At 61.6% G+C, this 56,914-nt stretch carries 54 protein-coding genes, 2 tRNA genes and 1 pseudogene (2 of these 57 running past the window's edge); 22 read left to right on the forward strand and 35 right to left on the reverse strand.

The window, feature by feature from the left end:
* On the forward strand, positions 1-212 hold the end of the coding sequence (locus tag MUU55_RS00840) for an EamA family transporter (protein ID WP_244758881.1). The gene continues 682 nt to the left of window position 1, outside the view; only the last 212 of its 894 coding nucleotides appear in the window; the start codon falls outside the window, past its left edge; the stop codon is at positions 210-212.
* On the opposite strand, the gene MUU55_RS00845 is transcribed toward MUU55_RS00840, so the two are convergent.
* From MUU55_RS00845 to uvrA, 3 genes are read right to left on the reverse strand one after another with little or no spacing between them, the layout of a single operon-like run.
* On the reverse strand, positions 213-1,025 hold the full coding sequence (locus MUU55_RS00845) for a DUF72 domain-containing protein (RefSeq protein ID WP_244758882.1): 813 nt from the start codon (positions 1,023-1,025) through the stop codon (positions 213-215).
* A gap of 37 nt (positions 1,026-1,062) precedes the next feature.
* Positions 1,063-1,686, reverse strand: coding sequence for a glutathione S-transferase family protein (locus MUU55_RS00850; protein WP_244758883.1), 624 nt, complete (start codon positions 1,684-1,686; stop codon positions 1,063-1,065).
* Positions 1,687-1,690: 4 nt separating this feature from the next.
* Positions 1,691-4,609 (reverse strand): excinuclease ABC subunit UvrA, encoded by a 2,919-nt coding sequence (gene uvrA / locus MUU55_RS00855; protein WP_244758884.1) that lies wholly within the window; start codon positions 4,607-4,609, stop codon positions 1,691-1,693.
* Positions 4,610-4,901: 292 nt separating this feature from the next.
* On the opposite strand from uvrA, the gene MUU55_RS00860 reads away from it, so the two are divergent.
* From MUU55_RS00860 to MUU55_RS00870, 3 genes are all read left to right on the forward strand, one after another.
* Complete coding sequence (locus MUU55_RS00860; protein ID WP_244758885.1) at positions 4,902-5,426, forward strand: single-stranded DNA-binding protein; 525 nt, start codon at positions 4,902-4,904, stop codon at positions 5,424-5,426.
* 75 nt (positions 5,427-5,501) lie between these two features.
* Complete coding sequence (locus tag MUU55_RS00865) at positions 5,502-5,903, forward strand: cupin domain-containing protein (protein WP_244758886.1); 402 nt, start codon at positions 5,502-5,504, stop codon at positions 5,901-5,903.
* 325 nt (positions 5,904-6,228) lie between these two features.
* On the forward strand, positions 6,229-6,762 hold the full coding sequence (locus tag MUU55_RS00870; RefSeq protein ID WP_244758887.1) for an RNA 2'-phosphotransferase: 534 nt from the start codon (positions 6,229-6,231) through the stop codon (positions 6,760-6,762).
* Between the two features lie 5 nt (positions 6,763-6,767).
* On the opposite strand, the gene MUU55_RS00875 is transcribed toward MUU55_RS00870, so the two are convergent.
* A complete protein-coding gene (locus MUU55_RS00875; RefSeq protein ID WP_244758888.1) occupies positions 6,768-7,397 on the reverse strand; it encodes a MarC family protein in 630 nt (209 codons plus the stop codon).
* A gap of 228 nt (positions 7,398-7,625) precedes the next feature.
* Here MUU55_RS00875 and gyrA point away from each other — a divergent pair, with 228 nt between their 5' ends.
* On the forward strand, positions 7,626-10,412 hold the full coding sequence (gene gyrA, locus MUU55_RS00880; RefSeq protein WP_244758889.1) for a DNA gyrase subunit A: 2,787 nt from the start codon (positions 7,626-7,628) through the stop codon (positions 10,410-10,412).
* A 134-nt stretch (positions 10,413-10,546) separates the two neighbouring features.
* On the opposite strand, the gene MUU55_RS00885 is transcribed toward gyrA, so the two are convergent.
* Together MUU55_RS00885 and MUU55_RS29035 are read right to left on the reverse strand one after the other, a co-directional pair.
* On the reverse strand, positions 10,547-10,711 hold the full coding sequence (locus tag MUU55_RS00885; protein ID WP_244758890.1) for a hypothetical protein: 165 nt from the start codon (positions 10,709-10,711) through the stop codon (positions 10,547-10,549).
* On the reverse strand, positions 10,708-10,833 hold the full coding sequence (locus MUU55_RS29035; RefSeq protein ID WP_280518833.1) for a hypothetical protein: 126 nt from the start codon (positions 10,831-10,833) through the stop codon (positions 10,708-10,710). Before MUU55_RS29035 ends, MUU55_RS00885 begins: the two co-directional genes overlap by 4 nt.
* Positions 10,834-11,082: 249 nt before the next feature.
* Between MUU55_RS29035 and coaD the strand changes: the two genes are divergently transcribed.
* The 6 genes from coaD to tgt all read left to right on the forward strand — a co-directional run bounded on the left by coaD (position 11,083) and on the right by tgt (position 15,498).
* The gene (coaD, locus tag MUU55_RS00890) at positions 11,083-11,577 is read left to right on the forward strand and encodes a pantetheine-phosphate adenylyltransferase (protein ID WP_244758891.1); all 495 of its coding nucleotides are present in this window, start codon (positions 11,083-11,085) and stop codon (positions 11,575-11,577) included.
* A gap of 35 nt (positions 11,578-11,612) precedes the next feature.
* Complete coding sequence (locus MUU55_RS00895) at positions 11,613-12,179, forward strand: peptidylprolyl isomerase (RefSeq protein ID WP_244758892.1); 567 nt, start codon at positions 11,613-11,615, stop codon at positions 12,177-12,179.
* 79 nt (positions 12,180-12,258) lie between these two features.
* Entirely contained in the window at positions 12,259-12,774 is a 516-nt protein-coding gene (locus MUU55_RS00900; protein WP_244758893.1) for a peptidylprolyl isomerase, read from the forward strand.
* A 77-nt stretch (positions 12,775-12,851) separates the two neighbouring features.
* Positions 12,852-13,301: a DMT family transporter gene (locus MUU55_RS00905; protein ID WP_244758894.1), complete on the forward strand. Its 450-nt coding sequence runs from the start codon at positions 12,852-12,854 to the stop codon at positions 13,299-13,301.
* An 8-nt stretch (positions 13,302-13,309) separates the two neighbouring features.
* Positions 13,310-14,371, forward strand: coding sequence for a tRNA preQ1(34) S-adenosylmethionine ribosyltransferase-isomerase QueA (gene queA / locus MUU55_RS00910; protein WP_244758895.1), 1,062 nt, complete (start codon positions 13,310-13,312; stop codon positions 14,369-14,371).
* Positions 14,368-15,498 (forward strand): tRNA guanosine(34) transglycosylase Tgt, encoded by a 1,131-nt coding sequence (gene tgt, locus MUU55_RS00915; protein ID WP_244758896.1) that lies wholly within the window; start codon positions 14,368-14,370, stop codon positions 15,496-15,498. The genes queA and tgt overlap by 4 nt, the downstream gene beginning before the upstream one ends.
* Before the next feature lie 3 nt (positions 15,499-15,501).
* Here tgt and MUU55_RS00920 read toward each other — a convergent pair whose 3' ends face one another.
* From MUU55_RS00920 to MUU55_RS00930, 3 genes and pseudogenes are all read right to left on the reverse strand, one after another.
* A complete protein-coding gene (locus MUU55_RS00920) occupies positions 15,502-15,924 on the reverse strand; it encodes a DUF4864 domain-containing protein (RefSeq protein WP_244758897.1) in 423 nt (140 codons plus the stop codon).
* A gap of 188 nt (positions 15,925-16,112) precedes the next feature.
* Positions 16,113-16,640 carry a GNAT family N-acetyltransferase gene (locus MUU55_RS00925; RefSeq protein WP_244758898.1) on the reverse strand — a complete coding sequence of 176 codons (528 nt, stop codon included), beginning with the start codon at positions 16,638-16,640 and terminating at the stop codon, positions 16,113-16,115.
* Between the two features lie 180 nt (positions 16,641-16,820).
* Positions 16,821-17,828, reverse strand: a pseudogene (locus MUU55_RS00930) (IS30 family transposase).
* 233 nt (positions 17,829-18,061) lie between these two features.
* Here MUU55_RS00930 and MUU55_RS00935 point away from each other — a divergent pair.
* The gene (locus tag MUU55_RS00935; protein ID WP_244759836.1) at positions 18,062-19,006 is read left to right on the forward strand and encodes a phosphoribosylaminoimidazolesuccinocarboxamide synthase; all 945 of its coding nucleotides are present in this window, start codon (positions 18,062-18,064) and stop codon (positions 19,004-19,006) included.
* Here MUU55_RS00935 and MUU55_RS00940 read toward each other — a convergent pair.
* The 8 genes from MUU55_RS00940 to MUU55_RS00975 all read right to left on the reverse strand — a co-directional run bounded on the left by MUU55_RS00940 (position 18,994) and on the right by MUU55_RS00975 (position 26,791).
* On the reverse strand, positions 18,994-19,821 hold the full coding sequence (locus MUU55_RS00940; RefSeq protein WP_244758899.1) for an MBL fold metallo-hydrolase: 828 nt from the start codon (positions 19,819-19,821) through the stop codon (positions 18,994-18,996). The genes MUU55_RS00935 and MUU55_RS00940 overlap by 13 nt on opposite strands.
* A 2-nt stretch (positions 19,822-19,823) precedes the next feature.
* Positions 19,824-20,603 (reverse strand): TatD family hydrolase, encoded by a 780-nt coding sequence (locus MUU55_RS00945; protein WP_244758900.1) that lies wholly within the window; start codon positions 20,601-20,603, stop codon positions 19,824-19,826.
* Positions 20,604-20,610: 7 nt separating this feature from the next.
* Complete coding sequence (gene metG / locus MUU55_RS00950; protein WP_244758901.1) at positions 20,611-22,161, reverse strand: methionine--tRNA ligase; 1,551 nt, start codon at positions 22,159-22,161, stop codon at positions 20,611-20,613.
* 80 nt (positions 22,162-22,241) lie between these two features.
* Complete coding sequence (locus MUU55_RS00955) at positions 22,242-23,273, reverse strand: DNA polymerase III subunit delta' (RefSeq protein ID WP_244758902.1); 1,032 nt, start codon at positions 23,271-23,273, stop codon at positions 22,242-22,244.
* Positions 23,270-23,977, reverse strand: coding sequence for a dTMP kinase (gene tmk, locus MUU55_RS00960; protein ID WP_244758903.1), 708 nt, complete (start codon positions 23,975-23,977; stop codon positions 23,270-23,272). The genes MUU55_RS00955 and tmk overlap by 4 nt, the downstream gene beginning before the upstream one ends.
* A gap of 123 nt (positions 23,978-24,100) precedes the next feature.
* Entirely contained in the window at positions 24,101-25,264 is a 1,164-nt protein-coding gene (locus tag MUU55_RS00965; RefSeq protein ID WP_244758904.1) for a D-alanyl-D-alanine carboxypeptidase family protein, read from the reverse strand.
* Positions 25,265-25,334: 70 nt separating this feature from the next.
* On the reverse strand, positions 25,335-26,312 hold the full coding sequence (locus MUU55_RS00970; RefSeq protein WP_244758905.1) for a septal ring lytic transglycosylase RlpA family protein: 978 nt from the start codon (positions 26,310-26,312) through the stop codon (positions 25,335-25,337).
* A gap of 263 nt (positions 26,313-26,575) precedes the next feature.
* Entirely contained in the window at positions 26,576-26,791 is a 216-nt protein-coding gene (locus MUU55_RS00975; RefSeq protein ID WP_244758906.1) for a hypothetical protein, read from the reverse strand.
* Between the two features lie 964 nt (positions 26,792-27,755).
* Between MUU55_RS00975 and MUU55_RS00980 the strand changes: the two genes are divergently transcribed.
* Positions 27,756-28,754, forward strand: coding sequence for a calcium-binding protein (locus MUU55_RS00980; protein WP_244758907.1), 999 nt, complete (start codon positions 27,756-27,758; stop codon positions 28,752-28,754).
* 197 nt (positions 28,755-28,951) lie between these two features.
* Here MUU55_RS00980 and MUU55_RS00985 read toward each other — a convergent pair whose 3' ends face one another.
* Complete coding sequence (locus MUU55_RS00985) at positions 28,952-30,703, reverse strand: hypothetical protein (RefSeq protein ID WP_244758908.1); 1,752 nt, start codon at positions 30,701-30,703, stop codon at positions 28,952-28,954.
* A gap of 60 nt (positions 30,704-30,763) precedes the next feature.
* Between MUU55_RS00985 and MUU55_RS00990 the strand changes: the two genes are divergently transcribed.
* A complete protein-coding gene (locus MUU55_RS00990; RefSeq protein WP_244758909.1) occupies positions 30,764-31,048 on the forward strand; it encodes a hypothetical protein in 285 nt (94 codons plus the stop codon).
* A gap of 324 nt (positions 31,049-31,372) precedes the next feature.
* On the opposite strand, the gene MUU55_RS00995 is transcribed toward MUU55_RS00990, so the two are convergent.
* Positions 31,373-31,819 carry a hypothetical protein gene (locus MUU55_RS00995; protein ID WP_244758910.1) on the reverse strand — a complete coding sequence of 149 codons (447 nt, stop codon included), beginning with the start codon at positions 31,817-31,819 and terminating at the stop codon, positions 31,373-31,375.
* Between the two features lie 74 nt (positions 31,820-31,893).
* Between MUU55_RS00995 and MUU55_RS01000 the strand changes: the two genes are divergently transcribed.
* From MUU55_RS01000 to MUU55_RS01025, 6 genes are all read left to right on the forward strand, one after another.
* Complete coding sequence (locus MUU55_RS01000) at positions 31,894-32,370, forward strand: tyrosine-type recombinase/integrase (RefSeq protein ID WP_367892193.1); 477 nt, start codon at positions 31,894-31,896, stop codon at positions 32,368-32,370.
* 75 nt (positions 32,371-32,445) lie between these two features.
* Positions 32,446-32,535, forward strand: a tRNA-Ser gene (locus tag MUU55_RS01005).
* Between the two features lie 342 nt (positions 32,536-32,877).
* A complete protein-coding gene (locus MUU55_RS01010; RefSeq protein WP_244758911.1) occupies positions 32,878-33,090 on the forward strand; it encodes a hypothetical protein in 213 nt (70 codons plus the stop codon).
* A 144-nt stretch (positions 33,091-33,234) separates the two neighbouring features.
* A complete protein-coding gene (locus MUU55_RS01015) occupies positions 33,235-33,762 on the forward strand; it encodes a DUF992 domain-containing protein (protein WP_425314122.1) in 528 nt (175 codons plus the stop codon).
* Positions 33,763-33,887: 125 nt separating this feature from the next.
* Positions 33,888-34,235: a hypothetical protein gene (locus MUU55_RS01020; protein ID WP_244758912.1), complete on the forward strand. Its 348-nt coding sequence runs from the start codon at positions 33,888-33,890 to the stop codon at positions 34,233-34,235.
* 77 nt (positions 34,236-34,312) lie between these two features.
* On the forward strand, positions 34,313-36,115 hold the full coding sequence (locus tag MUU55_RS01025) for a cation:proton antiporter domain-containing protein (RefSeq protein ID WP_244758913.1): 1,803 nt from the start codon (positions 34,313-34,315) through the stop codon (positions 36,113-36,115).
* A 45-nt stretch (positions 36,116-36,160) separates the two neighbouring features.
* Here MUU55_RS01025 and MUU55_RS01030 read toward each other — a convergent pair whose 3' ends face one another.
* The 7 genes from MUU55_RS01030 to pcsA form a co-directional block, all read right to left on the reverse strand.
* Positions 36,161-36,904, reverse strand: a complete 744-nt coding sequence (locus MUU55_RS01030) for a FadR/GntR family transcriptional regulator (RefSeq protein ID WP_244758914.1) — start codon at positions 36,902-36,904, stop codon at positions 36,161-36,163.
* A 161-nt stretch (positions 36,905-37,065) separates the two neighbouring features.
* On the reverse strand, positions 37,066-38,136 hold the full coding sequence (locus tag MUU55_RS01035; RefSeq protein WP_244758915.1) for a BMP family ABC transporter substrate-binding protein: 1,071 nt from the start codon (positions 38,134-38,136) through the stop codon (positions 37,066-37,068).
* Between the two features lie 51 nt (positions 38,137-38,187).
* Positions 38,188-39,108, reverse strand: coding sequence for an ABC transporter permease (locus tag MUU55_RS01040; protein WP_244758916.1), 921 nt, complete (start codon positions 39,106-39,108; stop codon positions 38,188-38,190).
* On the reverse strand, positions 39,108-40,202 hold the full coding sequence (locus tag MUU55_RS01045; RefSeq protein WP_244758917.1) for an ABC transporter permease: 1,095 nt from the start codon (positions 40,200-40,202) through the stop codon (positions 39,108-39,110). Before MUU55_RS01045 ends, MUU55_RS01040 begins: the two co-directional genes overlap by 1 nt.
* Positions 40,192-41,763, reverse strand: coding sequence for an ABC transporter ATP-binding protein (locus MUU55_RS01050; protein WP_244758918.1), 1,572 nt, complete (start codon positions 41,761-41,763; stop codon positions 40,192-40,194). The genes MUU55_RS01045 and MUU55_RS01050 overlap by 11 nt, the downstream gene beginning before the upstream one ends.
* A gap of 51 nt (positions 41,764-41,814) precedes the next feature.
* A complete protein-coding gene (locus MUU55_RS01055) occupies positions 41,815-42,786 on the reverse strand; it encodes a quinone oxidoreductase family protein (RefSeq protein ID WP_244758919.1) in 972 nt (323 codons plus the stop codon).
* A 17-nt stretch (positions 42,787-42,803) separates the two neighbouring features.
* Positions 42,804-43,529 (reverse strand): phosphatidylcholine synthase, encoded by a 726-nt coding sequence (gene pcsA, locus MUU55_RS01060; protein WP_244758920.1) that lies wholly within the window; start codon positions 43,527-43,529, stop codon positions 42,804-42,806.
* A 251-nt stretch (positions 43,530-43,780) separates the two neighbouring features.
* On the opposite strand from pcsA, the gene MUU55_RS01065 reads away from it, so the two are divergent.
* Positions 43,781-44,989: a UbiH/UbiF family hydroxylase gene (locus tag MUU55_RS01065; RefSeq protein WP_244758921.1), complete on the forward strand. Its 1,209-nt coding sequence runs from the start codon at positions 43,781-43,783 to the stop codon at positions 44,987-44,989.
* Here MUU55_RS01065 and MUU55_RS01070 read toward each other — a convergent pair.
* The 9 genes from MUU55_RS01070 to MUU55_RS01110 form a co-directional block, all read right to left on the reverse strand.
* Entirely contained in the window at positions 44,957-45,919 is a 963-nt protein-coding gene (locus MUU55_RS01070) for an AEC family transporter (RefSeq protein WP_244758922.1), read from the reverse strand. The two genes, MUU55_RS01065 and MUU55_RS01070, sit on opposite strands and share 33 nt — an antisense overlap.
* Positions 45,920-46,066: 147 nt before the next feature.
* Positions 46,067-46,816 carry a cytochrome c biogenesis CcdA family protein gene (locus MUU55_RS01075; RefSeq protein ID WP_244758923.1) on the reverse strand — a complete coding sequence of 250 codons (750 nt, stop codon included), beginning with the start codon at positions 46,814-46,816 and terminating at the stop codon, positions 46,067-46,069.
* Between the two features lie 219 nt (positions 46,817-47,035).
* A tRNA-Lys gene (locus MUU55_RS01080) sits at positions 47,036-47,111 on the reverse strand.
* A gap of 148 nt (positions 47,112-47,259) precedes the next feature.
* Complete coding sequence (locus MUU55_RS01085; RefSeq protein WP_244758924.1) at positions 47,260-48,828, reverse strand: caspase family protein; 1,569 nt, start codon at positions 48,826-48,828, stop codon at positions 47,260-47,262.
* On the reverse strand, positions 48,828-50,396 hold the full coding sequence (locus tag MUU55_RS01090) for a caspase family protein (RefSeq protein WP_244758925.1): 1,569 nt from the start codon (positions 50,394-50,396) through the stop codon (positions 48,828-48,830). The genes MUU55_RS01085 and MUU55_RS01090 overlap by 1 nt, the downstream gene beginning before the upstream one ends.
* Complete coding sequence (locus MUU55_RS01095) at positions 50,393-51,280, reverse strand: OmpA family protein (protein ID WP_244758926.1); 888 nt, start codon at positions 51,278-51,280, stop codon at positions 50,393-50,395. The genes MUU55_RS01090 and MUU55_RS01095 overlap by 4 nt, the downstream gene beginning before the upstream one ends.
* A gap of 72 nt (positions 51,281-51,352) precedes the next feature.
* A complete protein-coding gene (locus tag MUU55_RS01100) occupies positions 51,353-54,607 on the reverse strand; it encodes a c-type cytochrome (RefSeq protein ID WP_244758927.1) in 3,255 nt (1,084 codons plus the stop codon).
* A gap of 119 nt (positions 54,608-54,726) precedes the next feature.
* On the reverse strand, positions 54,727-55,986 hold the full coding sequence (locus tag MUU55_RS01105) for a ferredoxin reductase family protein (protein WP_244758928.1): 1,260 nt from the start codon (positions 55,984-55,986) through the stop codon (positions 54,727-54,729).
* Between the two features lie 235 nt (positions 55,987-56,221).
* Positions 56,222-56,380 (reverse strand): hypothetical protein, encoded by a 159-nt coding sequence (locus MUU55_RS01110; protein ID WP_244758929.1) that lies wholly within the window; start codon positions 56,378-56,380, stop codon positions 56,222-56,224.
* Positions 56,381-56,596: 216 nt separating this feature from the next.
* On the opposite strand from MUU55_RS01110, the gene MUU55_RS01115 reads away from it, so the two are divergent.
* On the forward strand, positions 56,597-56,914 hold the 5' portion of the coding sequence (locus MUU55_RS01115) for a M10 family metallopeptidase (protein WP_244758930.1). Its footprint extends 1,545 nt past the window's final position; the window shows 318 of its 1,863 coding nt (coding positions 1-318); it begins with the start codon at positions 56,597-56,599; the stop codon falls past the right edge of the window.

Genomic DNA, 56,914 nt, shown 5'->3' on the forward strand with positions numbered 1-56,914 from the left:
CGATGATCCGCAAGCACGGGGTCGCCACCGTCGCGCCGTTCTCGCTGCTCGTGCCGATTTTCGGCATGAGCTTCTCCGCCCTGGTGCTCGGCGAGAGCTTCGGCGCGTCGCGGCTTGCCGGCGCCGCCCTTGTCGTCTGCGGCCTGATCCTCACCGTGCTCGGACCGCGGCTGATCGGCCGCCTGCGGACAGGCACCCCGCAGGCCTTGTGATCAGCCTTTCGGCTGCGTGCGCTTCTGCAGTTCCCGCGCGCCGTTCGGTGCATTCACCTTGCCCGAGGTGATGAAGAAGGCGAAGACGTCACGGCCCTTCTTAGCCGGCTTCGTATCGGGGTCGATCTTCGGCAGGTCCGATGGCTCGCCACCGGCAGCCCAGTCCTTGATCCGGCCGGCCCATTCATCAAGCGCCTTTTCCGGATAGCAGGTCTTGATGTCATCAGAGCCCTTTTGCAGGCGCGCATAGACGAAGTCAGCCGTGACATCGGCGATCTCAGGGTATTCCTCGTGCTGCGCGTAGACGATGGCCTTGTTGTATTTGCGGGCCAGGGCCGCGAATTCAGGCGTCATGAACGTCACGTTGCGCACCTCGAGTGCGTGTTTCAGCGTCAGGCCGTCGAGCTTTTCCGGCAGCAGCTTCAAAAAACCCTCGAAATCGTCGGGTTCGAATTTCTTCGTCGGCGGAAACTGCCAGAGGATCGGGCCGAGATGATCGCCGAGTTCGGTGAGCCCCTGTTTCAGGAATTTTTCGACGGATTCGCCACCATCCGCCAGAACCTTGCGGTTGGTGGTGAAGCGGCTTGCCTTCAGCGAGAAGATAAAGCCATCAGGTACTTCGGAGGCCCATTTTGCGAAGGTCTCCGGCTTTTGCGAGCCGTAATAGGTGCCGTTGACTTCGATGGCCGTCAGCTCACGGCTGGCAAACTCCAGCTGCCGCTTCTTTGTGAGTTTCTCCGGATAGAAGGTGCCTTCCCACGGATCGAAGGTCCAGCCACCGATGCCGGTTCTGATGGTGCCGGATGTGCTCATGTCAGTTCTCCTCGACAGACGGGTAGCCGCGCGCCGATCAGGCGGGCGCGATGAAAGGCTGGGACATCTCCTGAAACACCGGCAGGGCCTCCATGCCGGCGCAATGGCTCGCCAATGCAGGGTAGGCGGTCTCATCGATCAGACCCGGATGCGCCTCGCGCATATGCCGCCAGGCGCAGGCGACGGCGATATCGGCATGGGTGATGCGCCCGAACCAGAATGTGCCGGGCCGCGTCGCGCGCTCGGCCTCCAGCGCGGTGAGCACCGTCAGTATCTGCGCGCGGCAGCGTTCGACGAAGTAAGCCGACGGTGTCTCGTGCAGATGCAGTTCGTAGAACAGACTAACGCCTTTATCGGCAAACCCGGTCGCGAATGTCATTACCTTGAGGGCTTGTCGCCTCTGCGGCTGGGCCTGCGGAAGAAGCCGCTTCTCCGCCGGCACGAGGCCGTCGAGATAGTCGAGGATGGAACCGCTGTCGGCTACCACGTCGCCATCGTCTAGCACCAGCGTCGGCACTCGCATGAGCGGATTGACCGCCTGCACCTTCTCGCCTTCGCTGAACACCGACCAGGGCCGGTGTTCGAACGGGAGATCATGGAGCCTGAGTGCGATCCCGACGCGGCGCACATAGGACGAATCGTACTGGCCGATCAGGATCATCCGGTTACTCCGCCGCGATCTTCTTGATTGGACGACGCTCCAAAAGCTCCTTCAGGAAGTGGCCCGTATAGGAGCGCTCGACCTTCACGACATCCTCCGGCGTGCCCTCGGCAATCACCTCGCCACCGCCATCGCCGCCTTCGGGGCCGAAGTCGATGATCCAGTCTGCGGTCTTGATGACCTCCAGATTGTGCTCGATGACGACGACGGAATTGCCCTGGTTGACCAGCTCGTGCAGCACTTCCAGCAGTTTTGCCACGTCATGGAAATGCAGGCCGGTCGTCGGTTCGTCGAGGATATAGAGCGTGCGGCCGGTCGAGCGTTTCGACAGCTCCTTGGCAAGTTTGACGCGTTGAGCCTCGCCGCCAGACAGCGTATTCGCCTGCTGGCCGACCTTGATGTAGCCGAGGCCGACCTGGTTCAGCGTGACCAGCTTGTCGCGCACGGCGGGCACGGCGGCGAAGAATTCGACGCCTTCCTCGACGGTCATGTCGAGTACATCGGCGATCGACTTGCCCTTGAAGGTCACGTCGAGCGTCTCGCGGTTGTAGCGCTTGCCGTGGCAGACGTCACAGGTGACATAGACGTCGGGCAGGAAGTGCATCTCGATCTTGATGACACCGTCGCCCTGGCAGGCCTCGCAGCGGCCGCCCTTGACGTTGAACGAGAAGCGGCCCGGCTGATAGCCGCGCGCCTTGGCCTCCGGCAGACCGGCGAACCAGTCACGGATCGGCGTGAAGGCACCGGTATAGGTCGCCGGATTGGAGCGTGGCGTGCGGCCGATCGGCGACTGGTCGATGTCGATGACCTTGTCGATATATTCGAAGCCGTCGATACGCTCGTGCTCGGCGGGGATTTCGCGCGCGCCCATGATGCGGCGTGCTGCCGACTTGTAGAGCGTTTCGATCAGGAAGGTCGACTTGCCGCCGCCAGACACGCCGGTCACCGCCGTGAAGACGCCGAGCGGAATGGAGGCCGTGACGTTCTTCAGGTTGTTGGCCTTGGCGCCGACGACCTTGATTTCCTTCTTTTTCTTCGGCTTGCGGCGCTCGGAAGGCACGGCGACAGAGAGTTCGCCGGAGAGATATTTGCCCGTCAGCGAGGCCGGATTGGCGATGACCTCGCCGGGCGTGCCCTGCGCGATCACCTCACCGCCGTGGATACCGGCGGCGGGGCCGATATCGACGACGTAGTCCGCCGTCAGTATCGCGTCCTCGTCATGCTCGACGACGATGACGGTGTTACCGATGTCGCGCAGATGCCGGAGCGTATCGAGCAAGCGGGCATTGTCGCGCTGGTGCAGGCCGATCGACGGTTCGTCCAGCACGTAGAGCACGCCGGTCAGGCCAGAGCCGATCTGCGACGCCAGTCGGATGCGCTGGCTTTCACCGCCCGACAGCGTGCCGGAATTGCGCGAGAGCGAGAGATATTCCAGGCCGACATCGTTGAGGAAGCGCAGGCGTTCGCGGATTTCCTTGAGGATGCGGACCGCGATTTCGTTCTGCTTCGTGTTGAGATGCTCCGGCAGCGCCTCAAACCAGTCGCGGGCGACGCGGATCGACATGGCCGTCGTCTCGCCGATATGCAGCTTGTTGATCTTGACCGCGAGCGCCTCGGGCTTCAGGCGATAACCGGCGCAGGCCGGGCAGGGCGCGGCCGACATGTAGCGTTCGATTTCCTCGCGCGACCAGGCGCTGTCCGTTTCCTTCCAGCGGCGCTCGAGGTTCGGCACGATGCCCTCGAAGGTCTTCACGGTCTTGTAGGAGCGTGCGCCGTCCTTGTAGTTGAACTCTATCTTCTCGTCCGTGCCGTGCAGGATGGCGTTCTGCGCCTTCTCCGACAGTTCCGACCAGCGGTTGGACAGCTTGAAACCATAGGCGGCGCCGAGCGCTTCCAGCGTCTGGTTGTAATAGGGCGAGGAGGACTTGGCCCAGGGCGCGACCGCGCCGTCGCGCAGCGTGCGCTCGGTTTCCGGCACGATGAGCTCTGGATCGATCTTCTGCTGGCTGCCGAGACCGTCACAGGTCGGGCAGGCGCCGAAGGGGTTGTTGAACGAGAACAGCCGAGGCTCGATTTCCGGGATGGTGAAGCCGGAGACCGGGCAGGCGAATTTTTCGGAGAACATGACGCGCTCGTGCGTCTCGTTCAGCGATTTGTTGGCGGAACCGCCGGCCGCAGTCTCCTCGACGGGGAGCGGCTTGTCGGCGAATTCGGCGATGGCGAGGCCGTCGGCAAGCTTCAGGCAGGTCTCGATACTGTCGGCGAGGCGCGAGGAGAGATCGGCACGCACCACGACGCGGTCGACCACCACGTCGATGTCATGCTTGTATTTCTTATCGAGCGCGGGCACGTCGGCGATCTCGTAGAACTGGCCGTCGACCTTGACGCGCTGAAAGCCCTTTTTCATCAGCTCGGCGAGTTCCTTCTTGTACTCGCCCTTGCGGCCGCGCACGATGGGCGCGAGGATATAGAGGCGCGTGCCCTCGCCGAAATCGATGACGCGATCGACCATCTGGCTGACCGTCTGGCTCTCGATCGGCAGGCCCGTTGCCGGCGAATAGGGAACGCCGACGCGCGCGAAGAGCAGGCGCATGTAGTCGTAGATCTCGGTGACCGTGCCGACGGTCGAGCGCGGGTTCTTCGAGGTCGTCTTCTGCTCGATGGAGATGGCCGGCGACAGACCGTCGATCTGGTCGACATCGGGCTTCTGCATCATCTCGAGGAACTGGCGCGCATAGGCCGAGAGGCTCTCGACATAGCGGCGCTGGCCCTCGGCATAGATCGTATCGAAGGCGAGCGACGATTTGCCGGAGCCCGAAAGCCCGGTCATCACGATCAGCTTGTTGCGCGGCAGGTCGAGATCGATGCCCTTGAGATTGTGTTCGCGTGCGCCGCGAATGGAAATAGTCTTGAGTTCGCTCATGGTATCCAGCGTCAGAAGTCGTTGCGCATTCTTAAAAGGGGTAGGCCCCTATGTAGGGATTGATCGGGGCCTGTCCATCGCGCGGTCAGAAGATTCCGTGCCCGTTTCCGATTCGGTTGACAAGAGTGTAGGGAATTATTAGAACAAAAAAAGAACGAAATTTCGCAATTGATCTGTGGATTATCCCTTTTGCGGGGCGGCGCGGCGGCGCGGCAGCCGATAAGATGCCGCATTCATGTAGTGAAATGATGTCGGGCGCCCTGAGCCCGGCGCGACAATGGGAAGTACGGGTATGGCTGGAAGCGTCAACAAGGTGATCTTGATCGGGAATGTGGGTGCGGATCCGGAAATCCGGCGCACGCAATCCGGTACGCCGATCGCCAACCTGCGCATCGCGACATCGGAAACCTGGCGCGACCGCAACAGCGGCGAGCGCCGCGAGAAGACCGAATGGCACACCGTCGTCGTCTTCAACGAGGGCCTGTGCAAGGTCGTCGAGCAATATGTGAAGAAGGGCGCCAAGCTTTATATCGAGGGCGCGCTGCAGACCCGTAAATGGCAGGACCAGAACGGCAACGACCGGTATTCGACGGAAATCGTGCTGCAGGGCTTCAACTCGACGCTGACCATGCTGGATGGCCGTGGCGAAGGCGGCGGTGCGGGCCGGGGCGGCAACGATTTTGGCGGCGGCGCGCCGAGCTATGACGATTACGGCTCGCGCCCGTCGTCGGGTGGCGGCAGCAGCAGTGGCGGCGGCAACCGTTCGGGCGGCGGCGGCTCGCTGTCGCGCGATATGGATGACGACATTCCGTTCTGAGAACGGGACGAAAGGCCGGCCAAGCGCCGGCCTTTTTCTTTGGTGCAGTCGATTGCGCGGGAGGCGCGGCGGGGCATGGAGAAGACCGAGACCGACGTGCTTTTCGTTCGGCCGGGCGAGGGGCGTATCTATGCGCTCGGGCGCATGAACGCGGTCTTCAAGGCCGATCACGGCGAGACGGGCAATGCCTACAGCGTTTCCGAATGGTGGCTTGAGCCCAGGACATCGGGACCGGGCGCCCATTCCCATGAAGAGAATGTCGAGTTATTCTACGTGCTTTCGGGTGTGGCGAGCATTCTCACCGGTGAAGACTGGCTGGAGGCGCCGGCCGGCAGCTTCGTGCGCATTCCCGCAACCGTGATGCACGATTTCGAGAACCGGACGGAAGAGCGTGTCGGTCTGCTCAACGTGTTTCTGCCCGGCGGTTTCGAGGAGAACATGCCTTCCATCGTCAAATGGTTTGCGGACAATCCCTGAACCCGGGTGCGGCCTTATGTGCCTTCAGGCTCTGATGTGTGAGGATAGAGCTTTTGCGAGGGAGCGTTTGGCTGCCGCTGTCGCCGTTTCTGGAGGGGCATAAGCGACCCCAAAGGGCAGAGACGCATGCTCCAGGCTTTTTTGGCGCTCTCGTCTATTCGCCGTTGCCTTACCAAGCGTAGGAGAAGGAATTTATCGGGCGGATAGGCTTCCTAGTTGATTGCCAAAGCCTTGAAAGACGTAGCGACGAATAGATGCGCGCGGTGGTGCGTTTCCGCTGCACTGACACGGATTTCAGCTGCGGCAGGTGCAGGTCGAGGATCATATGAGCAAGGATATCAGCAAGTTTCTCAGCCTCGTGCTGCGGCATGAGCCGCAGACGATCGGTATCGCGCTGGATGCGGGCGGCTGGGTGGCGGTGGACGAGTTGATCGCCAAGGCGCGGCTGGCGGGGCGCGACATCGATGACGCGCGACTGCGCGCCGTGGTCGCCGAAAGCGACAAGCAGCGCTTCACGCTTTCCGAAGACGGGCTGCGAATCCGGGCCGCGCAGGGGCATTCGGTGCCTGTCGATCTCGGCCTCGTGCCGATCGCGCCGCCGGACATTCTGTATCACGGAACGGCGGTCACCGTGCTGGAGGCGATCCTGCGGGAAGGCCTGCTGCCGCAGGGACGGCAGAAGGTGCATCTTTCGGCGGACAGCACGACGGCCGGAAAGGTCGGCCAGCGGCATGGCAAGCCGGTCGTGCTGACGGTTGCAGCCGGACAGATGCAGGCCGACGGTCTCGTGTTCTGGCAGGCGGAGAATGGTGTCTGGCTGACGGATGCCGTGCCATCAGCCTATCTCTCGCAGCCGTAGGCGCTTCAGAGCGCGAAGGCCGATTTCACCCCGTCGACGACGAACTGCACTGCCAGGGCCGCGAGGATGACGCCGAGCAGACGCGTCAGGATGGCGCGGCCGGTATTGCCGAGGAAGCGGTCGATGCGGTCGGCGATGACAAGCGCCAGGAACAGGATGCCGATGCAGAGCGCGAGCACGCCGATGAGGGCGGTGCGTTCGAGCGCGGAAGGGAAGGAGCCGGACAGCAGGATCGTCGCTGAGATCGCGCCGGGGCCGGCAATCAGCGGCAGGGCGAGCGGGAAGACGGCGATGTTGTGGATGTGATCGCGGGTGATCGCCACCTCGCTGGTCTTCTCCTTGCGCTCGTTGCGGCGCTCGAAAATCATCTCGAAGGCGATCCAGAACAGCAGCAGGCCGCCGGCGATGCGGAAGGCACCGATGGAGATACCGAGCAGCGACAGCACGCCGGCGCCCGTCAATGCGAAGACGGCGAGGATGCAGAAGGCGATGATGGAGCCGCGCAGCGCCACCTGCTTGCGCTGCGGCCGCGTCATGCCCACCGTCAGGCCGAGGAAGATCGGCGCGAGGCCGGGCGGATCGATGGTCACGAGCAGGGTCGTGATCGCGTTGACCACGAGATCGATATTGAGCATGTCAGGCGTTCCCCTCGCCGTTGAGCGGCCGTTTTCGACGGCCTTGCCGCCCCATTGTTAGGCGAGCGTGGCGGGGAAGGGAAGGGTGGCCGGAAAGTGGCCATGAAAATGCGCAAATTGGCGGATTTCCTGGGAAAAGCCTGTTCACAACCCCTCGTGAAATTGGCGCTTCAAGCCTCGGTAGGCTATAAAATTGCATCTGATTCTGAACAACGATCGTGACCGAAATTGACAGAACAATCGACACCCGGCGGCAAGACGCCCGGCATTGAGCCGATTTCCATCATCGAGGAAATGCAGCGATCCTATCTCGATTACGCGATGAGCGTGATCGTGTCGCGCGCGCTGCCCGATGTGCGCGACGGCCTGAAGCCCGTGCACCGGCGCATCCTCTACTCGATGAGCGAGATGGGCGTCGACTGGAACAAGAAATACGTGAAGTCGGCCCGCGTGACCGGTGACGTGATGGGTAAATACCATCCGCACGGCGACTCGGCGATCTACGACGCGCTTGCGCGCATGGCGCAGGACTGGTCGCTCCGCCTGCCGCTGATCGACGGCCAGGGCAATTTCGGCTCCATCGACGGCGACCCGCCGGCGGCCCAGCGTTACACGGAATGCCGTCTTGAGAAGGCGGCGCATTCGCTGCTCGACGACCTCGACAAGGAAACGGTCAACTTCCGCGACAACTACGACGGCACGATGAGCGAGCCGGTCGTCGTTCCCGCGAAATTCCCGAACCTCCTCGTCAATGGCGCGGGCGGCATCGCCGTCGGCATGGCGACGAACATCCCGCCGCACAATCTTTCCGAAGTCATCAACGGCTGTATCGCGCTGATCGACAATCCGGCAATCGAGCTGCTCGACCTGATGCAGCACATTCCGGGACCGGATTTCCCGACGGGTGCGTTGATCCTCGGCCGCGCCGGCATCCGTCAGGCCTATGAGACGGGCCGGGGCTCCGTCGTCATGCGCGGCCGCGCCACCATCGAGCCGATGCGCGGCGACCGCGAGCAAATCATCATCACCGAAGTTCCCTTCCAGGTGAACAAGGCGACGATGATCGAGAAGATGGCTGAACTGGTGCGCGACAAGCGCATCGAGGGCATTTCCGATCTGCGCGACGAATCCGACCGCGACGGCTACCGCGTCGTCATCGAGTTGAAGCGCGATGCCAATGCCGATGTCATCCTGAACCAGCTCTATCGCTACACGCCGCTGCAGACCTCTTTCGGCTGCAACATGGTGGCGCTGAACGGCGGCAAGCCGGAGCTGATGACGCTGCTCGACATGCTGCGCGCCTTCGTCTCCTTCCGCGAGGAAGTCGTCAGCCGCCGCACGAAATACCTGCTGCGCAAGGCGCGCGACCGCGCCCATGTCTTGGTGGGTCTCGCCATCGCGGTTGCCAATATCGACGAGGTGATCGCGCTGATCCGCCGCGCGCCCGATCCGCAGACGGCGCGCGAGCAGCTGATGGAGCGCCGCTGGCCGGCCAAGGACGTCGATGTGCTGATCAAGCTCATCGACGATCCGCGCCATCGCATCAACGAGGACCTGACCTACAACCTCTCGGAAGAGCAGGCCCGCGCCATCCTCGAACTGCGTCTCGCCCGCCTCACGGCACTGGGTCGTGATGAAATCGACGAGGAACTCAACAAGATCGGCGAAGAGATCAAGGATTACCTCGATATCCTCTCCTCGCGCCTACGCATCATGACCATCGTCAAGGATGAGCTTGCCGCCGTGCGCGACGAGTTCGGCACGCCGCGCCGCACCGAGATCGCCGAAGGCGGTCCCGATATGGACGACGAAGATCTCATCGCCCGCGAGGACATGGTGGTCACCGTCTCGCATGCCGGCTACGTCAAGCGCGTTCCGCTCGCGACCTATCGCGCGCAGCGCCGCGGCGGCAAGGGCCGCTCGGGCATGGCCATGAAGGACGAGGATTTCGCAACCCGCCTCTTCGTCGCCAATACCCATACTCCGGTGCTGTTCTTCTCCTCGCGTGGCATCGTCTACAAGGAGAAGGTCTGGCGCCTGCCGATCGGTACGCCGCAGTCCAAGGGCAAGGCGCTGATCAACATGCTGCCGATCGAGCCCGGTGAACGCATCACCACCATCATGCCGCTGCCCGAGGACGAGACGACGTGGGAAAACCTCGACGTCATGTTCTCGACGACCCGCGGCACGGTGCGCCGCAACAAGCTCAGCGATTTCGTTCAGGTCAACCGCAACGGCAAGATCGCAATGAAGCTCGAGGAAGAGGGCGACGAGATCCTCAACGTCGAGACCTGCACCGAGCAGGACGACGTACTGCTGACAACGGCGCTCGGCCAGTGCATCCGCTTCCCGGTCGATGACGTGCGCGTCTTTGCCGGTCGCAACTCGGTTGGCGTGCGCGGCATCAACCTGGGCACAGGCGACCGCATCATCTCGATGACGATCGTCAGCCATGTCGATGCCGAGCCGTGGGAACGCGCCGCCTATCTCAAGCGCTCCGCCACCGAACGCCGCGCCAGCGGTGTCGACGAGGAGGATATCGCGCTGGTCGGGGAAGAAGTCGGCGAAGTCGGCGATCTCTCCGAGGACCGTTATCAGGAGCTCAAGGCGCGCGAACAGTTCGTTCTGACCGTCTCGCAGAAGGGCTTCGGCAAGCGCTCGTCGTCCTACGACTTCCGCACCTCCGGCCGTGGCGGCAAGGGCATCCGCGCCACCGACACGTCCAAAACCAGCGAGATCGGCGAACTCGTCGCCGCCTTCCCGGTCGAGGACAAGAACCAGCTTATGCTGGTCTCCGATGGTGGCCAGCTGATCCGCGTGCCGGTCGATGGCATCCGCATCGCCAGCCGCGCCACCAAGGGTGTCACGATCTTCTCGACCGCCAAGGACGAAAAGGTGGTCTCCGTCGAGCGCATCAGCGAGCCGGAGGGCGATGACGAGGCAGAGGTCGAGGCGGACGCCGCAGTGGCCGATGGTGAAGTCGAAGCCGGCGATGCAGGCGAGGGCGAGGCGTAACAGCCTCGTCATATCAAGACACGAAATCAAGGCACGAAAAAGCCGGACGGGCAGGGAACGACCGTCCGGCTTTTCATTTATTGCGGGTAGCCTGGAGGAAAGACTACCCGCAGGGTCGGCGGCAAGGGGGCGCTCTAGACGCCGAAGCCGCCTGCTTCTGTTTTCAGCTTTGTGGCTTTCAGCACCGCGCGATCCCGCTTCAGGTCGAGGATCGTGCGCGTGAAGTCGAAGGTGAAGACCACGCTGATGAAGACCGTAAAAAGAATGGTGAGGCCGACCATGGTTGCTTCCTCGCTCACCGCAGCCACTTGCCACGCGCCGCGAGCTTCGAGGCGGCCGGGCGATCCTCTTCGCGAAGCGCATGGATCGTCGCGACGCTAAGGGCGATGAACATGGTCATGCAGAGTAGAGCCAGTGCCATTTTCGTATTCCTTCCAGCCTAAGGAAACGCGTTACTTGTTCCGTTGTGTTCGGTCGGGGAAATGCGCGATTGCGACCTTTGTTCCCGACGTCCATGCTGGTATTTATGCATGGCGCAGCTGAAATGCTCTTGAACGGCCCGTTCATGCCGCGTTCATCCTCTTGGCAGGGGACAGTTCAGGATGCGACAGGCGGCACCCTTGCGGATCGCGGCGGTCCATGACACAAGGCGGCAAACGGGACCTCGCCGATGACAGTCGCCTTCTATCCTGGCTCTTTCGATCCGATCACCAACGGCCATATCGATGTGCTCGTGCAGGCGCTTAACGTCTCGCCCAAGGTGATTGTCGCGATCGGGATCCATCCCGGCAAGACACCGCTGTTTTCTTTTGAAGAACGCGCCGAGCTGATCCGTCTCTCCATCGCCGAGGCCTTGCCGGAGCGGGCAGGGGACGTGAGCGTCGTCTCCTTCTCCAATCTGGTGGTCGATGCGGCCCGCAGCCACAAGGCAAGCCTCCTCATTCGGGGCCTGCGCGACGGCACGGATCTCGACTATGAAATGCAGATGGCTGGCATGAACCGCCAGATGGCGCCAGACGTGCAGACCGTCTTCCTGCCTGCCGGCGTCGCCTCGCGGCCCATTACCGCCACATTGGTCCGCCAGATCGCGGCCATGGGCGGCGATGTCAGCGCATTCGTGCCGGCGCCCGTCTTCGCGGCCCTCAAGGCCCGCCAGAAGGGCTGAAGCCCAATCATCCTGAACCCTACAAGGGAGCTATCATGAACATCCTCCGTACCGCCTTCGCAGGAGCCCTGTTCCTGGCAACCACCACGAGCGCCTTCGTCGCTCAGGCTGCCGATTTCATCACGATCCAGCTGAAGGACGGCCCCGTCGTCATCGAGCTGAACGACAAGGCGCCGAAGCATGCCGAGCGTATCAAGGCGCTGGCCGCCGCCGGCGAGTATGACAATGTCGCCTTCCACCGCGTGATCAAGGGCTTCATGGCCCAGACCGGCGACGTGCAGTATGGCGACATGGCCGATGGCTACCAGGCCGGCGCAGCCGGTACGGGTGGCTCCAGCCAGCCGGATCTTCCGGCGGAATTTTCCGAAATGCCGTTCGAGCGCGGCACGGTCGGCATGGCTCGCGCGCAGGACCCGAATTCCGCCAATTCGCAGTTCTTCATCATGTTCGCCCCCGGCGACTTCCTGAACGGCCAGTACACCGTCGTCGGCAAGGTCGTTTCCGGCATGGAGAATGTCGACAAGATCAAGCTCGGCGACGATGCCAACAACGGCTCGGTGACGGACCCCGACCGCATGGTGAAGGTCACCGTCGGCAAATAATCCACTTTTTGGTGTGTCGCCCGTTGTAATCGCAGAACGGCGACACACCTTTTGCATCACACCTTAAAGGAGAGACACCATGGCCGAGATCAAGGATCCGGAAAACACCGTCATCATGGAAACCACCAAGGGCAAGGTGGTCATCCAGCTGCTTCCGGATCTCGCACCGGGCCACGTCGCGCGCATCAAGGAACTGGCACGCGAAGGCGCCTATGACGGCGTCGTCTTCCACCGCGTCATCGAGGACTTCATGGCCCAGACGGGCGACGTGCAGTACGGCAAGACCGGCGGCAAGGACTTCAACCCGGCCCGCGCCGGCATGGGCGGCTCCGAAAAGCCGGACCTGAAGGCTGAATTCTCCAACATGAACCATGTGCGCGGCACCTGCTCCATGGCCCGCAGCCAGATGCCGAACTCCGCCAACTCGCAGTTCTTCATCTGCTTCACCGATGCGCCCTGGCTGAACAAGCAGTATTCGGTCTGGGGCCAGGTCATCGAAGGCATGGAAAACATCGACAAGATCAAGCGCGGCGAGCCGGTGCGCGATCCCGACACCATCGTGTCGTTCAAGGTTGCCGCCGACGTAGCGGCCTGATAGAACGCCGTCGATTTCGACCGCGTCCGTTTCGGCGGGCGCGGTTTTTCTTTGTGCGCTTTTCAAGGACCGGCACTATGGCTGCTTTCCTCTGGGCGCTGCTCGCCATCGCGGCCGGCGCGTGCATCGCAATTCAGGCTCCCATCAATGCCATGCTCGGCCGCGGCCTGAGCATGCCGGTGGCCGCCGCCTGCGTCTCGTTCCTGTCGGGCGCCATCATCCTGGCCCTGGTCGTTGCGGCCACCTCGACCTTCGAAGGCCGCTCGCCGGACTGGCGCGGGCCGGACCTCTGGCTTTATATCGCCGGCGGCGCGCTCGGCACGGTCTATGTCACCACCGCCATCTTCCTGACGCCGCGCATCGGTGCGGCCGCCGTCATGGCCTTTGCGGTCTCTGGCCAGCTGCTGGCCGGTATCCTGCTGGATCGCATCGGCTTTCTCGGCATGGCCGTGCGTGAAATCTCCGTCGGCCGCATTGGCGGCGCCATCCTGCTCGTCGCCGGCGCGCTGATGATCCGCTTTCTCTGAGGCCTGCCATGCGAGTCGACCTCTTCGATTTCGATCTGCCGGAAGACAATATCGCGCTTCGCCCGGTGAGCCCGCGCGAGGCGGCAAAGCTGCTCGTCGTGCAGCCGGGCAATGCTGCGCTCTATCAAGATCACACCGTCGGCGACCTGCCGTCGCTACTCAGGGCAGGCGACGCGCTCGTCTTCAACGACACGCGCGTCATTCCCGCACAGCTCGAAGGCATTCGCCATCGCGAGGGCGCGGGTGGCCAGAAGGTGTCGGCCACGCTGCACATGCGCATCGCCGGCGACCGCTGGAAGGCCTTTGCCAAGCCGGGCAAACGAATCAAGCTTGGTGACCGCATCACCTTCGGCGCCGATCTCTCGGCGACCATCGAGCAGAAAGGCGAGGGTGGCGAAGTCACCCTGCATTTCGATGCCTCCGGGCCGGAACTCGACCGCGCCATCGCCACGGTCGGCCATATCCCGCTGCCACCCTATATCGCCTCCAAGCGCGCCGAAGACGAGCTGGACCGCAAGGACTACCAGACGATCTATGCCCGCGAGGAAGGCGCCGTCGCAGCCCCCACGGCCGGCCTGCACTTCACCGATGCGCTGTTCGAAAAGCTCGATGCGCTCGGCGTGGAGCGGCATTTCGTGACGCTGCATGTCGGTGCCGGCACCTTCCTGCCGGTCAAGGCCGACGACACGACCGAACACGTCATGCACGAGGAGATCGGCTACGTTTCCGAAGAGACCGCCGCCGCGCTCAACGCAGTAAAGGCGAGGGGCGGGCGCATCGTCTCCGTCGGCACGACCTCACTTCGCCTGCTCGAAAGTGCCGCCGATGAAGACGGCACGATCAAGCCGTGGTCTGGGGCGACGGGCATCTTCATCACACCCGGCTACCGCTTCCGCACGGCCGATATCCTGATGACCAATTTCCACCTGCCGAAATCGACGCTGTTCATGCTCGTCTCGGCCTTTTCCGGCCTCGAGACGATGCGCGGCGCCTATGCCCATGCCATCGCGACCGGCTACCGCTTCTATTCCTACGGCGACTCCAGCCTGCTTTTCCGGGACCACCGATGACCGAAACCTTCCAGTTCAAGCTTCTCGCCACCGATGGCAAGGCCCGCCGCGGCGAGGTTTCCATGCCGCGCGGCACCATCCGCACGCCGGCCTTCATGCCCGTCGGCACGGTCGGCACGGTCAAGGCGATGTATCTCGACCAGGTGCGCGAACTCGGCGCCGACATCATCCTTGGCAATACTTATCACCTGATGCTGCGCCCCGGCCCGGAGCGCGTTGCCCGTCTCGGTGGTCTCCACGAACTCATCCGCTGGCCACACCCGATCCTTACGGACTCGGGCGGCTTCCAGGTCATGTCGCTCTCCGGCCTGCGCAAACTCGACGAGCAGGGCGTGACCTTCAAGAGCCATGTTGACGGCGCGCTGCACCACATGTCGCCGGAGCGTTCCATCGAAATCCAGGGCCTGCTCGACAGCGATATCCAGATGCAGCTCGACGAATGCGTGGCGCTGCCGGCGTCGCCCAAGGAAATCGAGCGCGCCATGGAAATGTCGCTGCGCTGGGCCGAGCGCTGCAAGGTGGCCTTCGGCGATCAGCCCGGCAAGGCGATGTTCGGCATCGTGCAGGGCGGCGATATCCCGCATTTGCGCGTGCGCTCCGCACAGGCGCTCGCCGAGCTGAACCTCAAGGGCTATGCCATCGGCGGCCTGGCCGTAGGCGAACCGCAGGCGGTCATGCTCGACATGATCGATACGGTCATCCCGCATATGCCCTTCGAAAAGCCGCGTTACCTGATGGGCGTCGGTACACCGGACGACATGCTGAAATCCGTCGCGCGCGGCGTCGACATGTTCGATTGCGTGATGCCGACCCGCTCCGGCCGCCACGGCTTGGCCTTCACCCGCCGCGGCCGCATCAACCTGCGCAATGCCCGCCATGCGGAAGACATGCGCCCGCTTGACGAGCAATCGACCTGCCCGGCCGCCCGCGACTACTCGCGCGCCTACCTGCATCACCTCATCCGCGCCAACGAATCCCTCGGCGGCATGCTGCTGACCTGGAACAACCTGTCCTACTACCAGGACCTGATGGCCGGCATCCGCAAGGCGATCGAGGAAGGCCGCTTCGCCGATTTCATGGCGGAGACGCAGGAAGAATGGGCGAGGGGCGATCTCGCCCCTCTCTGAGGCTCAGATTTCAGGACCGGGAGCGGCGCGCACCATGTGCACGCCGTTGATCTTGTAGCTGCCATCAGGCTGCTTCAGGAGTTGGTAGAGTGCCGTCCAGTCCTTGCCGTCGGGCCCTGAAATCAGCACCTCCTGCACCACCATGTCACCCTCCACCCTGGAGCGGCCGAAGGCGAAATTGCCCGGCCGGTAGACCGGCGCATAGCCCTTCTTCACCATGTCGAAGAAGGCGGCCTCGTTGGGGAACTTGCCGCGGATGGTGGGCGAGGCAAAAGAGTATGCTGTCTTCGCATCGTCGTTCAGAAAGGCGCCGATCTGGCTCTGGATGATGGCTTGCGCCGTATCCACGGGCTCTTCCGCGCGGGCTTTGGGCAGCCAGACTATCGGTATCAGGAAGCAGAGAAACACGGCGGCAGGCAATCTCATGGCGCACACTCCCGTTTCAACGGATGTTAGAGTAACACATGAAGTAGCCTATGGCTGCCGGCCATCAGTTCGAAAATTCAAAGAGATATTTAGCGAGATAAACGCATATAAAACATACTGTTATTCTATTTATTTAATTCTTTGAATAAGTAGCGCACTCTTGCGATGCCGGGTGAGTGGCGGCCTCTTCAGGAGGTGGCCTTGCGCAGGACGACAATGTCGGAATCCTGATAGGCCGACCGCGCGAAGGATCGAAAACCGTGCCGCATGGCAAGGCTCAACGACGCGGTGTTTTGCGGATCGATGATGCAGGTGATCGGCATATCGGGATGGTTCGCCGCCGCCCAGATCCACATTGCCTCGAGGGCTTCGCTGGCGTAACCGCGGCCGTGTTTCTCCGGCAGCAGGCCCCAGCCGGCCTCCATCGTGTTCTCGATGCTCGGCGTCATCGCCCGGCGCATTTCGTGAAACCCGGCTTCGCCGATGAGATAGCCCGTGGCCTTGTCGGTGATGGCCCAGAAGCCAAAGCCCATGACTGTCCACATGCCGATATGACGAAGCAGACGGGTCCAGGATTGTTCGCGCGTCAGCGGCACGCCGCCGATATAACGCACGGTCTCGGGCAAGGCCCACATGGCGGTCATGGCATCAAGATCGTCAAGTTGAAAACCGCGCAGGATAAGGCGGTCGGTTTCAAGCACGGGGATGTCGGTCATTTCGGTATCGCTGGAAAACGCCGGAAAGGTAGAGGGAGCGGCAAGCTACTATGGATCATTCGCCATAGTCGACACCGGCCAGCGATTTCCTGTCGGTAAAATCACGCTGCTATAACGGCAGGACGAGGGGGTAACTTTGTGTGAGCTCAAGCCGAGGCGCGACTTGCAGGCTCGTTGATCCTATCCTCCCGATCGCATCTGCGCGAGCAGCTTCTTGCGGAAGACCTCGGCCGGTGTCTTGTAGCCGAGGCACTTGCGTGGCGTCGTGTTCAGCCGGTCGCAGATGTCCTTCAGGTCCTGGTCGCTGATCAAGAGCGGATCGATATCCCTCGAAAGCCATTTCCTGGCCCGTCCGTTCGTGTTCTCGACGGTGCCCTTCTGCCAGGGTGATTGCGGGTCGCAGAACCACGTCGCGGAGCCGATGCCAGCCTGGAGGTAGGGCCAGTCGGTGAACTCTGTGCCACGATCGAAGGTGATCGACCGCCGCGCGCGATGGGGCAGGGCCTGCAGCACGCCGATGAGACGCTCCATGATCGGGCGCGACTGCCGGTCGTTGTTGCGAAAGAGAACGGCAAAGCGACTGACCCGCTCGACCAGCGACGTCACATTCGCTTTTCCAAACTTCTGGCGGAACTGGATCAGGTCGCATTCCCAATGGCCGAACTGCCTGCGATCGGCGACCACGTCCGGGCGGCGCAGGATGTTGAGATCCGGGCTGAAGCGCTAGCCATGCCGGCGCCTCGCATGCCGCGGCCGGCGTCGCGCACGATGTTCCGGCAGATGTTTCCAGAGCTTGATGGCATGTCCGTCGACCGAATAGGCAAACTTGTAGATCGTTTCGTGGCTGACCGAGATCGGATGGCGCTCCAGCCGCATCCGACCGGCGATCTGTTGCGGCGACCAGCCGTGCACGATCCGCTCAATGACGGATTGGCGGACATGCGAGAAGCGGGCAAGCTTCCTCAGCTTGGCACGACGCTCACACGCCATGTCATGCGCCGTCGTGCAATGATAGCCGCTGAGATCAGGCCATTCCTTGTCGATATAGTCGTTGCGCCGAACCTCGCGGAAGATCGTCGAGCGATGACGTCCAAGTTTCTCCGCGATGATATCGATACTCAGGCCGGCGTGGCGCCAGCGGGCGATCCTGCGGCGTTCATTCAAATCAAGATGGGAGGTGCGTTTCATGATAGCGTCCTTGCGACTGATAACCCATTGGCATCCTTCGCAAGTCGCACTTCATCCTTGAACCCACCGTTATAATATAATATATCACATAAGATAGATTATGGAACTATCCATGGTGTGAAAACCCCTGAAAGGCGCTGGAAATCCGGTTTGTACCTTGACCCGGAACCGCCCGCAGCCGTAAGCGAAACGGCAGATGGAACCAACAGCGAAAGCCAGCCACGATGAGCGATCTGCGCATTCTCTCCGACGCCCATATCCCGGAATTGCCGAACCGCTACAATGGCAAGGTGCGTGAGAATTATGATCTTCCGGACGGCAGCCGCGTCATCATCGCGACCGACCGCCTCAGCGCATTTGATGTCATCCTGACGGCCATTCCCTTCAAGGGTGAAGTGCTGACGCAGACGGCGCGCTACTGGTTCGAGGAAACCGCCGATATCTGCCCGAACCATGTCCGGTCCTATCCGGACCCGAATGTCGTCATCGGCACGCGGCTCGATATCCTGCCGGTCGAAATCGTCGTGCGCGGCTATCTCGCCGGCACCACCAGCACCTCGATCCTCACCAAGTACCGTAAGGGCGAGCGCGACATGTACGGCATCACGCTGCCGGACGGCCTGCGCGACAATGAAAAGCTGCCCGCGCCGATCATCACCCCGACCAGCAAGGCCTTCGATGGCGGCCATGACGAACCGCTGTCCGGTCAGGAAATCCTCGAGCAAGGCCTGCTGACGGCCGAGCAATGGGAAACGGTGTCCCGATATGCACTGGCGCTGTTTGCACGCGGCCAGGCCCGTGCGGCCGAACGCGGACTGATCCTCGTCGACACCAAATACGAATTCGGCACGGACAAGGACGGCCGCATCGTGCTGGCCGACGAGATCCACACGCCGGATTCGAGCCGCTACTGGATCGCCGAGAGCTATGAGAAGAGCTTTGCTGAAGGCGGTCGCCCGGCGAGTTTCGACAAGGATTTCGTGCGTGCCTGGGTCACCGAGCGCTGCGATCCCTACAAGGATGCCATTCCTGAAATCCCGCGCGATCTCGTCGAGCAGACCTCCAAGGTCTATATCCAGGCCTATGAGCAGATCACTGGCAAGACCTTCACGCCGGATCTGTCCGGTGCAACGGTGCTGGAGCGTATTCGTGAAAATCTGAGACCCTATTTCGCCTGATCGTCCGAAAGCTCGATCTCGAAGCGAAGACCATCAAACGCCGGTTCGACATGATCCGGCGTTTCCTTTTGCACGGTGTCGTAGTCGAGCGGTACATGCATGTGGGTCAGGATGGCGCGTGCCGGTTTCAGCCGCTCGATCCAATCCAGCGCCTGACTGAGCGACAGGTGGCTCGAGTGGAAGCGATACTGCAGCGCATCGACGATCAGAACGTCGAGATTCAGCAGCCTCGGCACGGTTTCTTCCGGAAAGTCGCTCACGTCGCTGCAATAGGCGACATCGCCGATGCGGAAACCCAGCGAATGGATCGAGCCGTGGACCTGGAGATGCGGCTGGAAGGTTATGGAACCCCCTCGCCCATGGATCGTCACCGGCGCATCCCGGGGTTCGATCAGGTTCTCGGTCACGATCGGCGGATATTGGCTGCCTTCGGGCGTCCTCAGGCAGTAACCGAAACCTTCGCGGATGCGCTCCATCGTCGGCGTATCGGCCCAGATCGGCACCTGCCGGTGGTTCTGCAGCACGAACCCTCTGATATCGTCAATGCCGTGAATATGGTCGGCATGGGGATGGGTGTAGAATACCGCGTCGATGTCATCGACGCCGGCCGCAATCATCTGCATGCGAAAATCCGGCCCCGTATCGATGACGACTGTCGTCACGCCATCGGGCCCGAACTGTTCCACGAGGAAGGCGGCGCGTGTGCGGCGATTTTTCGGGTTGGTCGGATCGCAGGCGCCCCAGTCGCCGGTGATGCGCGGCGTGCCGGGCGAGGAACCGCAGCCGAGAATGGTGAAGCGCCGCCTGTAGACCACGGCTAGACCTGCGGCATCTTCGAGAAAATGCGGAAGGCGTTTTCCGTGGTGATTAGGGCGATCTCCTCGACGGTGACACCCATCGTTTCGGCAAGGACTGCCGCCGTATGCGCGACATAGGCCGGTTCGTTGCGCTTGCCCCTGAAGGGCTTGGGCGCAAGGTACGGCGCGTCGGTCTCGACCAGCATGCGCTCCGGCGGCACGGTCTTTGCGATCTCGCGCAACTCCTCGGACTTCGGGAAAGTCAGGATGCCGGAGAAGGAAACGTAACCGCCAAGCTCCACGCCGATACGGGCAAGCTCCGGGCCGGAGGAGAAACAGTGCAGCAGGAAGGGGAAGGCGCCCTTCCCCGTCTCCTCGGTCAGGATCGCCGCCATGTCCTCATCCGCGGAACGGCTATGAATCACCAGCGGCAGGCCGGTTTGCCGGGCGGCGGCGATGTGGTTGCGCAGGCCGATGGCCTGGGCGTCGCGCGGCGCATTGTCGTAGAAATAATCAAGGCCCGCCTCCCCGATCGCCACGACGCGCGGATGCTGCGAAAGCGCCACAAGTTCGTCGACGGTGACGTCCAGTTCCTCATCCGCATTGTGCGGATGGGTTCCAACCGAGCAGAACACCGAGGGATAGCTCTCGGCGATCGCCAGGATATCCGGGAACTTTTTCACCCGCGTGGAGATGGTGATCATCTGCTTGACGCCGGCCGCGTGTGCGCGCGCGACGATGTCGTCACGTTCAACTGCAAAATCCGGAAAATCCAGATGGCAATGGGTGTCGATCAGCATCGCGGCATCAAGCCTCGGGCGCGACGTAGCGCGGGAAGACCGGCGTCGGGGCCTCGAGCGGCGTGCCGGCAACAAGGCGGCCCGCTTCGCCGAGGGCGAAAAAGTCACGCTTTTCGACCGGCGCAGCGACGAGATCGAGCAGCTTGCGGCTCGACTGCGGCATGTAGGGCTGCAGCAGGATTGCGATCTGACGCACCACCTCCGCCGTCACATAGAGCACGGTGCCCATGCGCACGGGGTCGGTCTTCTTCAGTGCCCACGGCGCCTCGCCTGCGAAATAGCGGTCGGCTTCCGAGACGACCGCGATGATCGCTGCCAACGCCTTGTGAATCTGCTGCTTGCCCATTTCCTCGCGGGTGATGGCGTGCAGCGCGTCGACCGAGGCCAGCATCGCGCGGTCGGCATCCGAGAGATCGCCGCAGTCGGGCACCTTGCCGTCGCAGTTCTTCACGATCATCGACAGCGAACGGCTGGCGAGGTTGCCGATGCCGTTTGCCAGATCGGAGTTGATGCGGGTTGCAATGCCCTCTTCGCTGTAGCTGCCGTCCTGGCCGAAGGAGACTTCGCGCAGGAAGAAGTAGCGGATCGGGTCGAGGCCGAAATGTTTCACCAGATTGACCGGATCGACCACGTTGCCGAGCGACTTCGACATCTTCTCGCCCTTGTTGAGCAGGAAGCCATGGGCGAAGACGCGTTCCGGCAGCGGCACACCTGCCGACATCAGGAACGCCGGCCAGTAGACGGCATGGAAGCGGATGATGTCCTTGCCGATGATATGGATGTTCGCCGGCCAGTATTTTGCGCGCGGCCCCTCGGGGTCGGTGAGGTAGCCGGTCGCGGTAACGTAATTCGTCAGCGCGTCGACCCAGACATACATGACATGGGCCGGATCGCCGGGAACCGGAATGCCCCAGTCGAAGGTCGTGCGCGAGACCGAGAGGTCCTTCAGGCCCGATTTGACAAAGGAGACGACTTCGTTGCGGCGTTCGGCCGGGCCGATGAAGTCAGGGTTGTCCTCGTAGTGCTTCAGAAGCCTGTCCTGGTAGGCGGAGAGCTTGAAGAAGTAGCTCTCCTCCTCGACCCACTCGACGGGCGTGCCCTGCGGACCATAGCGCACACCGTCGTCGCGCTTCTCCGTCTCGTTTTCCTGGTAGTAAGCCTCGTCGCGCACGGAGTACCAGCCGGCATAACCACCCTTGTAAATGTCGCCATTGGCTTCCATGCGGCGCCAGATTTCGGCGCAGGCCTCGTAGTGGCGCTCTTCGGTCGTGCGGATGAAATCATCGTTAGACGCATTAAGAAGAACGGCCATCTGCTTGAATTCCGCAGAATTTCTGTCGGCCAGCTCACGCGGCGTGATGCCTTCCTTGCGCGCCGTCTGCTGCATCTTCTGACCATGCTCGTCCGTGCCGGTCAGGAAGAACACGTCTTTCCCGTCGAGCCGCTGGTAACGCGCCATGGCATCCGTCGCGATCAGCTCATAGGCGTGGCCGATATGTGGCTTGCCGTTCGGATAGGAAATGGCGGTCGTGATGTAGAAGCGGTTCGTATCGGTCATGGCGGGTGCGTTCTGTCTTCGGTTGTGCAATGCCGCAAGGTATTAGACCATGCGAGCGCAGAGGGAAACAGCAAGTTGACTTAAAGCGAGGCCCTGATGTCGTCGAGCACGGTGATGATCGTCTGCTTGCGATCGAGGTTGTAGCCCTGGGCGATGGCGATGCGCTCCCCGAGCTGCGAGGTTAGCTGGGCGAGACGGTCGGCGCGGGACATGTCACCGGCAACGGCCGCCGCACGCGCCCTGTCGGTCACGAAGTCGCTGGCGTGCTGGCAGAAGAACGAAAACACCGTGTCGCTGTCCTTGGCGGACAGCACATCGGCAAGCTTGTGCACGTCACGTCGCGGCGGGTCGGCGGGCGATTCCACGATGGTGCGGAATGCTTCAACGATGTCGAAGCCGCCGTAGTTGGTCAGCTTCAGCGCTTCGGAGACGCTGCCGTGGGCCGCGGAGAGCACCTCCCCGGCCCGCGGCCCGCTCGGCGTCGCCCCGAGGCTGTCCAGCGCTGCGGCAAGATCGTCTTGCGAAAGCGGCGACAAGGCGAGCGGCAGGCAGCGTGAACGGATCGTCGGCAGCAGCTTTCCCGGTGCGTGGGTCAAGACGAGGAAGAGCGAGCGTTTCGGCGGCTCCTCGAGGATCTTCAGGATAGCGTTGGCGGCGTTGCGGTTGAGGTCGTCGGCGGGATCGATGATGACGATGCGCCAGTTGTCCGTGCCGGACGTCTGTGCCAGGAATTTTCCGGCCTTGCGCACCTCGTCCACCGTGATCGCCGCCTTCACCTTGCCGCTCTTCTCATCGACCGGACGCGTCAGGTGCAGCAGATTGTGCGAAGCGCCGGCGGCGAGCTGGCGGGTGATTGGCGAAGCGGGCGACGGGTCAGCGATCTGTTCCGGCGCCTCCGCAGGTTCGGGATTGTGCAGCACATGGTTGGCGAATCGGAAAGCGAGCGTCGCCTTGCCGATGCCTTCCGGTCCTTCGATCAGAATGGCGTGATGCCCTTTGCCGGAACGGTAGGAGCGAGCAAGAAAATCCTGCGCCTCGGCGTGGCCGAACAGCTTTGTCTGCTCGGCCGGATGCACGGCGCCATCGAGAATGCCGGGACGATCCTCGCTCACGAGACCTGCTCCGGATCGGGGTGGCCATGTGCGTGGATGGGCAACAGTGGTTCGACGATGGCGAGCACCTGCGCGGCAATCGCTTCCGGCGTCAATGTCGCATCCACCACGCGGCAGCGCAGCGGCTCGCGCTCGGCGATATCGAGAAAGGCCTCGCGGCGCTTCTCGTGTGTCTCCAGCTCTTCCTTCTCGAAGCGATCGGGCTGCTCGCTTTCGCCCGGGCCGACACTGCGCTGTCGCGCGCGCTCCAGGCCGGTGGCGGCGGGAAGGTCGAAGATGATGGTCGAGTCAGGCGTCACGCCGTTGATCGCCACGCGCTCGAGCGCTTCGACGAACGGCTGTTCGAGATTGCCCGTTATGCCCTGATAAACACGCGACGAATCCATGAAGCGGTCGCAGAGCACCACCGTGCCGGCTGCAAGCGCCGGGCGGATGACCTGCTCGACATGGTCGCTGCGTGCAGCCGCGAAAAGAATGGCTTCCATGCGGATGCCATAGGCTTCGGCGGCCCCCGAAAGGAGTACATGGCGCACGGCTTCCGCGCCCCTGGAGCCGCCGGGCTCCCGCGTCATCAGCACGGCAAGGCCGCGCTCACGCAACGTTTCTGCCAGAAGCCGGATCTGGGTCGACTTTCCGGCGCCTTCGCCGCCTTCAAACGTGACAAACAAACCGGGTGCGGCTGCCAAATCGTGTTTCCGTTCCATCGACCGCGTGCGGCCCTTCCCACGATATCCGCCAAGGCGGAGACGAGTCGGATCACTACTAGCCGATGTTTTGGGCCGGCGAAACGCTTTTCGGTTCGCCCCGCCCGCTACCGCCCAGGCAAGTCAGATCCAGAAGAAGAAGAGCTCGATCAGTGCGTCCAGCGCGCGGGCGCGCAAGGTCCCCTCGCCCACCGTGCCAGCCGTTTTCACCGGCACCTCGCGCAGCAATTGCTTGTCGTTCCAAATCTTCAACGTTCCGACGGCCTTGTCCGGCTCGACCGGTGCGCGCACCGGCCAGGTATAGACGACCCGCGCCACCAGCCGCTGCGAGTTGTCCTTGGGCAGGAACACGTCGACCTGTTCGCCGGCGACGAGCGGCACCGTCGAAGCATCGCCGCCATAGACGGATGCATCGGCGATCGCCTCGCCCTGCTTGAACAACGTGCGCCGCTCGAACGAGGAAAGCGCCCATTCGATGATGCGCCGCGACTCCTCGACACGCGCCTTGTCGCTTTCCATGCCCCCCATGGCGAGCAGCAGATGTTTACCGTCACGGTTGACGGAAGCTACGATGGAATAGCCGCCCTCCTCGGAAAATCCGGTGACGAAGCCCGTCACGCCGATATTGAGCGCCAGGAGCGGATTGCGGTTGCGCTGCTTGATCTTGTTCCACTCGAATTCCGGCTCGACGAAATAGCCCATGCGCTCCGGATAAGTCGTCTGCAGATGCCGGGCAAGCAACACCATTTCGCGCATCGTCACCCTGTTGCCGGGGTTCGGCAGACCGGTCGCGTTGGCGAAGGTGGATTTGGAGAGGCCGAGCTCCCGCGCTTGGCTGTTCATGCGTTCGACGAAAGCGGTTTCCGAGCCGGCCATCCCTTCGGCCAGGATGATGCAGGCGTCATTGGCGAACTGCACCGTCACGCCGCGAACCAGATCCTCCACCCGCACATTGGATTTCAACGCCGCAAACATGGTGGATGTGCGTGACGGTGCGCCGCCGGTGCGCCAGGCATGTTCGGTGACGGGATATTGCGTTTCGAGCGTGATATCGCCGCTGGCGAGCGCCTTGAAGACCGTCGCCATCGTCATCAGCTTGGCGAGAGAGGCGGCCGGCACCACCTCGTCCTCCGCACGGGCAAAAAGCACCGTGCCGGTCTCGGCCTCGATCAGGTAGACCTGTCTGGCCTTGACGTCGAAACCCGCCTGCGGCGCTGCCGACTGGGCATGCGCCGCGTTGAGCGTGGACAGAAAGACAATGAGAAAAGCGAACAGGCGGCGATGCATGGCGACTCCGGATGTCGTCACACTCCCACAGCCGCAGGCATTGCGCAAACGGATGTGATGCCGCAGGCCATCAGCCTGCGTTGTCGGGAAGCGCAGAGAGCGGCGTCAGTTGTCCATCCAGTGTAAGAATGGCATCGAAGGCCCCGGCGGCGTCGCGCACGCGTTCGTCCGCATAGGCGGCCGCATAGCTCGGCTCGGCAGAAAGCTGCGGCACGTGGTTCGGCCGCTCGATCGGCAACGGACCGATTTCCGGGAGCAGCACGAACTGCTGCTCCATCGCCTCGAACGCCCCCGAAGCGGCCTGCGTCTCGTTAAGCGCCGTCATGGTGCTTTGATTCGGTACCTTCAGAACGTTCTCCTCCGCCCCGACGCCCGGCAGGGACCGGCTGTCGGCGGAAGCCACCATCACGCCCGTTGCGATCTGGCCGCCCGGATCGACGACGGGAACACGCGATCCTTTCGTGACATAGGACGCCATGAGATAGGGCGTGTCGTTACCCTCCAGCGGGGCCTTGCCGACATACTGCACGCGCACCTTGGCCGTGCCCGTGCGTTTCATGTCGAGCAGGTCGGCCGTTTTGGACGAAACGTCGATGACACGCCCCTCATGGAACGGACCACGATCGTTGACACGCACGATGACAGACGTGCCGTTCTCCATATTGGTGACCCGCGCATAGCTGGGAAGCGGGAACGTCGGATGAGCGGCGGAAAGATGGTAGCGATCGTAAATCTCGCCATTGGCCGTGCGGCGGCCATGGAACGCCGAGCCGTACCAAGAGGCAAGACCGGTCTTGTTGTAACCCGGCTCCTCTTTCGGCTTATACCACTTGCCGCGGACCTGATAGGCCTTGCCGAGCTGGTAGCGACCGCCGCCCTTCGGCACGGCCTGCCCTTCCTCGACGACGCGCGGGCTTGCCTTCACGCCGTATTCGGACTCGGAGAAAAATTCCTTGCTGCGGACCTTTTTCTTCGGAGCTGGGGTGGTCGTCGCGCAGGCGGCGAGGCCGGCGCAGACCAACGGAATAGTCAGCAACCTCAAGCCCATGCCGAACCGAGTTGCATTCTTCGAGATAGTATTATGTCCCACGCCGCTATTGTCCCCGACGGTGCGCCAGCCAACTGCCTTGCCCCTGCAAGTTGGCCGTCAATGCCACTCAGTAAATAACAGTACGTTAATCATGCCAGTAACATGGCAAAATTGCGAATGAATGGGAATCCGAAGGCCATCTTCAGTGATTTATGGTTTCCGCTTGGTTAATTCATGGCGGGACGGCCGGGAAGCGCCTGCCTGCGATGAGAGGAACGTCGTCAGGACGCCCGCACCTGCAGGACATCGAACAACTGTTCCGGGTCACGTACACCATGGCGGTACAGCGTGATGATCGACCGCGCGAGCGCACGCGCCCGCATCTCGTCGAACATCGGCGATTGAATGGAGGTCAATCGGACAAAAACACCCTGCAGAATATCAAGATCCTGAGGTTCGAACATGCCGATATGCGTGGGGTCTCGAAGCACGTCCATACTGCTGCCTCCCCTGTTTGCATCCATCCGGCGAGATTGCTTTAGGGTGCATCGTGAAGCTACGAGTACAATGCGTCAGCAACAAGTCGGGAAAAGTTGCAATGGGTCACCGACGCCTCTAAATAGCGGCATCCCTCTTTGACGATACGATCAGAGCTGGTAAAGAGCCGCGACATCGAGATGATGAACCGAAAGCGCGGTTCTGCGGCTTTTCCGAAACCAGGAAAACACCGCCTCTCAATGGAAGAGTGTCCGAGTGGTTTAAGGAACCGGTCTTGAGATTCGGTTGCGCCGTCCCCGGTTAATTACACTTTGTTCCGCAAAGTACGGTGATATCAAGGCCCCTGCGGTCCTCACCCCCTGCCCGCGGGCGGCCCATTTGCTTCTGCTTTCGTCCGGGAGAATTTAGACGACCTGCTAGAACAAGAAACAATGGCCATAGGCAAAGTCAGGGTTCCGAAATCTCTTGGCTACGCGCTTCCCGGACTGGGTGAGATAGTCAGGAGCGAGGAAAAGAGACGAACAAGGTCCGCCAAAAACGGTTGGTCCTCCGATGGTCCTCGGTTCGATCGCCCATTTAGGAATTGGCATGGGGCAGCACTGGCTCTCAAGATTGGTTGAGCGCCTTGCCATTAGATGAAATCGTTTGACTGTCGTATGCAGTTGAGCCCCGCGGATGTACCGGGCTCATCAATCTACACAGGCCGGGAACATACGCGCGCCGTTCGCGTCTGCCTTCTCATAGGAAGCCCCGGCCCTTCCGGAAAACAGGTGCCTCCGCGTCTGCGGATACCGTGTGCTCCGGTATAAGCCTGATCTTCACGCCCTCGATTTCAAGCTCCGCAATAAAGCCGGCCTTCGCAGGGCGTTAAGCCTAACTCCTATTAACCCGGCGTGTTTGGTTCACACATTTACTCTTTGGGCCTAATTAGTCTTTCGTCTTCGAACGAAAGCTCTTCTCTCCATGGCAAAAATTACCGGTACCGCGTCAAACGACCTCCTCTATGGCACCGACGCCATCGACATCTACAAAGGGCTGGGTGGCGATGACAAGTTCGTCTGGAGCAAGGGGAACGACCTGGTCTACGGAGGTGATGGCTGGGACACGATGTCCTACTATCATTACATCGGCGACGTGACGGTAAAGCTCGCCGGCGGGGGGCGTGGCGCCGCTATCGGCTCTCTCGGCGATACGAAATATCTTTACTCCATCGAGGCGGTCATTCTCGGCAACGGCAGCGATGTGGCCACTGGTGATTCCGGCGCAAACACATTCTTCGGGCGGGGTGGCGACGACCGCTTCATCTATTCGCCCGGTGAAGATATCATGTACGGCGATGACGGCTGGGATACGCTCGATTACTTCGCCTACGCTGGCAATCTCACGATCAAAATGAACGGTGAAAAAATAGGCACGGTCAAAGCCTCTGATGGCGACCTGCAATACTTCTATTCGATTGAGGCGATCATCCTCGGCCGCGGAAACGACGTTCTAACAGGTGATGCCGGCACGAATTCGATCTGGGGCGGCGCAGGCAATGACAATATAAACGGCGGTAAAGGCAATGACATCCTAGACGGCGGTTCCGGTAACGACGTGCTGCGCGGAAACATTGGCGCCGATCGCCTGACCGGCGGCAAAGGCGCAGATCAGTTCATTTTCAAATCGATCGGTGAATCGACTGTTGGCGCTTCGGGCCGTGACTTCATAACCGATTTCAGCCGATCGCAGGGCGACAAGATCGACCTGTCTGCCATCGACGCCCGCACCGCCACGAGCAAGAACGATGCCTTCACCTTCATCGGCGAGAAGGCGTTTTCTGACAAGGCCGGCGAGCTTCGCTACTTCCACAAGAGCGGCGACACCTTCGTCTCCGGCGACGTGGATGGCGACGGCAAGGCCGATTTCGCGCTTCGCCTCGACAAGACAATCGATCTCGTCAAGGGCGATTTCATCCTGTAGAGTTCGGCCAGCGCCGATCGTCAACTCGCTCTGAGGAACAAACACAAGCAAGGCTGGTTTGTGACGGCGGCGGGCTAAGCTTCCCCCCCGAGCCCGACCAAAAACAAAAAAACGGCCCCGATCCCTCGGGGCCTCTTACTTCGAGATCAGACGCTGCATGGTTGTCGGCGGCCAAAGCTCAGAATTTCTAAGCTGAACTATAGGTTACCCTTGCTCGCCCAAGTGCCAGGTGTGCCCGAAACTGTGCACATGCCGCCAGCCGGCTGGCCGACTGTGGGAGTGGTATTAAACCACTCCGAGCCAGCACGATGGAAGCCACGGGTTGGCGCTGCGGTGCCATGGTAGCGGACGATGCCGTTGTTCAGGATTTCGTACCACGCAGTGGGACCACTGATCGGGCCGCCGTCCTTACGATAGTTCCCGGAGAACTCGTTGAACTGAGAAGCATCTAGGCGGGCGTTGCTCTGTGTCGCAAAGGACACCTCGGCATTTATTGACGCCCCCAAGGCATTGTCTTTGATGCGGAGATTGCCACTGTCCGTGCTTGTTTGAACCAATATATCGATATACGTAGCATTGATTCCGAAATCATTATCTCGCAGCGTGACGCTCTCGGCCCCAGCAACGAGCAGTACGTTTCGGCTGGCGTAAGCCGCATCCGTTAGGCGATACTGCCCTCCGCGCACAAAACGATTATTCGATATGAATCCGCCTTTCGGGGCGCCCGTCACACCCTGTTTGGCGATGTCGATGAACTCGGATCCCGAAATCTCGACTCCCTTGCACCCGGTAAGCGACGCCCCGAAATCGTAGAGCGCAATTTTCCCGTGGAATTTGGGCACTGAGCGCTGATCGACATAGACTGTAGCGCCGGAGGAGGCAGTCCAGGTTGCCGCATCGATGGGAACGGCAGTCTCTGTGGCTCGGATCTGGCGCGTGCCGGCAACCTTCACATTGTGACCGCCTACCAAAATGGTATCGCCTGGGCTTAGGACCGCTCCGAGAGCAGCGACAAGCGAAATCGAAGTGTCACCTGAGTTTTTCGTGGCGCTGAGGGTGGTGGTGTACTCAGTTCCGGTTACGGCCAAGCCTGTCAGGTCACCCGCAAGCCCGGAACGATCTCTCATCGTGGCATCCATGTTGATGCAGCGCACGCCCCACGAACGCACCCAATCGATGCCCGTAGCCGAACCGACTGTGACGTTATCGACTATGATGTTTCCGCGATTATCGGCCAGGCGAAGGCCCGTGGTTGAGCGTGCCACTTCCGAACAATCGATATTGCGCAACGTGATAGTGCCAACAGCGCCCGTGAGGTCGATCCCACGAAAGACGTTGTCGGCCCCGGCGATCTTCCCGTTCTCAATGATTACGCTCCTCCAGTTGAGTAGCCGACGAGTGCCGAGGCCGGTTTCCGGATCGTCGTCCGCTCGGCTAGTTCCGATTGACGCAATCCGCAACGCGGCGATGTTATTCACTAAGGAAGCCCCTGAAAGCAGGAAGTCAGAGATATGGATCACGCCACCGACCAGAGGCTTGTCGTCCGCATTCGAATAGAAGTTGGTTTCGTCCCCGGGGATGAGTTCACCGAGCCGCTTGCAGTTGATGCCGCGTAGACCGCTCGCACTGACGTCGTAATTGGACGAGAACGTGAAAAGCCGTCCGCAGCCGACCGCTTTGACATTCCGAACCGAAATCTTGTTTGGGTGGTAAGTCGCGTCAATCGGGTTTTCGACGCCAATTCCATCGGCGCCCCAATGGAAATGAAGCGCCGCACCGGCAAAGCCGATCACCTCGATATCTTCGGCGTCCACCTCTGCGACACGGCCGATGCCATTGAACCCATGCGCGGGCAGGTTCGGTGTTCCTGGAGCGACATAGAAGCCCATGCGACGTACGACAATGCCACGTGTATCGATTGGCACACCGTCGGTGAAATAGCGGCTCATAGTGACGCCTGAGCCGAACTCGCCATCATCAGGGCCGAGCGCACCTGTTAGGTGAATGATATGGCCAACGTCCTCAATACGGACATGTCGAGCCTCAATGCGAGCACCTGCCATGGTGTTGTCGATCTCGATATAGAACTGGCTGGTGAGGCGGCTACTGCCGAAAATCCGAAGGCCACCCGGATAGTTCAGTTCGCCCAGATGATAGAATACACCACACCAGTGCGCAGATTGCAGTTTAATGCAACTGCAGCGTCGAACGCAGCCTGGATGGATATGGTATCGTTGGTGCCCGTTCTGGTGGCCGGATCCCAATTACCGCGAGCACCGGCCATCGCCAAATAGATCTCAGGTTCGGCGATTTCCCACCACCCTCCGTTCTGGAACTTGAGAGAGTGGCTCGGTTCGCTAGGTACCCGTTTGTAGTACGCTGCGTCGTTTTTTGCCGAGATTGCAACATCGTAAGACTCAACCAAAATCCGGTTGGTTGTCGACGGGATTACTGCAGAGGCAGCGTCTACAAACGAGGGGATGCTGTAAACATTTGCCGCCATTGCAATCACTCCTAATGACCGAAGATCCGACCATTCCACGACGGCAATAGGCACACAAGCTTAGATTGAGCGAGCAGCATTTATCGTCAAAAAATGGTCAAAGGTTCATGAGTCCCTAGGGCCGGATGTGCCGTTCTTGCTGTCCGGCGTCGATGCGCTGAAGAATTTCGCGAACGACCTTGATATCGCCCGCCTGCTGACTGACGAGGTTCTGGAGATCCCGGATGGTGACCGCCGTTGATGTGGTAGACTGCTCAGTCGCCGTGACGCGGTAGGCAAGGTTCTCGATCTGGGAAACCGCCTTGCGGGTATCAGCCTCCAGGCTGCGAAACCGCTCTTCCGAGCGCGCCTCACCAGCCTTGACTTCGACGAGCCGTTCCTTGTGGACTTGCTCGTGGCCCGTCCGCCAAGTCTGCAGATCCTCGATATCGCGGCTCTTGTCGATCCAGATGGCGACCCCGCCGACACACATACCGACGAGGGTGATGAGCTGGATGACCGTATTCAAATTCCATTCCAGCGTTCGTGCACGGGTAATGCCCATGGTCTTCTCCTCGGTCATCCGCTCGTCCTGCATGCTTGCGTCAATCTGCGTTCTTCGGCGCGAGATAGCCGTACCAGGGCGTATCGGCCGTCATCGCTTTCACCCGGAGCGCCGAGCAAGTTGGAACAGAGGCTCGCTACAAAGAGACGAAATCTGGAAAGGCACGTACCATAGCGCTTTCATCGACCGTTCTCGAGGAACTAAAGCGTCACCGCCTCGCCCAGCCTGAGGAGCAATTGAAAATCGGGATACGACCGGAAGAAAATTCTTTAGTAGGCGCGCAAATCGATGGATCGCCGCTAAAACCGGTTTCTCTCACACACGAACGGACGCACCTCCTTGCGAAGACCGACCTCCCTCGAATTCGCTTTCATGACCTTCGCCACTCACACGCAACGCAATTGTTCGCCGTCGGCGTCCATCCGAAATCGCGAGCGAACGGCTCGGGCATTCGGACAATCGGGATCACGCTCGACCTCTATTCGCACATCATCCCGGGAATGCAGGCGAATGCAGCAGAGCAAGTTGACGCGGCAATCAAAGCTGCTAAAAAGCCGGCGAGCGAATGATATGGTAGCAAAGCGGTAGCAAACGCCGTTTTTGGGAAATCTCGAAGCCAAAGATTTCTTAATCATATCAATCATGGAAGAGTGTCCGAGTGGTTTAAGGAACCGGTCTTGAAAACCGGCGTGCGGGAGACCGTACCGTGGGTTCGAATCCCACCTCTTCCGCCAATTTTCGCTCCGCCCATTGGAACTTGTCTCCAATCCGGGTTTGGCTATGGCGAAAACGTTCTTTCGGAAAAAAACAACACGACCTTGATTTCACCATATTGTCCTCCCATATAACGCTCATCGGTAATTGCTTGAGAGCGCTGGAAGGCCTCTGCCGCTCGCAATGGCCGCCATCACCTGATGCCCTTGACCACGGATGTACTGGCACTGGTGAAAAGGTGATGATGAGGAAGGTCGGTGCGTTTTCGCCCCGGCCTTTTTTGTTGTCTGAACTCTCTTTCAGCGTCTGGAACAATCGTCGCGCCCTTCCTGTTTCACACCAGGCATCGAAGGAGGCTGGCCATGGAAGAGACACCGACCGCAAAGCTCGCCGCAGAATATCTACGTCTCGGCGGAGCGCGACTGGCGAAGATCGACGACAACAAGATCAGCACCCGGCAATGGGTACACGAAACGCGCGATGCCGAAGAATTCTGGAATGCGCATATCGCACCCCTCGACGAGGCGCGTCGCGAGGAGGTCATTCTGCATCTTCCCACGATCAATCGCGTGTGACCGCAAAACGACGGCGCGGCATGTTCCTGTCGGTTGAATTGAGTTTGCCCCTACTCCGCCACGATCTTCGCCATCAGATGACAAGCGGCCGGGAACCAATGCACCGGGTTCGCCATTATCGTGCCAGCTAGAAGGAGAGCACAAATGAACAAGAAGCTTGGAGCGGTCCTCGCCCTCACCCTGGCGCAGACGCTGGCATCGACAGCCGGTGCGGCCGACATGGTCATCCGCGACCGGGAACCCGTCTACGTCGAACGCGGTGGCGACCGCGACGGTGTCAAGATCGGCGTGCTGACTTGCGAAGTGGGCGGCGGCCTTGGTTATGTCCTCGGTTCGGCGAAGTCCATCGATTGCGTCTTCAAGTCCAACCGCGGCCGGCAGGACGTCTACAGCGGCGTGATCCGAAAGATGGGTGTCGATGTCGGCTTCACCACGCAGGGACGTATCGTCTGGGCAGTCTTCGCCCCGACCGCCGGCTATCACGATGGCTCGCTCGGCGGTCTCTACCAGGGCGCGACGGCCGAGGCGACCGTCGGGGTGGGTATCGGTACTAACGTGCTCATCGGCGGCACCTCCGGCTCGATCCAGCTGCAGACGGTCAGCATCAGCGGCCAGATCGGCCTGAACATCGCCGCGACCGGCACCTCCGTGACCCTGACACCCCAGGGCTGACATCACGGGCCGGGCGGTTCCTCCGCCCGGCCTCATTTTAAGTTAGGTCGCCTTGGCCAGGATCTTCGATCCACCGACGTGCCCGAATCGGGTAGGTCTGGGAGGAACAGGCAATGGAGGCTGATATGCTCGAGAGTACCGACATCGAACTCGAAGACGAGCGGCTGAAGCAGCTCGATATCCTGGCTGCAGAGCGCTCCATGACGCCTCCGGACTTGCTCGCCCACTATTCCTCCGGCTCCTTCGGCTTTCACGAGGCGGTGCACACGACCTCCATCGTGCTCGATCTCGTCGATGACCAGCTGCTCCATCATCCGGCGATCGCAGGCAACAGCGAATGGTTTCGGCTGGCTGCAAAGGCGAGCGAAGCGCTGTTCAATCTCTACCAGGTGATGGGCGCGGCCCAACTCGCGACACGCAGCCTCGATGAGGGCACGCGTCCGGAAGATCTCAACGCCAGCAACGACGACTGATCGTTTCCGCCTTGCGCGGACCGGATGGTCACCCTACCCTATCTTCTTGAATTCACAAGAAGTCAGGATAGACGCGCTTGCCTCACGCGACACCACTGATCGCGACCCTGGTCGCCGGTATCTGTCTCGCCTTCATCGCGGGTCTCGTCGCACATCGCTTTCGCCTGCCGCCGATCGCCGGCTATCTCCTCGCCGGCGTGATCATCGGGCCCTTCACGCCGGGTTTCGTTGCAGACCAGAGCCTGGCAAACGAGCTGGCGGAGATCGGCGTCATCCTCCTGATGTTCGGCGTCGGTCTGCATTTCTCGCTGAAAGATCTTCTGTCCGTCCGGGCCATCGCCATCCCCGGCGCGATCGGGCAGATTGCCGTGGCAACGGCCTTCGGCCTCCTGCTCGGCCTCGCCATGGGTTGGTCGGCCGGCAGCGGCTTCGTTTTCGGCCTGTCATTGTCCGTCGCCAGTACCGTCGTGCTTCTGCGGGCCCTGCAGGAGCGGCGCATGGTGGAGACGGAGAAAGGACGCATCGCCGTCGGCTGGCTGATCGTCGAAGACCTCGTGATGGTGCTGACGCTCGTTCTCCTGCCGCCGCTTGCCGGCATGCTGGGCGGCACGGCGCAGACGGCCGATGTCGATCCCGACCTTACGCGCGCGCTGGGTCTTGGCGCGGTCTGGACGGCGGTGGGTGTCACCGCAGTCAAGGTGTCGGCCTTCATCGCTCTGATGCTCGTCGTCGGTCGCAAGATCATTCCGATGATCCTGCACTATGTCGCCCATACCGGGTCGCGCGAACTTTTCCGCCTTTCGGTGCTCGCCATCGCGTTGGGAGTGGCTTACGGTTCGGCAAAGCTCTTTGGCGTCTCCTTCGCGCTCGGCGCGTTCTTTGCCGGCATGGTGCTGGCGGAATCGCAGCTCAGCCAGCAGGCGGCGCGCGAAACGCTGCCGTTGCGCGATGCTTTCGCGGTGCTGTTTTTCGTGTCCGTCGGCATGCTGTTCGACCCGGTCAATCTGCTCGAACGTCCGCTTGCCATCCTCGCGACGATCGTCACCATCGTCGTCGTCAAGTCGGCCGTCGCTTACCTTATCGTCAAGGCCTTCGGTTACCCGCGCACGATTGCGCTGACGATCGCAGCGAGCCTTGCCCAGATCGGTGAATTCTCCTTCATCCTCGTCGTGCTCGGCGTGGGCCTTAAACTGCTGCCGTCGGTTGCACAGGATCTCATCGTTGCCGGCGCGCTGTTTTCCATTCTTGTCAATCCACTGCTCTTCATCGCCGTCGATCGCTATGGCGCAAAACTGGATGCGCCAGCGGCCGCAACGGAGCCCTTGGAAGGGGCGGATGCCACGCGGCGACCCGAAGAGTCAGCGGGCACGGAAGACATGGCCGAACCCACCACCCTCGCCGATCATGCGGTCGTCGTCGGCTATGGTCGTGTCGGACGGCGCATCGTCGAGCGGCTGCGAGCCGCAGGCACTCCCCTGCTGGTTATCGAGGAACGGGCCGGTGTCGCGGAGGCTCTGCGAGAGGCGGGTATCGAGGCGATCGGCGAGCCGGCCGGCAATCGCGGCGTGCTCGCGCAGGCCAATATTGCCGGCGCACGCTGGTTCGTCACCGCCATTCCCGATGCCTTCGCCGCAGGCACACTGATCGAGCAGGCGCGGGCGGCAAATGGTGCGCTTTCCATTCTTGCACGCGCTACATCGCAGGCGGAAGCCGATCATCTGCGCCAATTCGGCGCCAATCATATCGTGATTGCAAAGGATCAACTTGCCGCGGCCATGGCCGAGACGCTGCTTGCGAGTGATAGGGCGCGAAAGCCAAATCCAGACACGGATGGGCAGGGAGAGCTCGATCTGGCAGGCCATCCGCCTGCAGGCGGCTGACGCAGGAGAAAAGGCACTCTCCGGCCAAGGCAAATGCTGAACGCGCTACGTTCCTTCGCGCAATGCCTGTACGACGCGCTCTCGGCCGACCCGGATGACATTCTCCATCGCACGGCGCGCGCCCTCCTCGTCCCGCTTGTCGATCTCCTCGACGATACGGATGTGGGTCGCCGCGACATCGCTGATCTTGCCGCGATCCGCCGCTGGTGAGCTCAGCTTGAACGCGCCGACAAGGCCGGCCTCGATCAGGCTGCCGACGGTACGCAGGAAAGGGTTGCGCGAGGCCTCCAGCACCGAAAGGTGGAACTTCAGGTCCGCCATGGCGAGCGTTTCGGCCGTATGTTCGGGATCGCCCATGGCGACGGCAAGACGCATCATCTGGCTGATATCGGCCTCCGAGGCATGCCTTGCGGCGAGTGCGGCGGCATGGGGCTCGAAGGCAAGGCGCACTTCGGACAGGTGCGTCAGAAAATCCTCGTTGACGCCGACGGCGAAGTACCAGGTGAGGATATCGCTGTCGAAAAGGTTCCACTGGACGTTGGGCGTCACGCGCGTGCCAATGCGGGCGCGCGGCACGACGAGGCCCTTGGCGGCCAGCGTCTTCATCGCTTCACGCAGCACTGTGCGCGAGACCTTGAAGCGCGCAGCCAGTTCGGCATCGCCCGGTAGCGTCGATCCCACGGGATATTCGCCCGCGATGATCGACCGGCCAATCGCATTGACCACCTGCGCATGACTGGTGCGCGTGTTCGCCCCGCTGATGACCGTTTCAAGCAAACTCTTGCGCAAAAGTCCCCTCCTCCGTTCCGCATCGCCCCTCTAGATACGGAACATCCGGCAGGTATAGAGCGCCGCATCGATTCCGCAAAGCCTGAACGCGTCACACAACGTTCGCAAACGAAAAAGGCGCCCTTGGCGGGCGCCTTTCCGTTTGTTTTGTGCGTTTTCACTTACTTCGGCAGCTGGTCGTCGACGCCGGCGATGTAGAAGTTCATGCCGAGCAACGTGCCGTCGTCGGACACGGCGCCATCAGCAAGCCAGTCGGAACCGTCCTGCTTCTTGATCGGGCCGGTGAATGGATGCAGTTCGCCGGATCGGATTTTTGCTTCGGTTTCTTCAGCCAGCTTCTTCACGTCGTCGGGCATGTTGGTATAGGGCGCCATGGTCAGGATGCCGTCCTTCAGACCGTCCCAAACCTGTTCGGACTTCCATGTGCCGTCGAGCACGGCCTTGGTGCGCTTGATGTAATACGCGCCCCAGGTGTCGACGATCGCGGTCAGCTGCGTTTCCGGGCCGGCCTTGATCATGTCGGATGCCTGGCCGAAGGCCTTGATGCCGCGCTCGGCGGCGACCTGCATCGGCGCGGTCGTGTCGGTGTGCTGCGTCAGGATATCGACGCCCTGGTCGATCAGTGCCTTGGCGGCATCGGCTTCCTTGCCGGGGTCGAACCAGGTGTTGGCCCAGATGACCTTGACCTTGAAGTCCGGGTTCACCGACTGCGCGCCGTGCACGAAGGCATTGATGCCCATCACGACTTCCGGGATCGGGAAGGAAGCGATGTAGCCGGCGACGCCCTTCTGCGACATCTTGGCGGCAATGATACCCTGGATGTAGCGGCCTTCATAGAAGCGCGAGTTGTAGGTCGCGACGTTCGGAGCCGACTTGAAGCCGGTGGCGTGCTCGAACTTCACGTCCGGGAACTTTTCGGCGACCTTGATGGTGGCATCCATGAAACCGAACGACGTGGTGAAGACGAGAGCGCAGCCGGAGCGCGCCATGCGCTCGATCGCGCGCTCGGCATCCGGGCCTTCCGGCACGCTTTCCAGGAACGGCGTCTCGATCTTGTCACCGAACTCGGCCTGCAGCGCCTGGCGGCCGATGTCATGCGCCTGGGTCCAGCCGCCGTCGGTCTTGGAGCCGACATAGATGAAGCAGATCTTCGTCTTGTCCTGAGCGCTGGCAGCAGCGGCGAAACCCAGCACGGCGGCCGATGTTGCGAGAGCGAGAATGATTTTCTTCATTTTATCCTCTGTGGTTATTAGGAGTGGTCGTTTCCCGTCTTCTTGTTCTTCTCACCGATCGGGCACGAAGGGCTTGCCGAGGCAGGCCGGCGTGTTGATCTGCGTCATGCGTCTGTTATGCGAGATCAGAATGAGTACGACAACAGTGGCGATGTAGGGAAGTGCGGACAGGAACTGGGACGGGATACCGATGCCGAAAGCCTGCGCATGAAGCTGGCTGATCGATACCGCACCGAAAAGATAGCCGCCGGCCAGCACCCGCCAGGGACGCCAGGAGGCAAAGACCACGAGGGCAAGCGCGATCCAGCCACGCCCGGCCGACATGTTTTCCACCCATTGCGGCGTATAGACCAGCGAGAGCTGCGCGCCGGCAAGCCCCGCACAGGCGCCGCCGAACATCACGGCGAGATAACGCGTGCGGATGACGTGGATGCCGAGCGCGTGGGCCGAGCCGTGATTGTCGCCGATGGCGCGGATTTTCAGGCCGGCACGGCTCTTGAACAGGAACCAGTTGACACCGATTACCAGCGCGATCGACACGTAGAAGATGATATCCTGCTTGAAGAGCAGTGGGCCGAGGAACGGAATGTCCGACAGGAGCGGAACGACAATCGGCTGGAGCTTGGTGCCGGACATACCGACATAGGGCTCGCCGATCTGGCCGGAAATGCCGAGACCCAGAATGGTCAGCGCCAGGCCTGTCGCCACCTGGTTGGCGACGAGCGTCAGGGTCAGGAAACCGAAGAGCAAGGAGAAGAGCCCGCCGCCCGCAATGCCGGCGAGAATGCCGATATAGGGCGAGCCGGTCATCTGGGTTGCGGCAAAGGCGATCGCCGCGCCCATCACCATCATGCCCTCGACGCCGAGATTGAGAACACCCGCACGCTCCGTCACGAGTTCGCCGATGGAGGCAAGCACCAGCGGCGTCGCGGCGGTGATGACGGTGAGGAGGATCGCTTCGACGATACCCATCAGTGCGCTCCCCCTTCATTGGATTGGCCAAGGCGGGAAAAGACCAGCCGGATCTTGTACTGGATAAGCGTATCGCAGGAGAGCACGAAGAAGAGCAGCAGGCCCTGGAAGACGCGGGTGACCTTGTCGGAGACGCTGAGCGTCAGCTGCACGGCCTCGCCACCCACATAGGTCAATGCGAGGAACAGACCGGCGGCGATGATGCCGAGCGGATTGAGGCGCCCGAGGAAGGCGACGATGATGGCGGTGAAACCGTAGCCGGGTGAAATGACCGGCTGGAGCTTGCCGATGGTGCCGCTCACCTCGGCAATGCCGGCAAGGCCTGCAAGACCGCCGGAAAGCAGCATCGAGAACCAGATCATGCGCTTTGAGGAGAAGCCGGCAAAACGCCCTGCCCGCTCCGACTGGCCGAGCACGGTGATCTCGAAGCCCTTGAGCGTGTAACGCATCATGATCCAGAGGCCGACGGCCGCGACAATGGCCAGCGCGAAACCGAGATTGGCGCGGCCCGACGCGATAAGTTCAGGCAGGATCGCCTCGGGTGCAAAATCCCGTGTGACCGGGAAGTTGTAGGCATCCGGGCTGCGCCAGGGGCCACGCACCAGCCAGTCGAGGAACAGCTGGGCGATATAGACCAGCATGAGGCTGGTCAGGATCTCGTTGGTGTTCATATGCGCCTTGAGGAAGGCGGGGATGGCGGCATAGAGCGCGCCGCCGATTATGCCGAAGATCAGCATCAACGGCAGCACGAGCGGAGAATGCCAGTCGTGGAAGACGACGGGCACGATGGCGCCGGCAATGGCGCCGGCGATGAACTGGCCCTCGGCGCCGATATTCCAGTTGTTGGATCGATAGCAGACCGACAGGCCCGCACCGATAAGGATCAGCGGGGCGGCCTTGATGGCGATCTCGTGCAGCGACCAAACGTCGAGCAACGGCTCGATGAAGAAGCTGTAGAGCGCCGAACCCGGATCCTTGCCGAGCAGTGCGAACATGATGCCGCCGGCCACCACCGTCAGCGCCAGCGCCAGGAACGGCGAGACGATGGAGTAGAGCGTCGATGGATTGGCGCGCTTTTCAAGTTCAATGCGCATGAGCCACCTCGCCTTCCGTCTTGCCGTACATGCCGCCCATCAGGAGGCCGATCTTTTCCCGCGTCAGATCGTGAGCCGGATAAGCATCCGAAAGTCGCCCTTCGCTGATAACGGCGATTTCGGTGGCGACCTCGAAGATTTCGTCGAGATCCTGACTGATCACCAGCACCGCCGAGCCTGATTTGGCGAGATCGACGAGCGCTTGGCGAATACGGCTTGCCGCCCCCGCATCCACCCCCCAGGTCGGCTGGTTGACGATCAGCACCGCAGGCTGGCGATCCAGCTCGCGGCCGACGATGTATTTCTGCAGGTTGCCGCCCGAGAGCGAGCCTGCGGCCGGGTTCTCACCGCTCTTGCGCACATCCATTGCCTCGGAAATGCGCGTGGAGGCGATGCGCACGACGGCCTGTCGGATGATGCCCAGCAGGCCACCGGCCAGAAAGGTCTTCCGGTCGGACTGGCTGCGCGCCAGGACAAGATTATCGGACAGCGGCAACGTCGTCACGGCGGCGTGGCCATGGCGCTCCTCCGGCACGAAACCGGCTCCCATCAGACGCCGTGCGGTAATGCCGAGATTGCCGGCCGCCTTGCCGCGGATGGAAACCGCGGCCGGATCCGCCACGGGATATTCGCCCGAGAGTGCGTCGAAAAGCTCGCCCTGCCCGTTACCGGCAACGCCGGCGATCGCAAGAACCTCGCCGCTGCGAACCTTGAGACAGACATTTTTCAGGGCGACGGCAAAGGGCGTGCGCGACGGCACGGTAAGGTGCTTGGCCTCGAGCAGCACGTCGCCCTTGGTATTGGTACCCGCCGCGCTCACCGAGGCGACGTCGCTGCCGACCATCATGCGTGCCAGCGATGCCGGTGTTTCCTTGCGCGGATCACAGGCACCGGTGACCTTGCCATGGCGCAGCACGGTCGCCCGGTCGCAGATGCGCTGCACTTCCTCCAGCCGATGGCTGATGTAGAGCACCGAGCGCCCCTCGGCCTTCAGCTTGGCGAGAGTCTCGAACAGCCGGTCGGCCTCCTGCGGTGTCAGCACCGAGGTGGGTTCGTCGAGGATGATGAGTTCCGGATTCTGCAACAATGCACGCACGATCTCGATGCGCTGGCGCTCGCCGACCGAGAGATCGGCGACATGCGCGTTCGGATCGAGCGGCAGGCCGTAGAGATGGGAGAGGCGCGAGGCCTCCTCGGCGACTTTGGAAAGCGAAATGCCCGGGCTCAGCGACAGCGCGATGTTTTCGGCCACCGTCAGTGCTTCGAACAGCGAAAAATGCTGGAAGACCATGCCGATACCGATGCGACGCGCGGCACCGGGGCTTGGAATGCGAACGGATTCGCCCTTCCACAGGATCTGGCCGCTCGTGGGCGCGAGAACACCGAAAAGCATTTTGACGAGCGTGGATTTCCCGGCACCATTTTCGCCCAGCAAGGCATGGATTTCACCGGATTTGATATCGAGGTCGATGCCGTTGCACGCGGCAAAAGACCCGAACAGTTTTGTCAGGCTGCGGACAGCCAGCAACGGGCTGCCCTCGGATGATCCAACGGCTGACACGCTTCCCCTCTTTCCCGCGATCCCGATCCCCTGCGCCCATTCGGGTCGTTGTCAGGGAATGAGCAATGTCGTTCCACTCGTTTTTCTGGCTTCCAGATCCGCGTGCGCCTGCCCGGCATTCGCCAACGAATAAGTCTGATTTATATTGATACGCACTTTGCTGCTCTGCACAATATCAAACAGCGAGTTTGCACACGCATCCAGCGCCGCGCGTGTCGCGATATACGCAAACAGCGTCGGGCGGGTGGCGTAAAGCGACCCCTTCTGCGCGAGCAACCCCATGTTGAATGCCTCAACGGGGCCGGAAGAATTGCCGAAGCTGACGAAAAGGCCGCGGGGCTTCAGGCAGTCCAGCGACTGCGGGAAGGTGTCCTTGCCGACGGAATCGTAGACGACGTCGACGCCAGCCCCGTTGGTCAGTTCGCGCACCCGGGCGACAAAGTCGTCCTTTCCGTAGTCGATGACATGGTCATAGCCATGCGCCAGCGCCAGATCGATCTTCGCCTGCGAGCCCGCCGTGCCGATGACCGTGGCGCCCAGCGCCTTGGCCCATTGTCCCGCAATGAGGCCGACGCCACCGGCCGCGGCGTGGAACAGGATCACGCTGCCGGGCTTAACCGGAAAGGTCTGGAGCAAGAGATATTGCGCGGTCATGCCCTTGAGCATCATAGCCGCCGCCGTTTCCAGCGAAATGCCATCCGGCACCTTCACCAGATGCTTGGTCGCGACGTTGCGCTCCGCCGCATAGGCGCCGTCCGCCGAGGCGTAGGCAACGCGGTCGCCGATCGCGAAATCCGTCACTCCCGCGCCGAGAGCGGTGACCGTGCCCGCACCTTCCTTGCCCGGAATGAACGGCGGCTCGGCCTTGTAGAGGCCGGTACGGAAATAGACATCGATGAAATTGAGCCCGATTGCCGCCTGGCGGATCTGGACCTCTCCCGGGCCTGGTGCGCCGAGCTCGACGTCTTCGAGCTTGAGAACTTCAGGTCCGCCAAGCGTGCGGACTACGATCGCTTTGGTCATATCAGTTCTCCCGACAGTCACGACCGGCCGAGTTTTGGAAAAGCCTGCAGCACGGCGCCGACACCATAGAGGTAAAGCCCCGTCACCACGACGCCCCAGACCACCCAGTCCGGCGTGTCGAAATGCAGAAGCAATGCATAGCCGCTGAGAAGAGACCAGAGGAAGAAGACGCCGAGATTGAGCGGCCGCAGCCGCTGAACGCGCACGGGATGCAAAAAGTTGATCGGCATGAAGGTGAGGAAGACGGAGACGAAAACGATGATCGATGCCGTTAATCCGCTCGCCTTGATGACGAACAGCGTGAACACCACCATGTTCCAGACGACCGGGAAACCGGAGAAGAAATACTCGTCGGTCTTCATGCCCATATCGGCATAGTAGATGGCGCTCGATACCACGATGGCACCGGCGGCCACGAAGGACCAGGGCTCACCGATCATGCCGCTCTGGTAAAGTGCAAAGGCCGGCAGCAGCACATAGGTCACGTAGTCGATGACGTTGTCGAGCGTATCGCCGGACCAGTTGGGCAATACTTCCTTGACGCGCACCTTTCGCGCGATCGGACCGTCGATGCCATCGACGAGAAGCGCCAGCCCGAGCCACCAGAACATATCGACAAAACGGTGCTCCGCCGCCGCCACGACACCGAGGAAGGCCAGGAACGAGCCGGATGCCGTCAGGATATGAACGGAAAAGGCACGGATTTCCGCGTAGGGCACGCGCTTGTAGTTGAAGAACTTCATTGCCGTTCGCTGTCCATTCCTTGGGGCTTAGATCTCGGCCGCGACCCGCCAGACACGCCCTCTTGTGCCGTCACGTCAGGTAATATGCATTGATTGCCCGGCACCGCCAGTGGAAATCGGTTGCTCCCCAAGCGCTTCGGTCGCCTGCGCGGATTCATCCCATGGAAATTGCCTCTTTGCCGGCCTAGTTTGCATCGGGTAGAAGCGCTGCAAATCTGTGGGTAACACGTGGGCTCTTTCGGAGGTCGGTCATGAGGGAATTCGATATTGCGATCGTCGGCGCCGGCCTTGCTGGAAGCCTCGCGGCGCTTGCGCTGTCCGATTCGGGCCGAAGCGTCGCGCTGATCGCACCGCCCGCCCGCGTCACAGATGGCCGCACCACGGCGCTGATGGATCAGTCCATCGTGTTCCTGAAGGCGCTCGGTCTCTGGGACGACATCGCCCCGCATGCTGCGGCGCTTGAGACGATGCAGATTCTCGACGGGACGGCCCGCCTCCTGCGCGCGCCGCCTGTTGCCTTCCGCTCCGGCGAAGTCGGCCTGAGCGCCTTTGGCTACAATATTCCCAACGCCCCCTTCCTCGACGTTCTCGATAACCGCATTGCCGCCGATGATGGCATCGTTCGCCTGCCGAACGGCGTGACCGCCGCCACGGCTTTCGAAAACGGCGTAGAACTGGCACTCGACGACGGCGCGCGCGTGCTCGCCCGCCTCGTCGTCGGCGCCGATGGCCGGAAGTCGAAAATCCGCGAGAGCGCCGGCATCGCTGTCCGTGCCTGGTCCTATCCGCAGGCGGCGCTCGTTCTCAATTTCTCGCATGACCGACCGCACGGCAATGTCTCGACGGAATTTCATACGGAAAGCGGCCCCTTCACCCAGGTTCCCCTGCCCGGCCGCCGCTCCAGCCTCGTCTGGGTTCTGCCGCCAAAGGAAGCCGTGCGGCTGAGCGGCCTGTCGGATGCCGAACTCAGCCAGGCTGTCGAGGCGCGCATGCAATCCATGCTCGGTAAGGTCGCCGTCGAGGGCGGTGCGCAGAGTTTTCCGCTGTCGGGCATGACGGCCGATCGTTTCGGCAAGGGCCGCATCGCCCTGGTCGGCGAGGCTGCGCACGCCTTTCCGCCGATCGGCGCCCAGGGTCTCAATCTCAGCCTGCGCGATATCATGGCTCTGAAGGACCTGCTGCAAGCATCCGAGCCCACTGCCTATGATGCGATTGGTGACCATTTCGACCGCAAGCGTCAGGTGGATGTCCGCTCACGCACGCTCAGTGTCGACCTGCTCAACCGCTCGCTGCTGTCGGATTTCCTGCCCGTGCAATTCCTGCGTTCGGCGGGGTTGCATCTCCTCTCGGCGCTCGGTCCTCTGCGCAGCGTCGTCATGCGCGAGGGTATCGAGCCAGGCGGTTCGTTCAAGGCGTTTCGCGATACGTTACGGGAACGGATCGCCCGCAAGCAGGCCTGATTTGATGAGATAGAGCAGCACCGTGACCGTCGCGACCGACAACACCGTCGTGATGAGGATGGTTGCCGACGCCCGCTCCTGCCAGACATTGTATTGCTGGCCGATCACGAAGACATTGGTCGCCGTCGGCAGGGCAGCCAGCAGCACGGCTGTAAAAACCCAGACCGGATCGAAATTACCGGCCAACCCGAGCACGAGATACATCGTCACCGGCAGCAGCAGGAGTTTCGCCGGCACGATGTAGCCGATCTCGACCGGCACGCGCTTAAGCGGCCGAAGCGCCAGTGTCACCCCCATGGCAAAAAGGGCGCAGGGCGCTGCCGCCTGGGCCAGATAGTCGATCAGCCGCTGCAATGGCGCCGGTGCCTCAAAACCGGCAAAAGCGGCGACAAAGCCGGCCGCCGTCGCGATGATGAAGGGATGCGTGACGATTTTTCTCGCGACACCGGCAACGATCTGCAACGGCGCCTGCTTTTCTCCGCCGCCCAACGCCATCAGCGCGGGCGCGACCATGAAATGCAGCATGTTCTCGAAGCAGAAGACCAGCGCGACCGGCACGGCCGCCGGCTCGCCGAAGGCCAGCAGCGCAAGCCCCGGCCCCATGTAACCGATATTGCCATAGGCGGCCGCCAGTCCCTGGACCGTTGCCTCGCCTATCGTCGCGCGCCGCAGGACGAGGCCGATAGCGAAGATAAGGCCGAAAACGAGATAGGTTGCGCTGATATTGGCAACGATGAAGTCGATACGCGTCAGCTGCTCGATCGGCGTCCTTGCCACCAGCTTGTAGAAAAGCGCCGGCAGCGCGATGTAGATGATGAATGTATTGAGCCAGCCAAGCGCCTCGATCGGCTGTTTGGTGATCCTTGCAACCACATAACCCAGGAGGATCATGCCGAAAAAAGGCAGAACCAGTCCGATGATGTCAGCCATGAGCCGAAGCCTGCTCCCGCTCTGTTCCGAGGATGATATCCCGACTAGAGCATTTCCGGTGAACTCTGGTTCACCGGAAATGCTCTAGGATTTTGTTTTTACCGCATTATCCGACGCCGAAGCAAAGTCGCTTCGACTGGAAATGCTCTAGCCGATTTGTGAGAGAATGGGAAACGTTTGCTGGAACCAGATGGCGACGGCGCTGATATAGCCGAAAATGAAGGCGAGACCGGTGAGGATCAACAGAACGCCCATGATCTTTTCCACCGCGCCGAGATGGCGGCGAAAACGCACGAGGAAGCGCATGAAGGCTCCGGAGAAACCAGCCGCGATCCAGAACGGAACGGCAAGCCCGAGCGAATAGACCGCCAGCAGGATCGCCCCGTCGCCCACCGTTTCGCGCGCCGCGGCAATTCCCAGAATGGCGCCCAGCACCGGTCCGATACACGGCGTCCAGCCAAAGGCGAAGGCAAGCCCCATGATATAGGCGCCCGACGCCGTCGCCGGTTTGCCGCCACCCTGGAACCGCGCTTCACGCGCAAAAAGCCCGATGCGCAGAAGCCCGAGAAAATGCAGGCCCATCAGGATGATGATGACGCCACCGATCTGGGCGAGCAGGTCGAGATGCCGCCGCAGCACCATGCCGATGGTCGAAGCCCCTGCCCCGAGCGCCACGAAGACGGTCGCAAAGCCCAGCGTGAAGAAGAATGCCGCAAGCAGCACCGCGCCGCGCGTATCCCGCCGCACCGCCGCCGCTTCCCCGCCGCGGAACTGATCCACCGAGATGCCGGCCATGTAACAGAGATAGGGAGGCACGAGCGGCAGCACGCAGGGCGACAGGAACGAGAGCGCACCCGCCAGAAGCGCGCTCCAAAGGGAAATATCGGCAATCGACAAGGGCTACTCCGAGACGTCCTGAGGGGCGCCGGCAAAACCGCCTCGCCACCCCTGCGTGGGTGTCATCTGATAGACCCGGTTCACCCCTCCCGCCAATCACCTTTTGGAGAACGCGACGAAATGTCGTGGCGCAGTGTCGACTTTGCAGTCAGTGCCGCGATCAAGCCGAAATGTAGTTTGAAGGAAGACCACCGCCACTTCGTGTCAACACGACGGAGGTGGTGAGCGCGCAGGGATTCGAACCCTGGACCTACTGATTAAAAGTCAGTTGCTCTACCGGCTGAGCTACGCGCTCCCAAGCGGTGCGAAGGCGCCCCGCGGAAGTGGGCGGAACATATGCATGCGGTTCTGCCGGGTCAACCCGGAAAATGTAGAGAAAAACAGCTTTTATAGTGGCTCGACGACCGGGCCGCTTTGTCGTTGCGGGTGCGTGGCTGCCGGGCTCAGTAAACCGTGTACTTCAAGAGCCCCAGCGACCAGTTCACGCTGCGGTTTTCCGTATCCCGCGTCCAGGTCTGTTTCAGCGTTCCGGCGATGTCGGCGATGGTGGTGCGCGCGTCGAGTTCCTTCTGCAGGCCGTAGTCATTCGGCGCGACCTTGGTCAAATCGACATCATCGGCGACGACGATGGCGACCAGAACATTTTCGCTCGGGCCAGCGGCTTCGAAATCGAAGCCGTAATAGTCGTCCGGGATTGTAAGCGGGCTGTTGGCGGCAAGCGGGGTGATCTTCTTGGCCGCCTCGTTCGGGAAAATCTGCGTCGCCTTCCCGTCCTTGTCGACGTCGTAGAGGATGAGGTGGCCGCCGGTGCTGCTCGTCACGGTGATGCGGAAGGAATCGCCGGTATTCAGATGATCGGACGAGAGCGAGACATGGACGTCACCGCTCTGCGGCTTGCCGAGGATATCGCTGACGGCATCGACCGGGTCCGCCGCGACATAGGCCGTCTGCTGGGTGTTTTCCACTTTGACCTTTTCGACCTTACCGTAGTCCGCACCCTGTTGCTGCGTATCACCGCTCGTCTGCGGCTGTTCATCCTGCTGGGTCTGCTGCAGGCCGGTCGTATCGGCCGCCGTCGGCGTCACGGCGGCGGCACCGAGCAGCGCGTAGTTCACCTCGAGCTGCGGATCGAGGCCCTGGCATTGTTTCTGGCTCGCACAATAGGTCTGCGACTGTTTCTTCACATATTCCAGAAGCTCGGCGTTCGAGACGATGCCGTTGCCGTTGCTGTCGGCGGCGGAAACCTCGTGGCCGTTGACATAGGAGAGCGTGAAGACGCCATGGCGCTCTTCCGGCGGCAGGCGCGTATCGTCCCAGGCGACCTGATAGGACGAAGCGGCGCTCCAGGCCTCTATACCGTTCTGCTTGACGATCTCCGGTTTGTCGACAACCGCCACATCGATGCGCAGGCCGCGCATTTTCACCTCTTCCACCGGCTTGGCGAACGGTCGCGGCAGGAAGCGCGCGCTTTCCATGGCGTCGGCGACCTGGGTGGAGAGAGAGCGTGAAATCGTGCCGGAATGGCAGGCATCGATGACGATCGAGACGGCACGGTCCTTCAATTTCTCGAGCATCGCATCGATTTCGTCGTCGAGAATAACGTTCGTCCAATCGCCATCGCCGGCGGCGATATCGTAAGTCGAAAGCGCTTCGTCGAGACCGTCCTCTTCGTCACCACTCGCATCCTTCACCTGTAGGCCATGGCCGGAGAAGTAGAAATAGACCCGGTCGCCCGGCTGCGTACCCTGGATCAGCCATTCATCGATATTGGCGAGGATGGCAGCGCGACTCGCATCCTTGTCGAGCAGAACGCGAATCGAATCGGCCGCATATCCCTGCTTTTCCCTGAGGAGCTTCTCGATGAGCGGAACGTCGTTCTTCGGTCCTTCGAGGAACATCTTTTCCGGCAGCGACGCATAGGTGCCGATACCGACGAGCAGCGCCCGGTCGGCCGCCGCGGCGGCCGAAAACACGGAGAGCGAGAGGACCAGCGCAGCGGCGTAGCGGATCATCAGAGTGTTTCCCGCGTATAGAGAGGTTGAATGGCCACGCTAGCCTCCTTGCCGTCGAGCCGCGTCAAGAGCGCCTGCAGCAACGTGGCAGCCGTCACGTTCTTGTCGGAGAGTACGGCTCCGATCGCATCGACCGGTTCACCTGTCCAGATGGTGATGAGATGGTCGGCACCGAAAGGTTTGACGATCTCGACATCCGTCAACTTGAATTCGGAACTGCTCGTTCCCGCCGCCTGCATGTCGAGGAACTGTACCTCGCCGGTATTGGCGAGATTGAAGACCAGCATGTTCGGGTAGCGGCCGGGCGGTGCATCGAACCGCAGCCGTTGGCCGGCGGCATAGATATCCTTGACGGGCGCCAGTGAGACCGTGCCGGGATTCTGGCTTGCCATGGCTTTGAGGAAATCCAGCAGGACATATTTGTCGACGACCGGCTGGATACGGTCCGCGCCGACATTCTCCGCCGCTACATCACCGTTCGGCGTGTAGAACGTGCCGGTCGCCACGTCCCAGCGAAACGGCGTTCCGGTGCCCTCGGCATCCGTCGGCCGCGCCGCCTCGCCATCGATCTGCAGGGCGATCTTGCCTGTCCAACCAAGCTCCTTGACGGTCTTGATGGTTTTCGGGATCGTACCGGCGTCATTCGTCGTTGTCGCCGTATCACCAGTGGCGGCCGGAATGCCGCGGGTCAGCGTCACCACGACCTCGCTCTCCGAGCGGGCCACCTGGGGCATGAAGTTCGGAACCTGCAACGCCTCCGAGCGGTTCTTCACATTGCTGAAGATGTAGTCTTCGAGTTCGATTCGCGTGATGATGCCGTTGCCGTCGCGGTCGGCGCTGCCCTCAACGGCGCGGGCAAAGCTCCAGCTCAGCGCCCCGCGCGGCTCGCCGTCGATGATGACCTCCGGCGTCGGCTGGCTTTCCAGCGAGGCTGCAAGCACCGTCACCTGCTTGAAATTGATCTCCTTGAGGGCCGCGCCAGCAACGGCCTCCTGCGAAGGCGGCGCCAGCTTGACCGTCACCGCCGGCGCCAGTCGGCTCTTGCCCTTGATCGAGCGGCTCATGCCGCCGGAAAAGCAGCTGTCGGAGACGAAGAGCACGTGCACGCCCTTGCCTTCCGCCTCGGCAAACCAGGCGTTCATCTCGTTGTCGACGATGATCTCCTTCGACGTTTCCTCGTAACGGTTGCGATCGAAGCCCGGAAGCTGAAGGAATTCGTCAAGCCCGTCGGCTTCGTCACCGGCAATCAGTTCAGGCATCTGCGCGCCGTGTCCTGCATAGGTGAAAATGATCGTGTCGCCGGATACCGCCTCGGCCACCATGTCGGTCCAGGCTTTGCGCAAATCGTCCTTGCGAGCCTCTGCATTGGTGAATTTCTTCACCTTGAAACCGGCCGCACTCATCGACGCATAGACGTCCTCGGCGTCGCGCACGGCGCCATCGAGACTGACATCGTTCGGATACTGGTCCACGCCCACGACGAGCGCATAGGTCTGCGCCGCAAAGGCCGGCAGGGGAAAGGCAGCCGAGAGCGTAAGCGCCAGCAGACGGGGCAGCAGCGTTCTCATTGCACGTCCACTTCAACGCGGCGGTTCAACTGGTTCAGTGTCTCCGTGTCATAGGCGCTGGCGTCATCCGGCTTGAAAGGTTCGTCCTCGCCCTTGCCGATCGTGGTGATCGTGCCGGCATAACCGGTATCGTGGAGATAGGCCTTCAGCGTATCGGCGCGCGCGAGCGAAAGCGCGTAATTGGCATCCGCCCCGCCCACCGGATCCGTGTGGCCGATCAGCTTGATGGCGGACGGCTTCACGGCCTTCAGGCACTCGGCGAGATCCTTGGCCGCCTCGACACCCTCGGGCGTGAAATCGGCCGTGCCGAAGACATAACGAACCGGCGTCGATTTCTTCTTTATCGCCACGCCGCGGAAGGAGACCTTGCAGCCGCCGCGCATCGCGAGCTTGACAGGGCGCGGCGCGGCAAGGCGCATCTCGCCGGCAAGCCGGTCGAGACGCAGGATGTACTGCTCGTCCGGCGCCATCCAATCCGGTGTCAACGTCGTGTTCGAGCCGTCCTCCAGAGCGATCTGGTAGAGTTTCGCGGCTTCCTCGTAGTCCTTGCGCTCGCGGGCAAGATCGCCCAGCGCATCAAAGACCTGCCAGGGGCCGCCATACTTCTTCTGAAGCATCTCCAGGTCGGCGCGGTGATCCACCAGCTTGCCGCCGTTGCCGACGTCGGTTGCGATGCGATTGAAGCTGGAAAGCGCCGCGACACGGCCGACGAGCGTACGCTCATTGGCGCTGCAATTGGCGGTGCCGGCGGTTTCGGCGATCGACTGGGCCTTCTGTTCGTCGCCTGCGTTGAACGCCTCGATGACACCGGTGAAGGCATCACAGGCCGCCGCGGCCGGGGCCACACCGGCCATTACGAAGAGTGTCGCTGCCAGAGATCGCATCAGCATTGTCGGTTCAGCCCTCATGTCTTCTCGAAACGAATAGGCAGGGGCCTGTGGCCCCTGCCCTTGTTGTCATTTGATTTCGAACGTCACCATCTGGAGACCGCTCGCACCGTTGTCCTGCTCGGCCTGCCTGGCGAGGTTGACTGCCAGTCCACGGGTTGGCGGCAGCTTGGAGGTCGCCACCAGCTGCCTGGCCTTTTCCGCCGTCATCTTCTGGTCGCCAAGTCCGCCGATGCGGCAGAAGGCGATCATCGTTTCACCGGGTGACGGCGAATCGAAGGTCAGGTTACCAGAACCCGGCTGCGGAATAAGGCGGCTTTCGCCAGCATTCAGCGTCGTATTGCCGATCATCACGTCGGGGATGATTTCGACCGTGCCGGTATCCTCGACATACATCACCTGCAGCTCGCAGCTATGGTTCGTGCTGAGTTCAAAGCTGAGGTAATCGCCGACCTTTGCCGCGGTGCTCGGCACACGCAATGCCAGCTTCACCTTCTCGGCCTGCGCCTTGTCGTCCTGCTTGTAGGCCGGCACGACATAGGCGGTATCAGCCTGCCCGGCGTATTGGTCCGTATTGGCCACCTGGCCCTGTGACTGTTGCTGGCTTGCGGCGGCATCACCGGTATTGGCGGCGACGTCGGGGTTGACCCCACGCTTCAGCGGTTCGAGTTGCACGAGCGGTTGCAACATGAAGGCATACTGTTCCTCTACCTCGGTGCGCGGGATCGTAGCGCCGGCTTCGAGCGTCGCAACCCAGTCGAGGCCGATGCGCAGGGCATTGACGTCGGTGAGGCGACGGATGTCGGACGAAAACTCTTCCGGCGTCATGTCGAACTCGGCCGCAAGCTGTTCGAAGTTCAGCTCGTCCTCGTACTGGTCAGCGAAGTAGGTAAAGATCTCGGCGCCGCCGGGAGCCTTCAGGCTGGTCTTGCCGCCGCCAGCCGTTGCTTCGGTAATGCCGAGACGATCGAGTGCGCCGACGAACCGGTCAGTGTCACGCTTGTAAACCTCGTTCAGCTCCTCCTGCGGCACATAGACGGCGAGAAGCTCGTCCTGCTGGTCCTTGGAGAAAAGCGTGGACGTCTCGATATGCTCGCGCAATTGGTCCCGCTTGGAGAGAATGCCGTCGAAATGGCAGTCGAAGCAGGAGCGAGCGTTGATGATCTCGACCCCCTTGCCGATTGGCCGCTTGCGGAAGGAGACGATCGCCGTCGGGCCGATGTCGAGCTGGTCGCCCTTGTTGGTCGACAGATAGTAACCCTGCATGCCGTTCGGAAGCGAGAAAATCATTTCGCCGCCGTCGTGCTCGAAAGGTTCCAGACCCGCCTTCAGCTTCACGCCATCAGGCCCCGCCGGGAAGCGTTTCAGCACCTGCCTGCCGACGTCGCCCGCGAAGTCATAGGACTTCCAGTAGTAGCCGCCGAAAGGCATATCGTGGCGTTCCAGCATACGGTTGTGGTCGGAGACGCCGGACGAGCCGTCGGCAAAGCCGGCGCGGACGATACGGCGGCGTTCGATGTTCTGATCGACCGGCACACCGAAGCGCTTTTCCAGTTCGGCGATGTTGGTCGGCAGCTTCATGAGGCGGTTATAGACCTTCGGCCGGGCGCCGTTGCTCATGAACCAGTCGACACGCATGATCGGCAGTTGGCTCTGCGTCGCCTTGGCAAGGGCGTGCAGTTGCGCATTGCTCGTCGGGTCGACGCCGTAGAAGTACTCGTTGATCAGGAAGTCGTAGTCTTCCTGGTTCCATTCGAGATCACGCAGATCGACACGAACGAGCAGACCGTCGGAACCGTCCACTTCCTCGGGCAGGACAAGCTCAGGCCCGTAGGAAAGCGAGTTCAAGAGTTTCTTGAAGCCGCCGGCCAGAACCTTCATGCGCTTCAGGAAGGTGTCGTGCGTCTCGCAGCTCATCATGCCGTTATATTGGTCGCGATAGCTGAAATAGCGCATGAAGGGTTGGTCGTGTTCGTCGACCTTGGAGATGTCCTGCAAGGCGAGTTCGACGAAATCGAGATATTTCAGCATGGGGCGCGAGCGCTTGACCTGCGTGGCCGAAACCGCCGTGGGAATGGCCGCCTGGTTGAGCGAGTTGATCCAGTCGGCCAGGCCCTGCACCTCGGCATCGGCCGGGCGCTTTCCGAGCGGCATGCGGCCGCTGGTGACGCTGGTGTAGAGCAGCGACTTGGACGCATCGCCGGGGGTCACGAAGGCCGGGTTCGCGGCAATCGACGCAAGATCGCCGGATGGGAACGAGCCCTGCGAGCTCTCGCCAGGGCCATGGCAGTTGCGGCAATACTTGCCGATGAAGGCATCGGCCGCGGAAGCGAGCTCCGCATTGCCGCCGCCAACGCTGAGCGCGCTCTCGGCGGTCGCCTCGCTGCAGACGGGCGCCGTGCTGGTTTCGACCGGCGTCACCTTCACCTCGCGGTCGGAAAGGAACGCGTACATGGCCTGCTTGTCCTCGTCCGACAGAGCCGAAAGGCCCTGCGCGATGCGGCGCATGACGGGATCGGCGAGCGGCGAGCCGGAGAGCTTCTTGCCCTCCTCGATCAGGCCCTTTGTGAAGACTTCATGCGAGGCAAGACCGGCCATGCGCGCCTTGGTGATATCGGGCGCGACCGCGCCGGTCAGCCCTTTCTCGCCCTCATAGGCACGGGCGAGGTCGAGCCCGTAGGTCGTGGTGCGCGGGGTGTGGCAATCGCCGCAGCCGCCGACATTTTCCACGAGGTAGCGGCCGCGCTCCATCTGCGTTTCCTCGCGCGGCTGATAGGCCTGTACGGTGAAATGGCTGCGCTTCCAGAGCGTGATCGTGGTTTGGCGGCTGAAGGGGAAGGCGATCTCGTGTTCCTTCGACGCGGCATCCGTCTGCGGCAGCGTCTCGATATAGGCTTTGATATCGAGCACGTCTTCCGGCTTCATGCCGCCATAGGAGGTGTAGGGCATGACCGGATACAAATTGTTGCCATCCTTCTTGAGGCCGACCATGACGGCGTTCAGGAAGTCAGCGTTGGACCAGCCGCCGATGCCGTTCGGATGGGCCGAAATGTTCGGCGCGAAGAACTTGCCGATCGCCGTCTGCATTTCCATGCCGCCGGAAAGCAGCTCCATATTGTCGCCCGAGCCATGGCAAGCGCCGCAACCGGCCGCGCCGAACATGATTTTGCCATTGTCGGCATTCGCCTGGTAGGTGCCGTAGGCATCCGCCGCGAACTGGTCGATGGCGAACGCACTGGCGGGACAGAACAGCGCCATGGTCAGACCGAGCGCCGCAGCAAGGCGGGAAACCGGTCGCAGAAGTGATGTCTTGAACACGCGCATGGCTTGTTCCCTTCGCTCCAAGAGGCCGGTGGACCGGCTGGAAATTTCAAGCATTCCCGCTTTTCTTAGAAACGCGGAAGCACCCGATTTCATTCACGCAATTCCGTACGCGCCCGGCCCTATCGAAACTCGAAACGCTCGAACTCGACGCGCCGTGGCGCCTTTCCGAGCTCTCTCAATCCCTTTTCGATGGCGAGCCGCAACGGCGGCGGGCCGCAGAACCACAGGTCGGCTTCGGCCGGGTTCATGCTGGTGCCGGAGACGAGCTTCGACGCATCGAGGCGTCCGTCGGTCGCCGAGTTGTGCAGCACGAAGCTGAAATTCCCGAGTTTTTCGGCCTGGGCGCGAAACGTCTCGAGGCCGATCGCCTCGGCGCTGTCGCGCACACAGTAGACCATGTGGATATCCTGCCCCTCGTCGCCTTTCAGCCGACTCGCCATGGCAAGGAACGGTGTGACGCCGATGCCGCCGGCAAGCCAGATCTGCTTCTTGCCGCCGCGCTTGTGATTGAAATGGCCGTAGCCGCCCTCGAGCGTCAGCGCGTCGCCAACCGCCACGCTCTCGCGCAGCGCCTTCGTATAATCGCCCAGCGGCTTGATGGCGAAGCGAACCGAACCATCGTCCTCGATGCCGGCGATCGTGAAGGGATGCGGCTCGCGCAGGCCCGGCTTATTGACCCGGAAGAAACCGAACTGGCCGGGCATCGCCCGAAGCTTGCGGTTGATAGGCTTTGCCGAAATGATGGTCGCGCCATCATGCCGCTCGACATTCACCACCTCGTAGCGACGGGTGCGCAGCCACGGCAGGAGCTGCGTATAGGCGTAGCTCACGATACCGATCAAAGCGAAAATATTGAGGTAGGTTGCCAGAAACGCCGTGCCGTCATAGGGCCGCTTGATGAACATCTGGTGGAAGGCGATCAGCACGAAGAGCAGGCCGATGAACCGATGCGTAATGCGCCAGTATTGGTAGGGAACCTGAAAACGCGTTTTCGGGATGACCTTCACAAGGCTCAGAACCAACAGGAAGACGAAGCCGTAGAAGGCCCATTCCCCCATCGTCTTGGCGAGCAGATTGAGGCCGCTCGTGACCGACAGGCCCTGGAAATCCGGCGCGATGAAGTAGTGGAAGAGGATAAGACAGAGCACCGCGATGCCGATCTTGCGGTGGAACTGGTAAATGCGGTCGAGCCCGCCGAACAGCCTTTCGACGAAAGGCGGGCGCGTCGCCATGAATTGCGCGATCGCCATCGCGACGAAGGCCATGGACGAAGCCACGAGAGAAAAGGTGGTGCCCGCATTGGTATGGCTGACGGCCGGTACGGCCAGCAGGCCGGCAAAGACAATCAGAAGTGTCGCGACGATGGAACCCGCAGTCAACGTATGCCCCCAAATGCAAACTGGACGGTCCGAATTTCAGGGTATGCTGGCAAGGCCCATGACGTTCGTCAACCGCAATCGTCCTATCGACGGGTGGGCTAATGGCTTTATTCGGGTCTTTTCGGAGAGGATGCGAAGAAGACGCAGAAAACTGCTCGAGGTCGCTAAAATAACAATGGAATAAAAGAGATACGGGATAAATCCACAATGTCTTTCTGATGTGGTCAGTCGATATTCAGGGATTGAGCCGCTGCAACTCCTCCTTCGCTTTCGCCGCGAGCGGATGATCCGGGTGCCTTGCGATGAAGAGTTCAAGCGCCTCCCGCGTTCCCCGGCCTTTAAGGGCCTCATATTCGGATTTGACAGCCTCTTCCGGATCGCCCGGCTTCTGCATGACCACCCTCACGATCGTCGGCTGCCGCACAGACGCAACCCCGGAATCGGACAGCCCCGAACCATATGCGCACAATGCACAACAAACTGCGAATAGCATAGCGATCACGCGCGTCTTAGAGGTGGTTGCCGTGATAGTGTATTAGCACTGAGGCATTTTTGGGAAGCCGCGCCGATTCCGTAGCCGGCGGCACCCAGCCAAAATCCGGGGGGAAACATGTCGGGTTCAGCAACGCCTACCAAAACGATCAACGCAACTGGTTCGATCTTTGTGGATTCAGTCCTTGTCGGCAAGGGCTGGAGCGTGTCCACCGTTACCTACGCCTTTCCCACAGTGTTGACGGACTACAGCTATACGAAATACGACAGCGGCTTCAACAGCATTTCCTACACGCAGAAGAACGCCGCCCTGTTCGCGATGGAGACATCCTTTGGCGGGAAAGCGAATGACGGCTTTTCCGTGGAGGGCTTCACCAATCTCAACTTCACAGTGGGAAATTCGACCAACGCGACATTTCGCTTTGCGCAATCCAGC

The organism is Shinella curvata, from assembly GCF_022899935.1.
In the GTDB taxonomy this organism is placed as follows: Bacteria; Pseudomonadota; Alphaproteobacteria; order Rhizobiales; family Rhizobiaceae; genus Shinella; species Shinella curvata.

Excerpts from the sequence above, each read along its gene's own strand:
- MUU55_RS00845 (WP_244758882.1), bottom strand. The coding sequence starts at position 1,025 with ATGAGCACATCCGGCACCATCAGAACCGGCATCGGTGGCTGGACCTTC.
- MUU55_RS00850 (WP_244758883.1), bottom strand. The coding sequence starts at position 1,686 with ATGATCCTGATCGGCCAGTACGATTCGTCCTATGTGCGCCGCGTCGGG.
- uvrA (WP_244758884.1), bottom strand. The coding sequence starts at position 4,609 with ATGAGCGAACTCAAGACTATTTCCATTCGCGGCGCACGCGAACACAAT.
- MUU55_RS00860 (WP_244758885.1), top strand. The coding sequence starts at position 4,902 with ATGGCTGGAAGCGTCAACAAGGTGATCTTGATCGGGAATGTGGGTGCG.
- MUU55_RS00865 (WP_244758886.1), top strand. The coding sequence starts at position 5,502 with ATGGAGAAGACCGAGACCGACGTGCTTTTCGTTCGGCCGGGCGAGGGG.
- MUU55_RS00870 (WP_244758887.1), top strand. The coding sequence starts at position 6,229 with ATGAGCAAGGATATCAGCAAGTTTCTCAGCCTCGTGCTGCGGCATGAG.
- MUU55_RS00875 (WP_244758888.1), bottom strand. The coding sequence starts at position 7,397 with ATGCTCAATATCGATCTCGTGGTCAACGCGATCACGACCCTGCTCGTG.
- MUU55_RS29035 (WP_280518833.1), bottom strand. The coding sequence starts at position 10,833 with ATGGCACTGGCTCTACTCTGCATGACCATGTTCATCGCCCTTAGCGTC.
- coaD (WP_244758891.1), top strand. The coding sequence starts at position 11,083 with ATGACAGTCGCCTTCTATCCTGGCTCTTTCGATCCGATCACCAACGGC.
- MUU55_RS00895 (WP_244758892.1), top strand. The coding sequence starts at position 11,613 with ATGAACATCCTCCGTACCGCCTTCGCAGGAGCCCTGTTCCTGGCAACC.
- MUU55_RS00900 (WP_244758893.1), top strand. The coding sequence starts at position 12,259 with ATGGCCGAGATCAAGGATCCGGAAAACACCGTCATCATGGAAACCACC.
- MUU55_RS00905 (WP_244758894.1), top strand. The coding sequence starts at position 12,852 with ATGGCTGCTTTCCTCTGGGCGCTGCTCGCCATCGCGGCCGGCGCGTGC.
- queA (WP_244758895.1), top strand. The coding sequence starts at position 13,310 with ATGCGAGTCGACCTCTTCGATTTCGATCTGCCGGAAGACAATATCGCG.
- tgt (WP_244758896.1), top strand. The coding sequence starts at position 14,368 with ATGACCGAAACCTTCCAGTTCAAGCTTCTCGCCACCGATGGCAAGGCC.
- MUU55_RS00920 (WP_244758897.1), bottom strand. The coding sequence starts at position 15,924 with ATGAGATTGCCTGCCGCCGTGTTTCTCTGCTTCCTGATACCGATAGTC.
- MUU55_RS00925 (WP_244758898.1), bottom strand. The coding sequence starts at position 16,640 with ATGACCGACATCCCCGTGCTTGAAACCGACCGCCTTATCCTGCGCGGT.
- MUU55_RS00945 (WP_244758900.1), bottom strand. The coding sequence starts at position 20,603 with ATGCTGATCGACACCCATTGCCATCTGGATTTTCCGGATTTTGCAGTT.
- metG (WP_244758901.1), bottom strand. The coding sequence starts at position 22,161 with ATGACCGATACGAACCGCTTCTACATCACGACCGCCATTTCCTATCCG.
- tmk (WP_244758903.1), bottom strand. The coding sequence starts at position 23,977 with ATGGAACGGAAACACGATTTGGCAGCCGCACCCGGTTTGTTTGTCACG.
- MUU55_RS00965 (WP_244758904.1), bottom strand. The coding sequence starts at position 25,264 with ATGCATCGCCGCCTGTTCGCTTTTCTCATTGTCTTTCTGTCCACGCTC.
- MUU55_RS00970 (WP_244758905.1), bottom strand. The coding sequence starts at position 26,312 with ATGGGCTTGAGGTTGCTGACTATTCCGTTGGTCTGCGCCGGCCTCGCC.
- MUU55_RS00975 (WP_244758906.1), bottom strand. The coding sequence starts at position 26,791 with ATGGACGTGCTTCGAGACCCCACGCATATCGGCATGTTCGAACCTCAG.
- MUU55_RS00980 (WP_244758907.1), top strand. The coding sequence starts at position 27,756 with ATGGCAAAAATTACCGGTACCGCGTCAAACGACCTCCTCTATGGCACC.
- MUU55_RS00985 (WP_244758908.1), bottom strand. The coding sequence starts at position 30,703 with ATGAGCCGCTATTTCACCGACGGTGTGCCAATCGATACACGTGGCATT.
- MUU55_RS00990 (WP_244758909.1), top strand. The coding sequence starts at position 30,764 with ATGGCCAACGTCCTCAATACGGACATGTCGAGCCTCAATGCGAGCACC.
- MUU55_RS00995 (WP_244758910.1), bottom strand. The coding sequence starts at position 31,819 with ATGACCGAGGAGAAGACCATGGGCATTACCCGTGCACGAACGCTGGAA.
- MUU55_RS01010 (WP_244758911.1), top strand. The coding sequence starts at position 32,878 with ATGGAAGAGACACCGACCGCAAAGCTCGCCGCAGAATATCTACGTCTC.
- MUU55_RS01015 (WP_425314122.1), top strand. The coding sequence starts at position 33,235 with ATGAACAAGAAGCTTGGAGCGGTCCTCGCCCTCACCCTGGCGCAGACG.
- MUU55_RS01020 (WP_244758912.1), top strand. The coding sequence starts at position 33,888 with ATGCTCGAGAGTACCGACATCGAACTCGAAGACGAGCGGCTGAAGCAG.
- MUU55_RS01035 (WP_244758915.1), bottom strand. The coding sequence starts at position 38,136 with ATGAAGAAAATCATTCTCGCTCTCGCAACATCGGCCGCCGTGCTGGGT.
- MUU55_RS01040 (WP_244758916.1), bottom strand. The coding sequence starts at position 39,108 with ATGGGTATCGTCGAAGCGATCCTCCTCACCGTCATCACCGCCGCGACG.
- MUU55_RS01045 (WP_244758917.1), bottom strand. The coding sequence starts at position 40,202 with ATGCGCATTGAACTTGAAAAGCGCGCCAATCCATCGACGCTCTACTCC.
- MUU55_RS01055 (WP_244758919.1), bottom strand. The coding sequence starts at position 42,786 with ATGACCAAAGCGATCGTAGTCCGCACGCTTGGCGGACCTGAAGTTCTC.
- pcsA (WP_244758920.1), bottom strand. The coding sequence starts at position 43,529 with ATGAAGTTCTTCAACTACAAGCGCGTGCCCTACGCGGAAATCCGTGCC.
- MUU55_RS01065 (WP_244758921.1), top strand. The coding sequence starts at position 43,781 with ATGAGGGAATTCGATATTGCGATCGTCGGCGCCGGCCTTGCTGGAAGC.
- MUU55_RS01070 (WP_244758922.1), bottom strand. The coding sequence starts at position 45,919 with ATGGCTGACATCATCGGACTGGTTCTGCCTTTTTTCGGCATGATCCTC.
- MUU55_RS01085 (WP_244758924.1), bottom strand. The coding sequence starts at position 48,828 with ATGATCCGCTACGCCGCTGCGCTGGTCCTCTCGCTCTCCGTGTTTTCG.
- MUU55_RS01090 (WP_244758925.1), bottom strand. The coding sequence starts at position 50,396 with ATGAGAACGCTGCTGCCCCGTCTGCTGGCGCTTACGCTCTCGGCTGCC.
- MUU55_RS01095 (WP_244758926.1), bottom strand. The coding sequence starts at position 51,280 with ATGCGATCTCTGGCAGCGACACTCTTCGTAATGGCCGGTGTGGCCCCG.
- MUU55_RS01100 (WP_244758927.1), bottom strand. The coding sequence starts at position 54,607 with ATGCGCGTGTTCAAGACATCACTTCTGCGACCGGTTTCCCGCCTTGCT.
- MUU55_RS01110 (WP_244758929.1), bottom strand. The coding sequence starts at position 56,380 with ATGCAGAAGCCGGGCGATCCGGAAGAGGCTGTCAAATCCGAATATGAG.